The following is a 57,325-nucleotide window of genomic DNA, read 5'->3' on the forward strand; positions in this document are numbered from 1 at the left end:
GCCGCGCGGTACACCCGCTACCCGCCGCTCGGCGCGCGCGGCGTCAACGCGATCCGCGCGAGCGCGTACTTCACCGCCTCCGCCCGGTACTTCGAGGAGGCGAACGACGCGGTCCTGTGCGTGGTCCAGATCGAGAGCCGCGAGGCCGTGGGCAACGCGGAGAAGATCGCCGCCACGGACGGCGTCGACGTGCTGTTCATCGGGACCGGCGACCTCGCCATGGACCTCGGACAGCCGGGCAGCACGGCCGGCCCGGAGTTCGACGAGGCGCGGCGGACGGTCCTCGCGGCCTGCGCCGCGGCGGGGAAGCCCGCGGGCATCTTCGCGCAGAGCACGAAGGCGGCACGCCAGTACGCGGCGGAGGGCTTCCGCTGCATCGCCATCGGCAACGAGATCAAGTCCTTCGTCCAGTCCACGGCGCTCACCGTGGCCATGCTCCGGAAGCAGGGGAGGCCGTGACGCACCCGCGGTGGGTCTCCCCCCGGCAGGCGGTCCGGCGCCGGGTGATGTTCGAGGGACGGGTCAGCCGGGTCGTCGACTACTTCGGCGGCGCCGCGTCCGCGAGCGGTCCTCAGGCGTACCTCGTCGAGCAGCGGAACTACGTCCTGCGGCCGCACTTCCACCCCGTCGACCAGTTCCAGATCCTGTGCGGCGCACCGGGGTCCCTGTTCGGCCGCCGCCCGGTCGGCGAACTCGACGTCCACTACGCCGACGCGCACACCGTCTACGGCCCGCTGACCGGCGGCGACCCGCCGCTGCGCTACTTCACCCTGCGGGCCGAACCCACCGACACGACCGCGTTCATGCCCGAATCCCGCGCCCTCCTGCCGGCCCGCCGCACCGGGCGGAGCCTGCACGCGGACGCCTCCGCGCGCGCGACCGCCCGTCCACCGGCCGGTGACCGGGCCGCGGCCGCCACGGACGGCGCGGTCACGCCGGCCGGGCCCGCCACGCATGGTTCGGTCACGCCGGCCCGGCCCGCCACGGACGGTTCGGTCACGCCTGCCACGTCCGCCACGGACGGCGTGGTCACGCTGCTCGACGACCCCCGGGACGGCCTGCGGGTCAGCCGGCTCACCGGCGGCCCCGGGGCGATCGTGGCCCTGCCGGAGGCGGGGGAGGGCGGCCAGTTCCTCTACGTCGCCGCCGGCAGCGTCGTATCGGCGGACACCTCCTACGGCCCCGAGACGCTCGGCTGGCAGCCGCCGCACGCCCCCGGGGCGGCCGCGCAGGCCGGGCCGGACGGAGCCACCGTCCTCGTCCTGCGCCACCCGGCGCCCGCCCGCCGGGCGACCCCGCCCACGACGGACCAGCGGCGACCGCCGCGCCCGAAGGGAGACACGCGTGCACGGTGACGACGACCCGGCGACGACGGCCCTTGCCCATCCCATCGACCTCGCCCATCCCATCGACCTCGCCCATCCCATCGACCCTGCCAGCCCGACCGACTCCGCCCGCCCCATCGACGTCGCCCGTCCCACAGCTCCCGCACATCCCACAGCTCCCGCCGATCCAGGCGACCCTGCCCGCCCCACCGTCCCCGCCCACCCCATCGACCCCGCACTTCGGCGGACTGCCCGGCTGTACCGGCGCATCGACCACGCCGACCCGCTCGCCGTGCGCCGTGAGGCGGCCCGGCGGATGAGGCTGGCGCGGCTGGCCGGGCTGTGGGCCGGGGTCGACGCACGGGTACGGGTCCGGGACACGGTGATCGAGGACGGAGCCGGCGGCCGGGTGCCCGTACGGATCTACCGGCCCGCCGGCGTCACCGAGGCCCGCCCCGCCGTCCTCTTCCTCCACGGCGGCGCGTTCCTCTCCGGAGACCTCGACTTCGAGCACCCCCGGTGCCTGGAGATGTGCCGGGAGACCGGCTTCGTCGTGGTCGCCGCCGACTACCGCCTCGCACCCGAGCACCCGTACCCCGCCGGCCTCGACGACTCCGTGACCGTCTACCGATGGCTCCTCGGCCCCGGCGCGGCGGAAGGCGTCGACACCTCCCGGATCGCGGTCGCCGGATCCAGCGCCGGTGGCGCCCTGACCGCCGCGCTGTGCCTGCGCTCCCGCGACGAGGGCATCCCCGCGCCGGTCTTCCAGATGCTGCTCTACCCGGTCACGGACGACCGCATGGACACCCCGTCCATGGCGGCGTTCACCGACACCCCGGCCTGGGACTCCCGCAACTGCGTCCACATGTGGGACCACTACCTCGGCCCCGGCCGCTCCGGCGCCGTCTGCGCGTACGCCGCGCCCGCGCGGGCCGTGGACCTGTCCGGCCTCCCCCCGGCGTACGTCATGACGGCCGAGTACGACCCCCTCCGGGACGAGGGCGCCGCCTACGCCCGCCGGCTGACCGCGGCCGGGGTCCCCACGGAACTCCACCAGTTCCCCGGCACCTTCCACGCCTTCGACACCCTCGGGCAGGCGGCGGTGTCGGACCGGGCCCGGTACGAGCACTACGCGGTGCTGCGTACCGCCGTGAACTGACCGCGACAGGCTCCCGCCCGGCCGCACCGAGCCGCGATACGCAACAGACCGCACGACACCGCACAACCACACCGCACCGCACCGCACCGCACCGAAGAAAACGACACCATCGAAAGAGGGGCTCCCGTGCCGACCGAAGACGAATTCGTGGCGAGTGCGATCACGTTCCTGGGGGAGATCGGCGCCGAGGCCGTGGACGTCCACGCGGACACGGACCTCTTCGCCACCGAAGTCCTCGACTCCCTGGGGACCCTGGCGTTCCTCGACTTCCTGGAGGAGCAGCGCGGCGAGGAGATCGAGATCGAGACCCTGAGGATCGAACTGCTCTCCACCCTGCGCAAGGCCTACGGCTTCGTCTTCGCCCAGGCGTGAGCGCCGCAGGCGACGGCCGTCCCGGCCCCCGGGCGGCCGTCCCGCACCACCCGTGAACCGATGCCACGACGTCAGGAGAGCCGATGACCTGGGAGATCCACACCGCGCGGAACGAGGAGGACGTACGCCGGTGCTGGCCGGTGTTCCGCGAACTGCGGCCCCACATCACCTCGGAGGACGAGTTCGTCGAGCGCTGGAAGGTCCAGCAGTCAGAGGCCTACCGGATCGCCTTCCTGGAGCAGGACGGTGAGGTCAGGGCCGCCGCGGGCTTCCGGATCGTCCACTCGATGGCCTGGGGCCGCGCCGTCTACCTGGACGACCTCGGCGCGTTGACCGAGCACCAGGGGGCGGGTCTCGGCAGCGCGGTCCTCCGCTTCGTCCAGGACGAGGCGCGCCGTCTTGACTGCGGCGCCGTCCACCTGGACACCGGCTACCACCGCAGGCGTGCCCACCGCACGTACCTCCGGAACGGCTTCGAACTCAGCCTGCACCACCTGGAGTGGAAGGCCGCCGGGGCGTGAGGGAGCTGCTCAGGTGCCATGAGGACCTCGCGGCGGCCCGGCCGGACGATCCGGCCGTCGTCCACGCGCGGGAGCCCCACACCGGCACCGTCCAGACCTGGGCCGACCTGTGCGTGCGGGCCGGGGAGATCCGGGAGGCGCTGACCGACCAGGGCGTCACACCGCACAAGGTCACGTCCCTCGTCCTGAAGGACCATCCCGACCTGGTGCCGACCCTGCTGGCGCTCTGGCAGCTCGACTGCCCGCCCGTCCTCCTGGACGAGAAGTGGGGCGACCGGATGACGTCGTCGGTCCTGGCGCACAGCACACCGGCGTTCGGCGTGACCCTGGACGCCGGCGGGACGGGCGCACCGCCGTCCGTCGCGCCGCTGGCCCCCGCCGGCCCGTCCGACGCGCCGGCCGACGCCGTGTTCATCGGCTACACGTCGGGCAGCACCGGGGACCCCAAGGCGATCGTCTTCACCCACGAGCGCCTGTACGAGGGGACGCTCGGCAACGCCTCCGCGTCGAAGCGGCTGAGTGGCCGACCGGTCCGGCGGATCGCCCGCTCGATGCGCATGTCCGGATCCGGGGTGATCAACCTGCACCACACCTGGGGCGCGGTCCTCGGCGCGACCGTCGTCGTCCTGCCGGAGCTGACGGTGTCGACCGCGCGGGACTACTGGGCGCGGATCGAGGCCCACGGCATCGACCAGACCTTCCTCGTGCCGCAGTTGGTCGAGCTGGTGAACCGCTTCGCGGCCGGCCGGGACACGAGCGTCGAGGCCCCGCTGTGCCTCACGGGCAGCGCTCCGCTCTCGCCCCGGACGCAGGAGCGGTTCCAGCGCCGGTTCGGGACGCCGCTGTACAACGCGTACGGGCTCTCCGAGACGTCCTCGGCGGCCTTCTTCGGTCACCTCGGCCCCGACGGTCTCGCGACCGGCAGCGTCGGCGTCCCCGAGCGGGTGACGGCACGGCTGCGGGACGCCTCCGGCGCGGTGGTCGAGGGCGAGGGGGTCGGCGAGATCGAACTCTCCGGGGCCCAGGTGTTCACCGGCTACTACCGGAACGAGGCCGCCACCGCGCAGTCGCTTGTCGACGGCTGGCTCCGCACCGGCGACATCGGCCGCCGCGACGAGGAGGGCAACTACCACCTCGTCGGCCGTAGCAAGGACGCCGTGATGAAGGGGAGTTACGCCATCTACCTCAACGAGGTGGAGGAGGCGGCGTCGGCGCACCCGCAGATCCTGGAGGCGGCGGCGCTTGCCCTGCGGCTGGCCGACAGCACCGAGGACATCGGCTGTCTCGTACGGCTCGTGGACGGCGGCGACGTGACCGCCGAGGGCATCCTCGCCCACCTCCGGGAGGCCCTCGGCGTCCAGCGGGCGCCGTGCCGCGTGGTCCTGACCGACGAACCCCTGCCGAGGGGCGGGCAGGACAAGCTGGAGCGCCCGTCGGTCGTCGCCCGCTGGGACGCGCTGCCCGGGGTGCCGCGCAGCCTGGCCGGCTCCTGGCAGGACCAGGGGGCGGGCCCGCGGTGATCGCCGGAGTGACGCACCTGACCATGGAATCCGGCCTGGACCACGGGACGGCCCTGGCCGAGCCGTGGGGCTTCGCGCCCGTCTTCCGCGACGAGGTGGCGCTGGCGGCCGGCTTCGAGGGCCTCGACGACGGGGACACACTGTTGCCGCTCGCCCTGCTCGCAGGCCCGGGCGGTCTCCGGCTGGAAGTCGTACGGCACCGGCGGACGTCCGGCCGGCCGAGCGCGTACGGGGCGCTGTTCCGGGGCCTTCCGCCGGACGGGGCCGGTGCCGTGGAACCGGCGTCGGGGGAGGGTGAGTCGGTGGTGCGGGACGTGCTCCGGCGGGCCGGCCCGATGGCCGATCCGGTGTACCGCCGGCTGCCCACCGTCGGCGGCCTCGCGTGGTACGACGCCGTCTCCACGGAGGGCGGGCTCGCTGGGATACTCTGCACGGTGCCCGACGTGATCCAAGAGGCCGCGTTCTGGGCGGAGTTCGCCGGCGCTTCCTGGCAGGAGCGCGGTCCGGACGCGGCGTGCGGAACGATCCCGTCGCCGCGGCCGCGGGGGGAGTGCGCGTTCGTGATCGCCCGGGGCGAGGACGGGCCCGGCCATGCCATGAACGATGTCGGCTTTCCGTCCATGGGGGTCTTCAGCACCTCCATCGAGGCCGACCGCGACCGCGCGGTGGCCGCGGGCGCGACTCCGCTCGCCGAGCCGATCGTGACGGACGTCGGCGGCCGGCGACTGGCCATGGCCCTGATCCGCACGCCGGGCGGGGCGCCCGTCGAACTGCTCTCCGTCGCGAGGAAACGAACGAGAAGGATGGGATGACCGATGGTTTTCACGGGTGAGGGGCCGGTTCTCGAAGGCTCGCTGGTCCGGCTCGAGCCGCTGACGCACCGTCACGCCGAGGACCTGGCGGCCGCCGCCGAGGAGGAGCGGAGCTCGTACGGGTTCACCTGGGTGCCCACGGCCGCCGAGATCGGACGCTACATCGACGAGCAGCTCGGGCGCGCGGCGGCGGGCCGGCTGGTGCCGTACGCGCAGGTCTCGCTCCGTACGGGGCGGGCGGTGGGGGCCACGGCCTTCTGGGATCCGCGCCCGTGGCCCGGCGAGGACCGGCTGTTCGCCGTCGAGGTCGGCTTCACCTGGCTCGCCGCGTCGGCCCAGGGCACCGGCGTGAACACCGAGACGAAGTACCTGCTGTTCCGGCACGCCTTCGAGGAGTGGCGGGTGTCGCGGGTCGACCTCAAGACGGACGCCCGCAACGAGCGGTCCCGGGCCGCCATCGCGAGCACGGGCGCGCGGTTCGAGGGCGTGCTGCGGAACTGGTCGAAGTCCTGGGCGCCGGGAGAGGACGGCAGGCTGCGGGACTCGGCGATGTTCTCGATCACCGCCGAGGAGTGGCCGGAGTGCCGCAAGCTGCTGGAGGAGAAGGTGGAGCGCGGCAGGGCCCGCTCGAACGACCTGCACTCCACGGGCTGAGCGACCGCGCGCAGGGGCCCACTTGCCGCGCGCGGGGGTTGGCCCACCGCGCGCGCCACCGAATGTCGTACGCCCTCCGGATGCCGTATGTCCGGGGGGCGCCGTACGTCGGGCCGGGCGCCGCACCCCCGGCGTTCGCTACCAGCCGCTGAGGCGGGATACGGAGCCGAAGTCGACCTCGGTTCCGTAGCGGGTGGCGGCTTCGGCCATGCGGGCGCCGGCGGCCTGCCCCAGTGGGGAGTCGACGCCCAGTTCCGCCGCCAGGTCGAAGGCGTGGCGCAGGTCCTTCACCATGTAGCCGAGTTTGAAGCCGGCTTCGAAGTCACCGGCCAGGACGCGGTTCGGGTACAGGTTGGCGAGCTGGGCGTTGGCCCCGCCTCCGCCCGAGGTGACGGCCTCGATCGCGGTGCGGACGTCGACACCGGCCTCGCGTGCGAGGGCGAGCGCCTCTCCGGAGGCGGCGGCGTTGACGGCCACCAGGTAGTTGTTGAGCAGCTTCACCACCAGACCCGACCCGACGGGCCCGCAGTGGCGCAGCCGGTCCGGGTCGCCGATCGCGGCGAGGACCGGCCGCGCGCGCTCCATGGCCGCGTCGGACCCGCCCGCCCAGAACGCGAGCGCCCCCGCGCGCACGGCCGCGATCCCGCCGCCGGCGGGGCAGTCCAGGTACTCCACGCCCAGCGCCCCGGCCAGCGCGGCGAGTTCACGCGCGACCCCCGGAGAGTGGGTCGTCATCTCCACGATGACCGCACCGGGCTTCGCGGCCGTGAGCACTTCCACGACGACCGCGCGGACCTCCTCGGAGTCGGGCAGCACGGTGCAGATGACGTCGGCGCCGTCGGCCGCCGCCGCGGGGCCGCTCACCGTGTGCCATTCCGCCGGCAGCGCCGCGGGAGCGCGGGACGAGACCACGACGTCGTGCCCCGCCGCGATCAGACGTTCCACCATGGGCGCCCCCATCAATCCGGCACCGATGAATCCCACGCGCATGGAAATATCCCCTTTGAATGTCGTGAGTCATTCGAGCCCGGGGAGATTACCGCGCGCCCGTCCGTGTACAACAGGCCACGTCGCACTGCCTCTTGCATATCTGTACGACGCGAGAACCATCTACTAGGCTCCCGTCGACGACCAGGAGCGGAGAACATTCGGACCGCCCGGTCCTTCTCCTATTCCAATCGATATCCGTTGACGGCGGCGGTCAATTCCGTGCTGCCGTCGTAACACGTGAGTTGAGGCGAGATGACGCTCTGGGAATACGACGGCGACTTGCCCTTCAGCGTCGTGGTGAACAGCAAGGGGCAGCTTTCCCTGTGGCCCGCGGCGCGCCCGTTCCCGCACGGCTGGCATTCCACCGGATTCACCGGGACACGTACGGAGTGCCTGGCGGAGATCGAGCGCGTCGCGGCGGGTGCGGGTGCGGGTGCGGGTGCGGGTGCGGGTACGGGCACGCCCGCGCCCACCGACAGTCCCGACACCCCGGGACCGCGGCTCCCGGCCCCCGGCGACGCGGCGCTCACCGGCTCCGCCCGCGAGCTGCCCGACCTGTCCGTCACCGCGCTGATCCGGGCACGGAACCTCCCGCCCGAGCGGCCGGCCGCCAGTCACGGCACGGTCCACGTGACCCGGGGCGAACTCCTGGGAACCAGCGCCGGATGGGCACGTGTGCTGGTGGCCGAGGGCTGTGGCCGCGAGGTCCCCGTCGCCGTCCTGCTGCCGCGAGGCCTGGACGCCCTGACCGCGATCCTCGCCGTCCTGGAGGCCGGAGGCGCCTACGTCCCGCTCTCCTGCGACCAGCCCCTGGACCAGCTCCGGGCGATACTCGACGACTGCGGCGCCCCCCTCGTGATCGCCACGGACGACCTCGCGCGGGCCGTCGGCGGGCCGGACCGCAGGGCGCTCACCCTCACGGACCTGCGCGTCGCCGCGCCCGGCGCCACCGCCGTACCCGAACCGGCCCGCCCCGACGACCTCGCCTACGTCTTCTACACCTCGGGCACGACCGGCGAGCCCAAGGGCGTCGAGGGCACGCACCGGCAGCTCGTCAACTACGCGCTGTGGTGCGCCGAGGCGTTCGCCCACCGGCCCGGCGAGACGATGTTCCTCAGCGCCTCCCTGTTCTTCCTGGGCTCGCTCACCACCATCTTCACGCCCCTGCTCGAAGGGTGGCCGGTGACGATCCTCCCGGACAAGGCGAGCACGGACGAGCTGCTGGAGGTCTGCGCGGGCGCGGACGGCGGCCTGCTCAAACTGACGCCGACGCACATCCGGATGCTCATGGCGCGTGAGGTGCCCGACGGCGGTCTGGCGCGCCAGCTCATGGTGGGCAGCGAACCGCTGACCTTCAGCCGCGAACTCGCCCGCTGGATGGCGGCCGACCCCGAGCGCGTGGTGGTGAACCACTACGGCCTCACCGAGACGCACGGCTGCTTCTGCCACTGGCTCTCCGGCGGCGAGGACATCGGCGCCCGGGTCCCGGTCGGCCGGCCGGTCGACAACGCCGAGGCGTACATCGTCGGCGGCGACGGCGAACTGGCCGGCGTCGACGAGGTGGGGGAACTGCTCGTCGGCGGCCCGTCCATCGGCCGCGGTTACCGGCGCCGCCCCGCGCAGACGGCCGAGCGGTGGATCCCGCACCCCTGGGGCACGGACGGCGCCCGGCTGCTGCGCACCGGCGACCTGGCCCGGATGGACGCGGACGGTGTGGTCACCGTCCTCGGCCGCGCGGACCGGCAGGTGAAGATCCGCGGCCACCGCGTGGAACCCGCCGCCGTCGAGGAGGTGCTGCGGATGCTGCCCGACGTCAAGGAGGCCCTGGTGCTGCCGCGCGAGACGGACGGACAGACGGGCCTCGCCGCCTACCTCCTCCACGAGGAGGGCGCGGAGCTCAGCCCGGCCGCCGTCAGGTCCGCGCTGGAGGAACGGTTCCCTCCGCAGTGGGTGCCGGCCCGGATGGCGATCCTGAGCGAGTTCCCGGTGAACGCGAACGGCAAGGTCGACGTCCGCGCGCTGCCCGAGCCGCGCCCCGTCCTGGCCGCCCCGCCGCCCGCCTCGGGCGGAGTCGGGCGCTGGACCAGGACGGACCGGCTCGTCGCCGACGCGTTCTGCGAGGTGCTGCGCATCGAGGAGATCGGGCTGGAGGACGGCTTCTACGAACTCGGCGGTGACTCCCTGACGGCGATGGAGGTGGCCGCCCGGCTGGGCGGGACGGTGGGACGGGACGTACCCCCGCCGACGGGGGACGGCGCGACCGTACGGGGGTACGCGCTGAGGATCGCCGCTGATGCGGGTGCTTCCGGCACGGGTTCCTCCGATACGGGTCCCCCCGCCACCGGCGCCTCCGGTGCGGGTGTTTCCGGTGCTGCGGATGCCGGCGAGCCGGCGCGGGCGTCGGCATGACCGGCGGCGGACCGGTCACGTTGCTCACCGGGGCCACCGGCTTCCTCGGCTCCGCCCTGGCCGCCCGGCTCCTCGGGCAGGGGCGGACCGTGCGGTGCGTGGTCAGGGGAGCGACGGCGGACGAACGGACACACCGGCTCCGGGCAGCCCTGCGCGTGACCGAAGCGCGGGGCGCCCCCGGGGCGGAGGGGATCTCCCCGGCGGAGTGGGAGCGCGTCGAAGTCGTACCCGGCGACCTCTCCCAGGAACGGCTCGGCCTGCCCCACGGGCGGTTCGAGGCCCTCGGGGACGGCGTCACCGACATCGTCCACTGCGGCGCGCGGGTCAACATGGTGCTCCCCTACGGCGCGCTCCACGGCCCCAACGTCCGCGCGACGGAGGAACTGCTCGGCCTGGCCGAGGCGCGCGGAGCCCGCTTCGCGCACGTCAGCAGCATGGCGGCGGTCGCGCACCGCCTCACCGGCGAGCCGTTCGAGCTCCTTGACCCGGTGTCCGGCGGCTACGGGCAGAGCAAGTGGTCGGCGGACCGGCTGGTCAGCGTCGCGCACCAGGAGAAGCGGGTACGGGCGGTGATCCTCCGCCCTGGGCGCGTCACCGCCGACTCCCGTACCGGCCGGTCCAACGCGGACGACCTGATGGAACGGGTCATCCGGATGTGCGCCGCCCTGGGGGCGGCCCCGCGCCTCGGCGCGCGGGTCCGGCTCAGTCCCGTCGACTGGGTCGCCCGGCTGATGATCCGGCTGGCCGGCGACGACGCCTCCCTCGGCCGGGCCTACCACGTCGTCTCGGACCGGAGCACGCCGTGGAGCAGCGTGCCCGCGGCGCTGCGGGCCGCCGGATACGCCGTGGACGAACTGCCGTACGCCGACTGGCGTTCGCTGGCGGTCACCGCCGGGCGGGACGACGCGGACATGGCCAGGGTGGCGCACGCGCTGCCCGCCGACGGGCTCGTCCTCGACGACCGGGCGGCGAGCCGCCCCGCCCGCGCCCGCCGCGACCTGGCGGAGGGCTTCCCCGAGCCGCCCGAACCCGAGGCCCTGCTGCGGAGCACTTTCGCCGCGTGGCGGCGCACGGGCCAACTGCCCGCGCCGCACGGTTCGTCCGTCGGCGCGCCGGGCGGTGTGGGTCGGCTCCACGGGCCGGACGGTTCGTCGGCCGACGCGCCGCACGACGCGGGCCGGGCCCCCGCGCCGCACGGTTCGCCCGTCGGCGCGCCGCGCCCCGGTCACGGAGGTGACCGATGAGCCCCCGCCGTCTGCCGCTCCACGACGAGCACGTCCGGCTGGGGGCCCGGATGACCGAGTCCGGGGGCTGGACGCTGCCCCTGGAGTACACCGGCGCCTACCAGGAGTACCGCGCCCACCGGCGCGGCGCGGTCGTCTGGGACGCCTCGGACCTCGGGTCGGTCCGGGTGGAGGGCCCCGGCGCGTTCGCCCTCGTACAGCGGACCTTCACCAACGACCTGCGCCGGGCCGGGCCTGGGCGGAGCCAGTACACCTTCCTGCTCTCCGCGAGCGACGGCGGTGTCGTCGACGATCTGATCGTCTGGTGGGTGCGCGACGAGCTGTTCCTGCTGACGCCGAGTCGGCCGGACGCCGTGCTCGACGCGCTGCGATCCGTACAGGCCACCGGCGTGGGCGCCGACTGCGCGGTGACGGACGTGTCCCACGACCGGGTCCTCCTCGCCGTGCAGGGGGAGGAGGCACGGGCCCGGACGGCCGGCCTCGACGCCGACGCGGCCCGGCTCGGCCCCTTCCGGGTGCGGGAGACCCGTATCGAGGGCGCCCCCGGCTTCGTGGCGACCACCCGCTTCGGCGGGCAGACCGGCTTCGAGCTGCACCTGCCGGCCGCCGCCGCCCGCGCCGTCCACCGCCGCCTCCTGGGCGAGGGCGTCGCACCGGCGGGCCTGGCGATGCGGGAGACCCACCGCGTCGAGGCCGGCGTGCCGCGCCACGGACACGAACTCGGCCCCGGCATCACCCCCCTGGAGGCCGGCTGCGCCGCCGCGGTCGCCCTCGACACCGACTTCACCGGCCGCCACGCCCTGCTCGCGGCGCACCGGAAGGGCAGCCGGAGGATCCTGCGCAGCGTCCTGATGGGCAGCCGTCGGCCGCCCTCCCCCGGAGACGCGGTCCTCCTGGCCGGCGAGCCGGTGGGCACCGTCACGAGCGGCAACTACTCACCCCGCCACCACCGGGGCCTGGGGCTCGGGTTCGTCCTCCCCGAGGTGCCCCTGGGAACCGGCGTGACCGTCCGCACCCCGAACGGGGACCTGGACGGCGAAGTGACCACGGTCCCCGTCGCCCGAGGGGCGGCCCGGTGACGACCCAGGAGGCGCACATCGACGCCATCGGCATCTTCGACCCCATGGACCCGCGGCTGCTCAAAGCACCCTTCGCGGCCTACCGGCGGCTGCGCGACCACGACCCGGTCGCCTATCTGGCACCCCTGGACATCTGGGCCGTGAGCCGGCACGCGGACGTCCGGAGCGTCCTCGCCGCCCCTGACGCCTTCTCTGCGGCGCTCGCCTTCGGCAAGGACGCGGTCCTCACCGACCCGCGCCGGCCCGGACTCCAGCTGAACCTGCGGTTCTCCGGCGACGCCGGGGGCGTCATCTCCTCCAGCGACGGGGAGAGCCACGCCCGGCTGCGCCGCATGGTGGCCAGGCTGATGAGCAAGCCCCGGCTCGACGCCGTCGAGGCGGGGGTGCGCGAGCACGTCCCCCGGGTCCTCGGCGCGCTCCGGGACCGCTCCGCCTTCGACGTCGTGGACGACCTCGCCAAACCGGTCGCCACGAAGGCGATCGGGGACGTCATCGGGCTCGGCGACGACACCGCGCGGTCACTCGCCGCCTGGGCCGACCTGACCGCGCGCGCCCTCGACCCCGGCGACGAACTCGCCCTGGCGGCCGCGGCCCCCGGCATGATGCTCTCCAACCTCACCGGCGTGCGGACGGTGACGTCTGCACTCGACGCCCGGGTCGCCGGGCTGCCGGAGGGGACGGGGAGTGGACTGGTGGAGGCGTGGCGCACGGCGGATACGCAGGCCGCGCGCGAGGAGACGATCCTCTCGGTCCTCCAGCTCTTCCAGGCCGGATACGAGACCATCGTGTCCGCGCTCGCCCACATCGTGGCCGGCTCCGTGGCCGACCGGCCGGAGTGGCGGCCCCTGGTCGCGGACCCGGCGGCGCTGGCCGGGCTGATCGACGAGGGCACGCGGCTCGCCAGCCCCGTCCGGGCCACCTTCCGCACCGCGGTGGGCGAGCAGCGGATCGGCGGGACGGCCGTTCCTGACGGGGCGCGGCTCATGGTCCTGATCGGTTCGGCCAACCGCGACGAGCGGGTCTTCGCCGACCCCGACCGGATGCGCCCGGAACGCGCGACGCCGCACGTCGCCTTCGGCGCGGGCCCCCACCGGTGCGTCGGGCGGTTCCTGGCCCAGATGGAACTGCGGCACGTCCTGCGCGCGCTGGCGTCGGCCACGCGGGACGTCTCGGCGCTCGGCGGGGAGCGGGTGGCCGCGAACATCCTGAAGGCCGGCTACGACCGCTTGCCGGTCGCCGTCGCATGGCGCCGATGACGCCGGACAGCGGCCGTACGCCCCTGAGGCAGGGGCTGGCCTCCGGTCCGGGCCCGTGACGGGGGCCCCGCCCGGGCCCGTAACGCCCTGCGGCCGGGGGGCCGTCACGGGCCCCGGCCGGGCGTTGAAGGGATCCCGGCCTGAGCTGTACGCCGCTGCCTGGGCGTTGCCTCCCGGCCTGGGCCCGTAACGGCCCCTGGCCCGGGCCCGTAACGCCCCCGGGGCATAAAAGGGCTTCCGGCCCGGTCCGTACGCGCTGCCCGGGCGGGCTCCCCCCCGCCCGGGCCCGTAACGCCCCCGGCAGGGCGCTGAAGGGCTCCCGGCCCGGCCCGTACGCCGCTGCCCCCGCCCCAGGCCCTACGCCCCTGCCGAAGCGCCGCCCCCGCCCCCGGCCGTACGCCCCAAGTCCACCCCGCACCCACCCCCCCCAACCTCCGGAGGAATCCCGCGCATGCCGTTTCCGTCCGCCCCTGCCCTCCGGGCCGCTCGTGCCGTCCGGGGTGGCCTCGTGTCCCGTGGGGCGCGCTGGGTCGCCATCCTGCGGCTGCTCCCGTACGCGGGGAAGCGCCTCGTCGCGGTCTCGTTGCTGCTCAACCTCCTCCTCGGGCTGCTGCCGCCGGTCTTCCTGCTCGCGATGAGCGCCCTGCTCGACCGGCTGCCGGGCAGCCCGGCCGGCGGCGGAGGGAGCTGGAGTGCCCTCGGGCCGCTCCTCGCCGCGGCCGTCGCCGCCTTCGTGCTCCAGCAGGTACTCGCCCCGTTCCAGTCCGCCGTCGGTGAGCGGGTGAGCCGCCGGGTCGACGGCTACTGCGCCACCCGCCTGATCTCCGCCGGCCTCTCCTCGGCCCCCATGGCCGCCCTGGAGGAGCAGCGGACGCTCGACCTGCTCGGTGACGCCCGCAACGCCCTGGAGCGGCAGGGGTTCACTCCGGGCGAGGCCGTCGCGGGGCTGCTCGCCCTGGTCGCGCGCTACACCCAACTGGCCGGGGCGACCGCCCTGGTGGCCGCCGCGCTCTCGCCCACCGCCGGGATGGTCATCGCGGCCACCGCCCTCGTGATCCGCTTCGGGCAGCGCGGCTCGCTCGGCCGGTTCGCCCTCCTCCTGCGCGAACTGGCCGGCCGGCGGCGCAAGCTGACCTATGTGCGGGCCACGGCCTCCGGGCTGAAGGCGGCCAAGGAGATCCGGGTGCTCGGACTGTCCGGCTGGTTCGCCGACCGGCACCGCCAGGAGACCCGCGCCTACCTCGAACCCCTCTGGGAAGGGCGCCGCCGCCTGCTCTTCCTGCCGTTCGTGGGCCTCTCCCTCGCCGGGCTGGCCGGCGGCGCCACCGTACTGGTCCTGCTCGCCACCACCGCCGCCGGGGGCTCGCTCTCGCTGCTCGCCCTGGCCGTGGCCCTGCAGAGCGTCCTCGTCCCCCTGCGGTTCGGCGTCTACTTCCCCGAGTCGGACGTCCAGACCCAGTACGGCATGCAGTCGTACCAGTCGCTCCAGGAGTTCGAGCGCCTCGCGGCCGACCGGGCCGAGGGCGACCCCCGGCTCGGTCCGGCGGCTCCCGGCCCGAAGCCCGCCCCGCGGACCGACGTGCCCCGGCTCCGCGACGCCCTCCGTTTCGAGGACGTGAGCTTCGGCTACCCCTCCTCCGGCCGGACCGTCCTCGACCACCTGGACCTGGAGATCGAGGCGGGCCGCTCCACCGCCGTCGTGGGCCTCAACGGCGCCGGCAAGACGACCCTGGTCAAGCTGCTCGCCCGCCTGTACGACCCCACCGGCGGCAGGGTCACGGCCGACGGCACCGACCTCCGGGACCTGGACCCGGCGGCCTGGCAGGCCCAGCTCGCGGTGATCTTCCAGGACTACGTACGGTACGAGCTCACCCTGGAGGAGAACGTCGCCATGGGCGCCCCCGAGGCCGCCCGTTCGCCGGGAGCCAGGGCCGCCCTGGAGCGGGCCGTCGACCTGGCAGGCGCCCGCGATGTCGTCGACGCGCTCCCGGCGGGGGCGGCCACGGTGCTTTCGCGGCAGTACGGGGGCGGGCAGGACCTGTCCGGCGGACAGTGGCAGCGCACGGCGCTCGCGCGGGCCCTGTTCGCCGTGGAGTCAGGGGCGCAGGTGCTGGTGCTCGACGAACCGACCGCGCAGCTCGACGTCCGCGCGGAGGTCGAGTTCTTCGACCGGTTCCTCACCATGACCAAGGGCGTGACCAGCGTGGTCATCTCCCACCGTTTCTCCACGATCCGCCGGGCGGACCGGATCGTCGTCCTGGAGCACGGCCGGGTCGTCGAGAGCGGTACGCACGACGAACTCACCGCCCTGGACGGGCGCTACGCCGCGCTGTTCCGCCTCCAGGCCCAGCGCTTCGACGACACGGCCCTGGACGGCCGGGCCTTCGACGATACGACCCCGGACGGGCCGACCTGCGGCGACGCCGCTCCGGACGGGCCTGCCTGCGGCGACGCGGCCCCGGACGGGCCGGCCCCGGGCGCTGCGGCCCCGGACACGACTCACCGCGCGGCCACCTCCCACCACACCCCCTCCGCCGACACGACCCCGGACACTCCTCACCGCGCCGCCGCCTCCCACCTCACCCCCGCCGCCGACACCCCCCGGGAGAACGAGCGATGAAGTCCCTGGCCGCCGCCCTCCGTTCGATGGTGGTGCTCGCCGCCCGCACCGACCCCCGGCGCCTCGCCGGCTCCGTCCTGCTGCTGCTCACCGGGCTCCTCGCCACCCCCGCCGTCGCCCTCCTGCTGCGGGAGTTCACCGAGACCGCGCTCGACGGGGCCGCCCGCACCGCCGTCTGGCTGGGGCTCGCCATCGCGGGCGCCCTCGTCGTCGAGCTGATGATGGGCCACTTCGCCCACCTGCTCTACTTCGAGCTCGGCGAACTCCAGGAAGCCGCCCTGCACGAGGAACTCCTCGCCGTGACCAACGGCACCCCTGGCCTCGAACACCTCGACAGCCCGGAGTTCACCGACACCGTGACGCTCGTCCGCGACGAACTGGCGAACACCCGGTCCGCCCTCGAATCGACCCTGCAGCTCGGCGGCCTCCTCCTCCAGTCGCTGGTGACCACCGTCATCCTCGGGACCCTCGACCCCTGGCTCATGCTCCTGCCCCTCGCGGCCGTGCCGCCGGTCCTGATCGGACGCCGGGCCCAGACCCTCGTCGACCGCGCGCGGGAGGCCACCGCCGAGGACACCCGGCGCGGCCGGCACCTGGTGACCCTGGCGACCTCCGCCGAGTCCGTGAAGGAGCTGCGGCTCTACGGCGCCGAACGCGAGGTGACGCGGCGGCAGACCGCGAGCTGGGAGACCGTCTCCGCGGCGCTGGGCCGGGCCCAGCTGCGGGCCGCCGCCCTGCGCGGCTGCGGACAGCTCGTCTTCGGCTGCGCCTTCGGGGCCGCGATCCTGGTGGTCGTCCGCCAGGCCCTCGACGGCCGGGCCGGCATCGGGGACGTCGTCCTGCTCATCGCGCTGGCGGCCCAGGTCGGCGTGCAGGTCGCCAACGCCCTCGGTCTGCTCACCCTGCTCCACGGCGCGGGCCGCACCTTCGAGCGGCTCGACCGACTGCGCACCTGGCCCACCGGCACCACCCGCCCGGCCACCACCGGCACCGCCCGCCCCGCCGAAAACCCGCCAGAAACCGGCGGCGCCGTGGCGCCCGGGCGGCTGATCGAAGGCATACGCCTGGAGAACGTCGGATTCAGCTATCCCGGCAGCGACCGCCCGGTCCTGCGCGGAATCGACTTCACCATTCCGGCCGGCGGCACCCTCGCCCTGGTGGGCGAGAACGGCGCGGGAAAGAGCACCCTGGTGAAACTGCTCTGCGGGCTCTACCGACCCACCGAGGGCCGCATTCTGGTCGACGGCACCGATCTCCGGGACGTTCCCCCGGAACAGTGGTCCGCGAAAGTCGCCCCGCTCTTCCAGGACTTCGCCCGCCTGGAACTGCTGGTCCGGGAGAACGTCGGCATCGGCGCCGTCGGCTCCATCGGCGACGACGAGGCCCTCGGCGCGGCCGTGGACCTGGCCGGCGCCCGCAAGACGCTCGGCCGGATCGAGGGCGGTCTCGACGGCCTGCTCGGCCGCGGCTACGGAGACGGTGCCGAACTGTCCGGAGGTCAGTGGCAGAGCCTCGGGCTCGCCCGTTCGCTGGTCCGCGAGGCGCCGCTGCTCCTGATGTTCGACGAACCGGCCTCGGCCCTGGACGCGACCGCCGAGCACGCCGTGTTCGAGCGCTTCGGCGACGCGGCGCTGCGCGCCCGGCACGGTGCCGGCGCCGTGACCCTCTTCGTCTCCCACCGGTTCTCCACGGTCCGCATGGCGGAGCGGATCGTCGTGCTCGGCGACGGCCGGGTCCAGGAGTCCGGAAGCCACGAGGAACTCATGGAACGGCGCGGTGTCTATGCCGAACTCTTCGACCTCCAGGCCCGGGTGTACCGCTGAGCGACGGACACGGGAAACGCATGTTCAACCGGGGAACGTGCGCGGTTGAACAGCCGGGAAGGGTGCCGCGTTCGGTAGTTCGTACCGGAATACCGAACGGAACGCGAAGGGTAATCAGTTGAACGGACCGCGCTCTTGCTACTGTCGCCACCGATTCTTTCCCGGGGTTTGTGGCGGCACCCCGATCAATTCCCAGAGGGTGGCATGCCGTACGTATCGGAATACGAATTCGTCCACGACCTGCTCGACGGCGCGGCGCGGCGGAATCCGACCGCGACGGCTCTCTCCGACGCCTCCGGCGACTGGACCTGGGCGGACCTCGAAGCGGCCAGCCTGCGCATGGCCCGCGGGCTGTGGCAGCGGGGCGTACGCGGCGGAGAGCGCGTCCTCACCCGGATGTCCAACCGGAAGGAACTCGTCGCCCTGCTCTACGGCGCCTCCCGCGTCGGCGCCGTCCTGGTGCCCGTAACCCCGGAGATGAAGCCGTTCCACCTGCGGTCCGTCCTCGCGGACACCACACCGGCCCTGGTGGTCACCGAGGGCCCGCACGGCGACGCGATCGCGGCCCTGACCCCGGCGCCCGTCGCCGACGTCCACGACGTGTGGCACGACGGCGGGACCGCACCCGCCCCGCCGGACGGAACCGGCCCCCGTACCGCGCACGACGTGGCCCTGCTCATCCACACCTCGGGCAGCACCTCCGTGCCCAAGGGCGTCGTCTGCCCCCACCGGCAGACGGTCTTCGCCGCGCGCTCCATCGACCGTGTCCTCCGCTACCGCGCGGACGACGTCGTCTTCCTGCGCCTGCCGCTCTCCTTCGACTACGGGCTCCACCAGCTCTTCCTCGCCGCGCTGAGCGGCGCACGGGTGGTGCTCGCCGAGGCGGGCGGCGACCTGACACTGCTGCGCCGCCTGCGGGCCGCGGGTGCCACCGTCGTCCCCGTGGTGCCCGCCCTCGCCCAACTGCTCACCCACCTCGCCACGAGGGACCCCGCACCCACCGCCGTCCGCCTCTTCACCAACACCGGCGCGGCGCTCACCGAAGGCAGCCGCACGGCACTGCGCACCGCCTTCCCCTCCGCGCGCGTGGCCCTCATGTTCGGCACGACGGAGTGCAAGCGCGTCTCCATCCTGGAACCGGACGGCGACCTGACCCGGCCCGGCTCGGTGGGCCGGCCGATCCCGGGTACGGCGGTCGACGTCGTGGACGAGGACGGCAGGCCCCTGCCGGCGGGCCGCGAAGGGGAGTTCGTGGTGCGCGGGCCCCACGTGATGGCGGGGTACTGGAACGCGCCCGAGCTGACGGAGCGCCGCTTCCGCAAGGACCCCCGGACCGGCGAGACCGTCCTGCACACCGGCGACCACGGGCACCTGGACGAGGACGGGCACCTGTACTTCAGCGGCCGCAGGGACGACATCGTCAAGCACCGCGGCACCCGGGTCAGCGTGCTGGAGATCGAGGCCGCCGCCCTCGACGTCCCCGGGGTCCGGGCCGCCGCCGTGCTCGCCCTCGGAGAGGACGCGCTGACCCTCTGCGTCGTCGCGGACACGGCCGGAACCGTCCCGGTCGTCGAGGGCCTGGCCGAGCGGCTCGAACCGGCCAAGCTCCCCGACCGGTGCCTGCTGTTCGACGAGCTGCCGCTCACCCCCAACGGCAAGACGGACTACCAGAGGCTGTCCGAGACAGTGAGGGAAACCCAGCAATGAAGCCGACCACCCTGGTCAAGCAGTTCGGCAGCCCGCTGTACGTCTACGACCTCGCCCGGGCCGCCGAGGCGGCCGACGAGCTGCGGGAGTGGCTGCCCCCCGAGGCGACCCTCTTCTACTCGCTCAAGGCCAACCCCCACCCGGACGTCGTGCGCGCCCTGCGCGAGGCCGGCTGCCGGGCCGAGGTGAGCTCGGTGGGCGAACTCGACGCCGCCCTGCTCGTCGGCCACGCGGGCCCGGACTGCCTCTACACCGGACCGGGCAAGACCGAGGGCGAACTCGACCACGCCGTACGGGCCGGGTGCGCCTTCTCCGCCGAGTCCCTCGACGATCTGCGGCGCATCGGCGCGACCGCGCGGGCCGCCGGCACCACCGTCCGGTGCCTGCTCCGCGTCAACGGCGTCACCGGCGCCGGACCGGTGGGCCTCCGCATGACCGGAGCGGCCTCGCAGTTCGGCTTCGACCTCGACACGGTCGACGACTGGGCGGCCCGTGTCACCGAGGTCGACGGCGTCGAACTCACCGGCCTGCACTTCTTCTCGATGAGCAACGCCGCCGACGAGGAGGGCCTCATCCAGGAGCTGACGGGAAGCGTGCGCACCGCCGCCCTCCTCCGGGCCGAACACGGCCTGCCCGTACGCCTCCTGGACCTCGGCGGCGGCTTCGGACACCCCTACGCGGTGCCCGGCGACCGACCCGCCTACCCGGCGCTGCGGGCCGCCCTTGAAGAAACGCTCGGCACGCACCTGCCCGACTGGCGGGGCGACGCCCTGGAGATCGCCTTCGAATCCGGCCGCTACCTCAGCGGTTCCTGCGGGCGGCTGCTGACCGGCGTCACCGACGTGAAGCGGAGCAAGGGCCGCACCTTCGTCGTACTCGACGCCGGAGTGAACACCCTCGGCGGCCTCGCCGGACTCCGCCGCCTCCCGCCGGTCCGCGCGGAGGTACTCCTGGCGGACGACACGGCCCCCGACCCGGCGGACGCCACCCGGCTGACCCTCGTCGGCCCGCTGTGCACACCGAGCGACACCCTCGCCATCGAGACCACCCTGCCCCTGCCCGCCCCCGGCGCGCTGCTCGCGATCCCCAACACCGGTGCGTACGGGCTGACCGCGAGCCTCGTCGGCTTCCTGTCGCGACCCACTCCGGTGGAGGTCGCCGTCCTCGGGGACAGCGTCGTCTCCGCCACGCGGGTGGAGCTGCGCCGCACGCCCGCGCGGGCCACCGGCCCCCGGCCCGGTTCCCCGGCCGATCGCGCGCGGCGGATCCTGCCCGTGGTCACCGGCAGCGCGCGCGAGGTCGACGCCGAGGCGAGGTTCCCGGCCGAGTCCCTCGAAGCCCTCCGCGGCAGCGGCCTGATGGGCCTGCTCGTGCCGGAGGAGTACGGCGGACTCGGCGGCGGTCTCGCGGACCTGTCCGAGGTCGCCCAGATCCTCGCCTCCGGTTGTCTGTCCACCGCGATGATCTGGGCGATGCACTGCCAGCAGACCGACGCGGTCGTACGGTTCGCCACGCCCCGCCTGAAGAGCACCCTGCTGCCCCGGATCGCGGCCGGCGAGGTCTACCTCGGCTCGATCACCTCGGAGAAGCAGACCGGCGGACACCTCCTCACCAGCGCAAGCGCGCTCCGCGAGAGCCCGGACGGGCTCGTCGTCGAACGGGACGCGCCCATCTGCACCGGCGGCGCGGTCGCCGACGGGTTCCTGCTCACCATGCGCGACGCCGAGGACGCCGAGGCCCGGCGCGTCACCTTGGTGTACGCCGACCGCGACCAGCTCGACGTGGCGGTCAGCGGCGACTGGAACCCGCTCGGCATGCGCGGGACGCACAGCGTCGCCCTGCGGCTGCGCGGGGTCGTCCCCCCGCACCAGATCATCGGCGAGCGCGGCGAGTTCGCGCGGATCGCCGTCGACGGCTTCATCCCGCTCGGCCACCTCGGCTGGGCCTCCTGCTGGCTCGGCGCCTCCCGGCAGGCGCTCGCCGAACTCGTCGGCGTGTTCCGGTCGCCGCGCCGGCCGTCCTCCGTCGACCTGACCTCGGACCTGTTCGCCGAGCGGCTCGCCCGCATCCGTATGGACAACGAGACGGTCAGCGCCTACCTGCGGCAGTGCCAGGAGGAGATCACCCGGTGCCGCGCGGACGGCCTGGACGTCGCCGCCACCTCCGTACAGATCCATCTGAACACCCTGAAGGTACTGGCATCGGAGCTCAGCCACCGGTCCGCCGACCGGTGCGTCGAACTCGCCGGCCTCGCGCTCGGCTACCGGGCCGACTCGCCCGTACCGCTGGAGCGGCACCTGCGCGACCTGCGCTCGGCGAGCCTCAACTACTCCAACGACCGCCTCCTGACGGCCACCGGGACGCTGACCCTCGCCGACCGCTCCGTACGGCTCCTCGGCGACCCGTCCCCGGCGTGAGCACCCGACGGCCCACCGGCGGCACCCCGACCACAGCACCCCCGAAAGAGCGGAGAGCGATCGTGAGCACCCCCTGGACGCCGCAGTTCGAGGAGGCGCTGCGCGCGCACCTCCCCCTGCTCCCCGCGGAGCAGGACCTGGTGCCCCACGCCCGGCTGGCCACGCTCGGCCTCGACTCGCTGGCCACGGTGCAGCTCCTCGTCGGCATGGAGGACGCGCTCGACGTGCTCATCCCCGACGAGCTCCTCACCCCGGAGAACTTCGCCACCCCCGCCGCGCTCTGGACGGCGGTCGGAGGACTGCTGGCGCCGCAGCCGTGAACGACACCCTCACCCGCACCGGGGAGCACCGGCTCCCCGTCACCTCCGCCCACGACGGACAGGCGCCGCTCACCTGGGCGCAGCGCCTCCAGTGGGACGACACCGAGTGGCTGAAGCCGCACGACCACTACTACAACCAGTACCGGGTGCTGGCCGTCCCCGAGGACTGCGCACTGCCCGAACTCCTGGAGTTCCTGCGGGTGGTGGTGAGCCGGCACGAGAGCCTGCGCACCAGGTTCCCGCTGGACGCCGACGGAACCCCCCGGCAGCGGCTCTTCGCCACCGACGAACTGACCGTGCCCGTCTACCGGGCCGCCGGCCCCGACCGCGATACGGCGGCCGCGGCGAGCGAACTGGCCGCGCGGCTGCGCGGCCTCAGCTTCGACCTCACCCGCGAACCACCCCTGCGCTGCGCGGTCCTCGAACACGGCGGCAGGCCCCGGCACCTGGTCCTGGTCGTCTCCCACGTGGCCATCGACCACACGGGGATCGGCCTGCTGACCGACGAGCTGGAGTCGCTGCTCTCCGGCCGCACCACCCCGGCGGAGCTGCCGCCCGTCGGCCGCCGGCCCTTCGAACAGGCCGCCGAGGAGGCGGGCGCGGTGAACGTCCGCCGCTCCGCCGCCGCGCTCGACTACTGGGCCGAGATCCTCCGCGCCGCGCCGGCCACCACCTTCGACCCGCCCGACGGGGCTCCGCCGCCGCTCGACGACCCGCTCCGCTTCGGCCAGGTCAGCATGAGCTCACCCGCCCTCACCCGCGCCTGCCGCACCGTCGCGGACCGGCTCGGCGTCAGCGGCACCACCGTCGTGATGGCCGCGCTCAACGCCGTCCTCGGCCGCCTCACCGGCCGCGAGCAGGTCCCGCTCAAGCTCATCGCCTCGAACCGGGGCCCGGCCGAGCTGCGCACCATGGTCGGCATCACCATCGCCAGCTGTGTGACGCTGGTGCCCACCGGCGGCAGGAGCTTCGCGGAGGTCGTCCGCGACACCGGGCACGCGGCCCTGCGCGCCTACCGCAAGGTGCCGTGCGACACGGTGCTGCTGTCGGCCCTGCGCGCGGAGGTGGCCGCGGAACGCGGAGTGCCCCGCATCGACCTGGCGTGCGGCTTCAACGACCTGCGGGCCGCCCGGCCGCCGCTCGGCGACCGCGACGCTCCCGCCGGCCCGCCGGCCCCGACCCGGTTCACCTGGGACGGCCACCGGCCCCGCCAGGAGGTCACCCTCTGGTACTGGGTGAACGAGGTGGACGGCGTCGACGTCCACCACGCCCTGGTCGACCTCTGGTACCTCCCGAGGGAACGCACCGAGGAACTGCTGCGGAGCGTGGAGCGGATGGTGGTCGAGGCGGCGGGGGAGGGCGGGGGTTGAGGGTACGGGGCAGGCCGCGCCCGGGCGACCGGCCCGCAGGCCGTCCGCAGGGCCGTCCGCCGGGCCTGGAACCGCGCCCCCTGAGCCGTGACGCCGAGGCCTGAGCCGTGGCACGTCGGCCTGAGCCGTAGCGCCCCGGCCCGATCCGTACCGCCTCCGCCTGACCCGTACCGCCCCCGCCTGCCCCGTACCGCTACCAACGCACGCCGCCGGTCCGCCCCTCCCGGGGCGGACCGGCGGCGTGTGCGCTTCCCGGCCCCGCTACGACACCGGCTCCGGCCGTCCGGCCCGACCAAGCCGCGCGGCGGCGATCCCCGGGATCTCGGCCAGGGTCGCCACCACCGCGTCGGCCCCGGCCAGTTGGGCGGCGGTGTGGGTGGTGGTCAGCCCGATGACGAACATTCCGGCCTCGCGACCCGCCGTGACACCGGCCGGTGCGTCCTCCACGACGACGCACGCCCCCGGGTCGGCGCCCAGTGCCACCGCCGCGGCGAGATAGCCCTCCGGATCGGGCTTGCCGCGCCGGACGTGGTCGGCGGCGACCAGGACCTCCGGCACGGGCAGGCCGACGGCGCTCAGCCGGCCGGTCATGAGGCGGCTCGGGCCGGAGGTCACGGCCGCCCACCGGCCGGCCGGCAGCCCGCCGAGCAGCTCGGGCGCCCCCGGCACGGGACGCAGCAGCCCGACCCCCTCGGCCTCCAGTTCCTGGATCCGTACGGTCACCCGGGAGACGTCCTCGGGACGGAAGAACAACGGGACGACCTCGCTGTCCCGACGCCCGTGGCACACCGCCAGGATGGCCTCCGCGTCCGCGCCGAACTCGGCGGCCACGCGCCGCCACACGCTGACGATGAGGCCGCTGGAATCGACGAGCGTGCCGTCGATGTCGAAGAGGAAGTACGGCCCCTCCGTCGTCGCCCCCACTGCCGGGCCCCCCGTCGGCCCCTCGGCGGGCCCGGCCGCCGCGCCCCCGCCGTGAGGCAGGCCCCGCGCGCTCACGCGTCCGCCGCGAGCGCGCTCAGCCGGCGGTACGCCGCCTCGACCCCCTCGGGGTCACGGAACAGCGCGGAGGCGACGATCAGCCGGTCGGCGCCGGCCTCCCGCAGGGCCGCGGCACGCTCCGCGGTCACGCCGCCGTCCGCCGCGATCCGGATGTGCCCGAGCCCGCGCCCGTCGAGCGCGGCGCGCAGCCGGCGGATCTTCTCCACCGAGCGCGGCAGGAAGTCGCTGGTGCCGGGGTTGACCGCCATCACGACGACCTGCTCGACCTGGTGCGCGACCTCCTCGACGGCCGACAGCGGCGTGCCCGGGTTGAGTACGACGCCGCTCGCGACGCCCACGGTCTCCAGGTCCCGCAGCAGCCGCCCGATGTGCGGGGTGCCCTCGACGTGCACCGACACGAGGTCGACGCCCTCCCGCACCAGCGCGTCGATGTGCCGGTCGGGCCGGTCGACCTGGAGGTGCACGTCGAGTCGCCGGTCGAAGGCCTTGCGTACGGCGCCGACCGCCTTCAGGCCGAAGCTGATGTCGGAGACGAACGTCCCGTCCATCACGTCCAGGTGCAGCAGGTCGGCGTCGGTCCGGGTGACGTCGGCGACGGCCTGCCCGTAGGCGAGCGGGTCGGCGCCGAACAGACCGGGCACGACGGACGCGTGGTGCGGTACAGCCATGGGGTTCTCCTCGTTCTCGGGGGAGGGGACGGAGGTGGGCGCGGACGCGGTCAGCCGGTGACCGCGAGCACCCGGGAGACGACGAGGTCGACGTCCCCCTCGCTCATGTCGGGGCGCAGCGGCAGACAGAGCGCGTTCTCCGCGAGCAGGTCCGCGTGCGGGAACGCGCCGTCGTCGAAGGCGTACGCGGCGAAGGCCGGCTGCCGGGCGATCGGCACCGGGTAGCGCACCACGGCGTCGATCCCCGAGGCGCGCAGCGCGGCCAGGGTGGCGTCCCGGTCCGGCACCAGCAGCTGGTACATGTGGAAGACGTGGTCGGGGCCGGCCGCCGGCACCCGTGCGGCGGAGCTCTCCGCGAGCCCGGCGGTGTACCGGGCGGCCAGTGCGCGCCGCGCCCGGTTCCAGGCGTCCAGGCGGGGCAGCTTGTGGTCGAGGACCAGCGCCTGCACCGAGTCCATCCGGCTGCTGTAGCCGACCTCGACGTGGTGGTTCTGTGCCTGCTGGCCGAGTCCGCGCAGGACGCGCAGCCGTTCGGCGAGTTCCGTGGAGCCGGTCACCGCGGCGCCCGCGTCCCCGGCGGCGGCGAGGTTCTTCGACGGGTGGAAGCTGAAGCAGCCGATCTCGCCGAAGGTGCCGACGGGCCGGCCCTTCCAGCGTGCGCCGACCGCCTGGGCGCAGTCCTCGACGAGCCGCAGGCCCCGGTCCCGTACGAGGGCGGTGATCCGGTCCATGTCGAGGACCTCGCCGAACATGTGGACGGCGATGAGGGCCTTCGTCCGTGGGGTGATCGCGGCCTCGACCCGGTCGAGGTCCATCATGAAGTCGCCGTCGGTGCAGTCCACGAGGACGGGGGTGGCGCCCACCCGGGCGATGGCGAGCACGGTGGAGTGGAAGGTGTTGGCGACGGTGACGACCTCGTCGCCCGGGCCCACCCCCAGCGCGTGGAGGGCGAGGACCAGGGCGTCCGTCCCCGAATTGAGTCCGACGGCGTGCTCGGCCTCGACGTACGCGGCGAAGGCGGCCTCGAACCGTTCCACCGGCTTGCCGAGGATGCAGTCGCCGGAGAGGAGGACCTCGGAGATCTGCCGGCTGAGCGCGTCGATGTCGTCGAACTGGTCCGGATAGCCATAGCGGTGAACCAGCATGGTGTCCTTTCGGTGCGTGCGGGCGCACTGACGTACGCGCGGGCGGGCCCTTGCGGGGGTCAGCAGTGGTGGGGGATGTCGGCCACGGTGGTGAGGAGGTCGGGGGCCCGGGTGGTGCCCGCCGGCATCGTCGGGTCGATGAGGACCTTCAGGTGCTCGCCGGTCAGCCGCCGGCCGGGCCGGTCGGCGGCCATCGACCGCAGCGCGGGGCCCGCCGCCTCCAGGGAGAGCACATGGCTGAGCACCCGGCCGAAGCGCTCCGGGTACGCGGCGAGCAGGTCCTGCGCCCGCAGCAGATGACCGGGGGAGGTGCCGCGGTGACCGGTGAGGCGGATGCGCTTGCCCGAGGGCAGGGTGACCGGCCGCGCCCCGCCGGAGCGGGGAACTCCGCACACGTTGGACCGGCGTACGGAGTTGAGGTCCAGGTCGCCGGTGAGCTCGTGCCGCGTTCCCGTGCCGAAGCCGCCGAACAGGTCGATGGGGGCGTCCTCCTCCACCGCCAGGGCGGCCTGCGCGAACGCCTCGCCCGCGGCCTCCCTCGGCAGGCAGACGAAGGCGGCCGTGACGCCGCCGCCGGGTGCCCCGCCGGTGAGGCGGGTGGTCGCGAGGACCTCACGGCGCCGCAGGTACTCAAGCCGCTCCCGCCGGGGGTGGACGAGGATCGTGGACACGCCCCGGATCTCGCCCACCAGCGCGGCCAGGACCGCCGTCGTCCCGCTGCCCCACACGCCCACGGTGTCCGCCGGGCCGCGGGCGCCGAGCAGGTCCCAGCCGTAGAGGACGGCGCCCAGGGGCTCGGCGAGCACGGTGAGGTCGGCGACCAGGTCCGGGCGGGCCGGGACCAGGCTGCGCCGCACCAGGTCGCCGGGGGCTTCCGGGTAGCGCCGCCGGAAGACGCCGTCGTACGAGTGACCGAGGATCCGGTCCTGGTCGGCGGAGTCCACCGGGTTGAACACCCCGCGTACGGGCCCGTCGGGCGCGCAGTGCTCGGCCAGCCCCTCGTGGCCGAGCACGGAGGCGCCGTCGGGCCGGACACCGCGCTGGATCTGGAGGTCCGTGCCGCAGATCCCCGCCCGCAGGACGCGCAGCGAGCCCCGGGCGCCGATCCGTTCCCGGTGCAGGCGCAGACCGCCGTCTCCGGTGCGGGTCCACGACAGGTCGGTGAGCGGGCTCATGCCGCGGCCCCCGTCTCGTCGAGCAGCCGGTGCAGCCGGTGCAGCAGGGCGCAGGCACGCCCCAGTTCGGCCTCGGTCACGCCGACGGCGAAGGAACACTTCCCGATGCCGATGGGCAGCGGCAGGTTCTGCTCCCCGCCGCGGTGCCGCGTCGAATCCTGGAGGGCTTCGACGAGGAACGGCACCTCGCAGAGCTCGTGCCGGACCGGCAGCCCCACGCGGCGCAGCAGCGCCAGTACCCGGAGCGCCTCGTCCGCGGTCTGGAGGCCCTGGCCGACGGCGAGCGCGCAGGACAGCGCCATGTCGACCGACACCGCCTCGCCGTGCAGCAGCCCGGGCTGCGCCGCCATCTCGAGGGCCGGGCTGAAGGTGTGCCCGAAGTCGACCGCCCGCCGCAGGTCGTGCTCCCACAGGTTCGGTTCGAGCTCGGCCAGCATGCTGCCGACCGCGAGCCGTATCACCCGCCGCCCCTCGGGGCCGTCCAGCCTGCCGTCCACCAGCCGCTCGGCGTGCGCGTCGAGCAGGTCGAACAGCTCGGCGTCGGCGATCACCCCCATCTTGACGATCTCGGCGAGGCCGTTGCTGAGGTGGCGGGTGCTCAGGGTCCGGAGGAATCCCCGGTCGAGCAGGGTCTCGGAGGCCGCGTGGAAGGAGCCGAGGCGGTTCTTGTGCCCGTGGAAGTTGACCGCGGTCTTGACGCCGACCGCCGCGTCGACCAGCCCGATCAGCGTGGTGGGTATCCGGACGTACGGGGTCCCCCGCCGGTAGAGACCGGCCGCGAGGCCCACCAGGTCGGTCAGCACCCCGCCGCCGACGGCCACGATCGGATCGCGGCGGGAGAGGGCCACGGAGTCGGCCGCCTCGGCGATCCGCTCGACCGAGGCGAGCACCTTGGTCCGCTCGCCGCCGGGAAGGGCGAGGACCGTCGGGGTCACCCCCCAGGCGCGGAAGTAGCCCTCGATCTCCCCGGCCCGGTCCGCGAGGACCGTCTCGTCGACGACGATCAGGCGCCGGTCGCCCGGAGCCGTCCGGGCGGCGCGGGCGAGCGCGCCGTTCTCCGGCGACAGCACGTCCTCCGTCTCCGCCACGCGGTAGGAGACGTCCAGACTGGCGTGGACCGTCCAAGTCCCGTCACTCATGGTGTGTGTTCACTCCCGTCGACAAGTCCGCGTGCGTGGATTCCCACCCCGCGCAGCGCGCACAGTCCGTCCGAAGGCCCCCGGAGGATCCGCGGGGCGAAGTAGTCCGGGTCCCGGTCCGAGATGCCGTACAGACCCAGCCGGCCGAGGTTGCCCCGGAGACTGGCCAGGTACGGGTCGCCGAGCCCGTCCACCACTCCGCCGGTCAGCACCGTGTACTCGACCTGCGGGTTGAGGCAGGTCTGGGCGAGCAGCACCTCGGCGAGTGGCGCGGTCACGGCGTCGAGGAGCCGGCGGGCGCCGTCGTGCCCGGCGGCCACGGCGTGCCCGAACGCGGCGAGCACCCCCGCCGTCGCCGCCGTGTCCGGGTCCCCGCCCCAGTCGGAGGCGGGCACCCGGTGCAGGACGCCCTCGATCCCGCGCCCCGAGGCGAACGCGCTGACGTGACCCGGTGCCCCGCAGTCGCAGTCGGCGGCCACCGGTGCGCCGTCCCACTCCATGCGGGAGGGCAGGTGCCCCACCTCGCCCTGGAGGCCGTACCGCCGGTCCCTCGGGATGCGGCCGGTGGCGAGGTCGATGGTCCGGTAGGCGATGCCGGTGCTCACGGTGAGCGCGGCCGCCGTCCGGGTCTGGTCCAGGGTGTCGTCCTTCAGCAGGGCGTACGCGAGCGCGGAGACGTCGTTCAGGACCGCCCAGGTCACCTCAGGGCGGCGGGCGGCCAGTTCGCCGGCGGGGTGCCAGTCGGTGGTCTCGGCCCCGAAGAGGGGGGCGCCGCCGATCACCCGGCCGGTGCGGTCGTCCATGGCGGCGCCCAGGGAGACCGCGCAGAGGTCGATCGGCGCGGGCCACTCGGCGCGCAGCTCGTCCAGGGTGTCCACGATCCAGTCGGTCGTCCGCCGCTGGACTCCGGCCGCGGGCCAGCCCGTGCTGCGGGTGGTGACGGCCGGTCGCCTGCGGAGCCCCTCGACGGTGTCGCCGCCGGTCAGCACGCCGGCTCTGAACCACGTGCCGCCCAGGTCGAGGACGGCGACCGGCCGGTCGCTCGCCCGCGCCCGGGAGGCGGAGAACGGCCGAGCGGTCACCGGTGCCCGGGAGACGGAGGACGGCCGAGCGGTCACCGGCCCTGGCCGGCGGCGGCGTCGTCCAGCAGGAGCAGGCCGTCGGAGCCGAGGAAGGTGCGGGTGGCGAAGGTGTCGGCCGTGCCGGACCGGACCTTCTCCACCGCCTCGGTCTTCGACCCGCCGGTCGCGAGCAGCACCCGGGTCCCCGCGCCGCTGAGGGACCGGAGCGTCTGCGTCATGCGGACGGCGCCGTCGGCGGTGGTCGTGACCTGCGCGCCGGACGTGTCCTGCGGGTCGTAGCGGTCGTGGAACAGCGACGCCAGGTGCCCGTCGGGGCCCAGCTGGAGCAGGACCACGTCCGCGCTGCCGTCCGGTGTCAGCGTCCCCAGCAGCTTGGCGTACTCGGCCGCCGCGGCCCCGGGGTCGGCGGCGCGTACGGGCATGGGGTGGCGGCGGTCCTCCGGCACCGACGCCGGGTCGAGCAGCGTCTGGCAGATCATCCGCCAGTTCGAACCGGTCTCCGTGTGCGGCAGCACCCGGTCGTCGGTCTGCACGACCTGGACCGAGCCCCAGGGGACGTCCATGGCGGCGAGCAGCCGGTACGTGTCCACCGGGGTGTTCCCGCCGGTGAGCGCGAGAACGCACTCACCGCGTCGGGAGACGGCCTTCCGAACGGCGTCCGCGACGGCCGAGGCCGCATTCGCGGAAGCTGCTTCGGCCGTGGCGAAACAGCGTATGGACGAGGTGGTCAATTCAGTCTCCCGAGGCTGGGTGCGGAGTTCTCCAATCGGCCCCGACAGTACTGCCGAAGGCCGGTTCCGGACATTAACTCAGTTGAACGGAAGCCTCTGTTGAACCGGACGTGCAGCTGTTAACTTGCAGGTCATGACGGATGTGAGAATGCGGAAGTACCTGGACCGCCTGGGTTTCGACGGCGATCTGACGCCCACCGTCGATAACCTGCGGCGACTGCACAGGGCGCATGTGGAGAGAATTCCCTACGAGACTCTCGACTTTCAGCTCGGCCGGGCACCCGGAATCGATCCCGGGGAATCCTCCGACCGTCTGGCGAACAGCAGCAGAGGCGGCTACTGCTTTCATCTGAACGGCGCGTTCGCGTGGCTGCTCGCCGCACTCGGCTACCAGGTGCGGACGCATCGCGTCGGCGTCCAGAAGGTGGACGAGGCCGTGCCGCCCGGCATCAACGGCAACCACATGGCCGTGACGGTCACCGGGCTTCCCGCGCCGGGCGGCCCCGGGGGGAGCCTGCTGGTCGACGTCGGCCTGGGGTTCGCCTTCCACGAGCCCCTGCCGCTGCGCCCCGGGCGCACCGAACAGGGGCCGTTCGGCTACGAGCTGAGCCCGTCGCCCTTCGAGGCCGGCGCCTGGCGCCTGGACCACCGGCCGCTGCGGGGCTTCGCCGGGGCGGACATCTCCCTCGTACCGGCCCGTCCCGCGGACTTCGCGGAGGAGCACGCCCGGCTGTCCACCGCGCCGGACTCCGACTTCGTCCGGCTCGCCCGCGTCCAGCGCAGGGACGCCGACGGCACCGATCTGCTCCTCGGGTGCGTCCTGACGCGGATCACGGAGGCGGGGGACGAGCGCACCGAACTCGGCACCGCCACCGACTGGTTCGACGCGCTGTCCTCGACCTTCGGCATCGACCCGGACGAGTTCGGCGCCGAGGGGCGCGACCGGCTGTGGCGGACGGTCCGGGCGGGCCACGAGGAGTGGCGACGGTCCACGCCGGAAGCCGCCGCGCTCACCCCGTGAACCGCCCATGGCCACCCCGGGCCGCCGTCGCGGCCGGGCCGTCACCTCACCACGTGTCCCTCGGCGGGCCCGGCGCCCGCCGGCCGGTGAGGATCTCGGCGGCGGCCACCGCGTTGACGAGCCCCGCCCCGTAGGTCTTCAGGACCGTCGTCCCCGCCGGTACGGGCAGGTCGTGGAAGCCCATGTCGACCACGACCGTGTCGGGGCGGGCCGCCGTCAGCGCGGCGAGCACCGCCGTCTGCCAGGCGTCGGCCGCCTCGGCCCGCACGACGACGGCCGTCGCCACCCCGTCCGGTACGCGCAGCTCGTCCGGGGGCGTTCCGGGCTCGGCGGTGAGCTGCCCGGCGAGCCCGCCGAGCCGGGCGAGGGGCCCGGTGAGGCCCCACGGCACGGTCCCGCAGGAGATGCTCGGCTCCGGGCGCAGCTCCACGACGAAGCGGGGGGCCGGCGTGGGGCGGGGCCCGCGCAGCTCCACCGCCCGGCGGGCCGCGGCCAGCCCGGCCGTACCGCCGTCGGCGGCCAGTCCGGCCGTACCGCCGTCGGCGGCCAGTCCGGCCGTACCGCCGTCCGCGGCCGGTTCGGCGGGGCCGCTCGTCCAGGCGCGCAGCCGGGCGACCCGCTCGGCGGCCTCCTCAAGGCGCGCGAGCGGCAGCGAACCGTCGGCGACGGCCCCGCGGACGCTCTCCAGGATCTCCGCGCAGTCCTTCTCGCCGTCCTGCGGGCCGGTGATCACCAGGTCCACGCCGGCCCGCAAGGCCCGTACGGCCGCGCCGCCGATACCGGCCCCGGCCTGCGCGGCCTTCATGTCGAGCGCGTCGCTGACCACCACGCCCTCGAAGCCGAGCTCGCCGCGCAGGACGTCGCGCAGGAGCCGCTCGCTGAACGTGGCCGGTACGGAGTCGAGCGCCTCGACCACGACATGGCCGGTCATCACCGCCTGGACGCCGGCCCGGACGGCGCTCGCGAACGGCGCGAGGTCGCGGGCGCGGAACAGCTCCTCCGGCGCGTCGACGACCGGGAGCGCGTAGTGCGAGTCGACGCGGGTGGCCCCGAGCCCGGGGAAGTGCTTGGCCGTGGCGGCCACCCGGTGCCGCTGGGTCGCCTCGACGAACGCCCGGGTGTGCGCGGCCACCCGTCCGGCGTCCGGGCCGAACGACCGGGTGCCGAAGACGGGCAGGTGGAAGCCGGGACAGACGTCCGCCGACGGCGCGAGGTTCATCGTGACGCCCAGGTTCCTGAGGTCCGCCGCGATGGCCGAGGCCACCTCCGCGGTGAGCGCCGTGTCGTCCACGACCCCGAGGGCGAGGTTGCCCGGATAGTTGCTGCCCCGGTGGTACTCGGCCCGGGTGATGTCGCCGCCTTCCTCGTCCAGGGCGACGACGAGGTCGGGGCGCAGCGCCCGCAGTGGGGCGGTGACGTCCTCGCGTATCCGCCCGTCCAGGAGCCCCAGGTTGGCCCCGTACAGCACGATGCCGGCGAGCGAGTCGTCCAGCGCCCGCTTCAGCCAGTCGGGTGGCGCCGCTCCGCCGTAGGCGGGCAGCAGGCAGGAGTTGACCAGTCGGGTCAGGTGGTCCATCGCGTTCCCCTCGGTTGCTGTGGGGCGCGGCCGTCCGCGGAGCGGACGCGGCGCGCCGGAAGAGCCGTCGTGCGGCGGCGGCCGCACCGGCAGAGCCGTGGTGCGGCGGCGACCAGCACGGGAGAGCCGTCGTGCACACGCGGCCCGTGCGGACGCGGCCCCTGCGGGAGGGCCGCGTGCGGACGAGGCCGCCTGGGTGAGTCCGGCTCAGCCCGTCATCCGCTGCCGCCGGTCGAGCTGTTCGGCGAGCTCCAGCCAGGACTCGCCGCATCTGCGGGCCAGGTCGGCGATGGTGCCGACACAGTGGCTCGGCGCCTCGTCGACGACGGTCCGGGCCTCCCGGGGCTCGAGTACGTGTCCGGTCAGCCACCGCAGGAGGCTGCGCCCGCTCTCGTTGAAGCGGAGGGACGGGTCGGAGAGCAGGATCCGCATCATGGCGGCCACGTCGCGCTGGGCCTGCGGCTCGGCGGCCCGGGCCGACGCGGGCACGGCCGGCAGCTGGGTGGAGACGGTGGTGACGGACCGGCGGGTGGCAGCCGCCAGCGGCGCGCGCGTCCTGCCCTGTGGCACGGGGTCCTCGCCGCGCAGCACCCGGGACCGTACGTCCGCGGCCGTGCCCAGGGAGATGCCCGCTTCCTTGGCGATCTGGCGCAGCGGGGTGTGGGGCTGGGCCTTGATGAGTTCACCGGCGGACCTGCGTCCCTCGATGCTGCTCAGGGGCCGGCGCTTGCCGTCCCGCCCGATCCGCACGTTCAGCGTGGTGGTGTTCTCGGCGACGTTCTCCCGGCGGATGGCGCTGATCGACTTGGCGGCGAGGCCGGTCGCCTCGGCGATGGCCCGGTCGGACCACTGGGGGTGGGTCCGCAGGATCCGGGCGGCCGCCGCCCGGCGGTCGGCCCGTGAGAGAGGGAGGCCGTGGGTGATGTTGAGACGTACGGCGAGCAGGAAGAGGTCCCGCTCGTCGCCGTCGACGAACCGCGCGTCGATGCGATCCGCGCCGCGGAGCAGCGAGGCACGGACGCGGTGCGTTCCGTCGACCACCCGCAGGGTGGGGCGGTGCACCACGATCGGCGGAAAGGGTTTGTCCGATTCCGCGAGCAATCGGACGTGCTCCGGCAATTCCGCCTGAAGTCTCGGAGATTCTCTGGTGATGAGGGACGCGATGGGTACGGATTCGACCGCGATTCCCCTCATGTCGTTCGTGTCAAGGCCTGGCGCTCCCAAGTTGAAGCGGCCGCCCATTAGTTTCCCCTTTTCCAGTATTTCCTGAGCTGCATGATCGAAAGGATTACACGAGGCCGGTAGGGGTGCAACAGAAATTAGAGCGGTGCCCATAGGGTGAGACGGGATGGGCTAATGTCAGCAGTTGAACGAATTGGAACTCTGCATTCCGGATCGCCTCTGACCTGCTGTGATGTGTCCATCTGAGGGTGTGCCACGTTATGAAGGAGTCTTGAATTAGCACATTGGTCTAGACATGGAAGATTCTGGTTGGTAGTTTCTGACGGGCAATTCGATGAAATTGGAAATGCTGTTTCATTGGATATCGCAGGGCATTCGCATCGACTGATCGGCGGATATGTACGACGAGGGTGACAACGGGGACACCGTGGATCTCTGGTACGTACCCCTCGTGTCTCCGCCGGACGGCACGGGGTCGTTGACCCATCTCCTCGACAGCCGTGAGCGCGCGGAATGCGAACGCATTCCGCCGGGGATCGGGCGTCTCCGCTACACCGTCTCCCACGCCGCCTACCGGACGACCCTGGCCCGCTACTGCGACGTGCCGCCGCACGCCATCCGCTGGCGGCGCACGGCCCGGGGCAAGCCGTTTCTCGACCGGCTCCCGGGCGCGCCCCACAGCAGCCTCAGCCACGCCGGGGACCTGGCAGCGATCGCGGTCAGCCGGCGGCGCGGCGTCGGTGTGGACCTCGCGGGCCCGGGCCCGCGAGGGCGTGAAGCGGCCCTGGCCGCCCGGTTCTTCACCCCCGAGGAGGCCGGGGCGATCGCGGCGGGCGAGAGCTTCCCCCGGCTCTGGGCGCGCAAGGAGGCGTGCGTCAAGGCGGTGGGAGCGACCTTCGTCGACGGCCTGCGGCTGTCGGTCCTGCGGCAGGGAGCGCTGCGCTGCGAGGACGGGCCGCTCCGCGGTCAGCGATGGTGGCTGTCCGACGTGAGCGCACCCGCCCCGTACCGCGCGGCCCTCGCCCTCCGGGGCGACACCCCCTTCACCGTGCGCGTGCACGGCCGGCGGGGGGCGGACGACGCCTGTGGTCGATCCTCCCCGGACGCTCCCCGGGGCCACTCGTAGTCCCGGATTCTCCCCGGTTCTCCCCGGCGAGATATCTGGAACTGTCCCCGGAATAGGTCCCCTTGACGTGGCCCTGTGGTCTACCGTCCTGGTGTGGACCAGCTGATCACGGAAGACCCGACCCGGATAGGCCCGTACCGCCTGATCGCCCGCCTCGGCGCCGGCGGCATGGGACTGGTCTATCTGGGCCGTTCGGAAGCCGGCCGGACCGTTGCGGTGAAGGTCGTCCAGGCCGAACACGCGGCGCACCCCGAGTTCCGCAAGCGGTTCGCGCGGGAGGTGGCGGCGGCGAGGCGGGTCGGCGGGGCGTGGACGGCCGCGGTGCTCGACGCCGATACGGACGCCCAAGTGCCGTGGGTCGCTACGCAGTACATCCCCGGACCCGACCTGACGACCGTGGTCGCCAAGGACTTCGGCCCGCTGCCCGAGCAGTCGGTACAGATCCTGGCCCACCGCCTCGCCGAGGCCCTGTCGGCCGTGCACGGCGCGGGTCTGATCCACCGGGACCTCAAGCCGTCCAACGTCCTGGTGACCGTCGACGGTCCGCGCGTCATCGACTTCGGTATCGCCCGCGCCATGGACAGCCTGACCTCCGACAGCCTGCTCACGCACACCGGGATGCTGATCGGCTCGCCCGGATTCATGTCGCCCGAGCAGGTGCGGGGTCTCGAACTCACCCCGGCGAGCGATGTGTTCTGCCTGGGTGCGGTTCTCGTGTACGCGGCCACGGGGAGGCTGCTCTTCGGCGCGGGCACGACCGGCCTGAACGCCCATCTGTTCCGGATCGCGGAGGAGGAGCCGGATCTCGTCGGCGTACCGGAAGGACTGCTGGATCTCGTACGGGCCTGTCTGCACAAGGATCCGGCGCAGCGGCCGACGCCCGCGGAGATCGCCGGGCGGACGGCTTCCCCGAGTGCCGGGGAGTGGCTGCCGGGGGCCGTACTCGCTCAGCTGGGCCGTCATGCGGCGCGGTTGCTGGACTTCGCCCCGGAGACGCGGGCTCCGGTCGCCGACCCGCGGATCCCCGCGCAGGCGGCATCCGCCCCTCCGGCGGCCGTCGCCCCGCACGCACAGCCCACGGACGCGGCATCCCCCGCGCACGCACGGCCCTCGGACGCGGCACCCCCCGCGTCCGCTCCGCACACACCGTCCCCGCCCGTGCCCGGCTACGTCCCGACCACACCTGCGCACCCGTCCGCCCCCGCGGCCCCGCCCCCCAGGAGCCGAGGGACCCTGCTCCTCGCGTTCCTCGCGCAGCTGCTCGTGGTGCTGGACGCGGCACTCGGCTCGAACGTCGTCCTCGAACACGTCGTCATGGACAGCGCGCTCTCGACCGGCGACATGGCATGGGTGTACTCCGGCTACTTCCTGGCCTTCGGCGGTCTGCTCCTGATCGGCGGCCACCTGTGCGACCTCATCGGCCGCAGAGCGACCCTGCTGATCGGACTGACCGCCTGTGTGGCAGCCGGTGTCGTCAGCGGTGCGTCACCCGGCGTCGACGTGCTGCTGTGGGCCAGGGTTCTGCAGGGCGCCGGCGCGGCCTTGGTGACCCCGGCCGCGCTCGGCCTGACCGTCACGGCCGCTGAGGGCTCGGCCCGCACCAAGGCGTTCGGAACGTATTCCCTGGCCGGCATCGGCGGCCCGCTGTTCGCGCTCCCCTTGGCCAGGGAGCTCGACCAGTACGTGGCGTGGCGGGCCTGCTTCTACATCCTCGCCGCCCTGACGCTGCTCGTCCTCATCGCCGCCGCCGCTGTCGTACGCGACCGTACGCGCCGCTCCCCGGCCTTCTTCGACCCCTTGGGCGCCGCGCTCGGCTCCCTCGGTCTCGTCGCGCTCGCGTACTCCATGGTCCAGGCCGCCGCATTGGGCTGGAACGTGCCGGTCATGATCGGCTCGTGCGCCGCAGGTGTGCTGCTCCTCGCCGCCTTCCTCTGGTCGCAGACCCGGACACCCACGCCGATCCTCCCGCCGTACGTATGGCAGGACCCCAGCCGCAGAGGCGCCGTCATCGCGCTCGGCCTGATCGCGGTCCCGCTGGCCGTACTGACACAGGGGCAGATGTTGTTCTCCGTCATGAACGGCTGGAACGAGGTCTTCGCCGTGGGACTCGCGGCCCTGATCGTCTTTCTCATCAGCGCCCGGCTGCTCGCCCCCCGCCTCAGCGGAGTCGCCCGCCTGTCCGGCGGGCTGCTCCTGACAGCCGGTGGCCTGGTGCTGCTCAGCTTCGCCGAGTACGAGCTGTACTTCGCCACCATCGGGGGCGGGCTGGCCCTCTGCGCCGTCGGGCTCGGCCTGTCCAGCGGAACGTTGCTCAGCGCGGCCACCGAAGTCATGGCCGAGGACACCGGCGGCATGGCCGGAACGGTCCATGCCGTGCTGCAGGCGGGGACCGTGGTGGGCATGACGCTGCCCACTCTTCTGTACGGGGGCGGCGGCCACGCGTGGGTCGGGCATGCCGGAGATGTTCCGGCCGCGGTCTGGTGGGGCGCGGCGGCGTTCCTGGTCGTGGCCGCCCTGGTCGCGAGCCGCAGCCGCCGCGAGGTGATCTACCTCTACTCCTGACCGGCCCGAAGGGTGCTGGGCGGCACGGGCACAAGTACGCCGCGGTCGCCGAGGTGGCGCCGCGCTCACGTCCGATGCCTATGCTCATTTCATTGCCGGAGGCCGACAGGCTGAAGAGATGGATGGGCTGGGAAAGTGCTGGAAGAGGTCGTAGCGACCCGCTATGTCACGCCCCTGCGTGAGGGCGGCTCGCTCCCCGGGATCGTCGAGGCCGACGATCTCGGCACGTACGTCATGAAGTTCACCGGCGCCGGTCAGGGGCGCAAGACCCTGGTCGCCGAGGTCGTCTGCGGGCAGCTCGCCCGCAGGCTCGGGCTGCGGGTGCCGGAGCTCGTCGCCATGCAGCTCGACCCGGTCATCGGGCTCTCCGAGCCCGACCAGGAGGTGCAGGAGCTGCTGAAGGCGAGCGGCGGGCTCAACCTGGGGATGGACTTCCTGCCCGGATCGCTGGGCTTCGACCCGCTGGCGTACGAGGTGGACCCCGTGGAGGCCGGCAAGGTCGTCTGGTTCGACGCGGTCATCAACAACGTCGACCGGTCCTGGCGGAACCCGAACATGCTCGTCTGGCACGGCGACCTGTGGCTCATCGACCACGGTGCCACCATGATCTGGCACCACAACTGGCCGGGCGCCCAGGCCTCCGCCGCCAAGCCGTACGACGCCTCCGACCACGCCCTCGCCCCCTTCTCGCCGGACATCGCCGCCGCGGCCGCCGAGCTCGCGCCGCTCGTCACCCGCGAGTTGCTCGACGCCGTCGCTGCCGACGTACCCGACGAGTGGATCGTCGACGAACCGGGCTTCGACAGTACGGACGCGGTGCGCGCCGCCTACGTCGAGGCGCTGCTGCCCCGCGCCGCCACCATCCACGAGCGGATCACGCTCGGCCCGCGCCATGAGAACCGGCCGCAGCAGCCGCCCGGCTGGCTCGCCGAACGTCTCGCGCCCCGGCCGCACCCCACCGAGAAGGACACCACCCCGTGACCGACCGCGATGTCTTCGAGTACGCGCTGCTGCGCGTGGTGCCACGGGTCGAGCGCGGCGAGTGCTTCAACGCCGGGGTGGTCGTCTACTGCCGGGCCCGCTCCTTCGTCGCCGCCCGCACGCATCTGGACGAGACGAAGCTGTCGGTGCTCGACCCGGCGGCGGACGTGACTGGTGTCCGGGCGGCGCTGCGCGCCGTGGAGGGCGTCTGCATGGGGGGAGACGCCGCGGGTCAGGCCGCGCCGGACGACGCGGGGCGCCGCTTCCGCTGGCTGATCGCGCCCCGCTCCACCGTCGTCCAGCCGGGGCCCGTGCACACCGGGCTCACCGCCGACCCCGAGGCCGAGGTGGAGCGGCTGCTCGACCTGCTCGTGCGCTGAGCGCGCGCGCCCGCTCGCGACTCCCGCGACACGGAGTGACCGGGTGCACCCGATGGGCCGTTGACACCGGGTGCCAGGGCTTCTAGCGTCACGTCTGCGGACGATACTAAGCGGTCGCTCATGTGCGGGACGCAGGAGCGGGTGACCGGTTCGACCGCGACCAGGGACGATCCAAGGGCGAGGAGAACCAAGCATGTCCACCACCGAGCAGCGCGTAGCCGTCGTCACAGGTGCCGCACGGGGAATCGGCGCCGCCACCGCGCTCCGCCTCGCGGCCGAGGGCCGCGCCGTCGCCGTACTCGACCTCGACGAGGCGGCCTGCAAGGACACCGTCGAGAAGATCACCGCCGCGGGCGGCACCGCTCTCGCGGTCGGCTGCGACGTCTCCGACAGCGCCCAGGTGGAGGCCGCCGTCGCGCGTGTCGCCGCCGAGCTCGGCGCGCCGACGATCCTCGTCAACAACGCGGGTGTGCTCCGCGACAACCTGCTGTTCAAGATGTCCGAGTCGGACTGGGACCTCGTCATGAACGTGCACCTCAAGGGTGCCTTCCTGATGGCGAAGGCCTGTCAGAAGCACATGGTGGACGCGGGCTTCGGCCGGATCGTCTCGCTCTCCTCCTCCTCGGCGCTCGGCAACCGCGGCCAGGCCAACTACTCGGCCGTGAAGGCCGGTCTCCAGGGCCTCACCAAGACCCTCGCCAAGGAGCTCGGCAAGTTCGGCATCACGGCCAACGCCGTCGCCCCGGGCTTCATCGTCACCGAGATGACCGCGCAGACCGCCGAGCGCGTCGGCATGGGCTTCGAGGACTTCCAGGCGGCCGCCGCGTCCATGATCCCGGTCCAGCGGGTCGGCCGCCCCGAGGATGTCGCCCACGCGATCGCCTTCTTCGCGGGCGACGACGCGGGCTTCATCTCCGGCCAGGTCATGTACGTGGCCGGCGGCCCGCTCAACTGACGACCGGCAGCGAGAGGAACAGGACGCACATGACCGCACAGGCACGGCCGGAGCTGTCCGGCAAGGTCGCCCTCGTCACCGGCGCGAGCCGGGGCATCGGGTACGGCATCGCCGAGGCGCTCGTCGCCCGCGGCGACCGGGTCGTCATCACCGGGCGGGGCGAGGAGGCCCTCAAGGAGGCCGTCGAGCGGCTCGGCGCCGACCGGGCGATCGGGGTCCCCGGCAAGGCCCACGACGAGGCCCACCAGGCCGCCGCCGTCGAGGCGGCGATGGACGGCTTCGGCCGGGTGGACTTCCTGATCAACAACGCCGGTACGAATCCGGTCTTCGGTCCGATCGCCGACCTCGACCTCGGGGTGGCTCGCAAGGTCTTCGAGACCAACGTGGTCTCCGCGCTCGGCTTCGCCCAGCGGACCTGGCATGCCTGGCAGAAGGACCACGGCGGAGCGATCGTGAACATCGCGTCGGTCGCCGGTGTCTCGGCCTCGCCCTTTATCGGCGCTTACGGAATCAGTAAGGCCGCGATGATCAATCTGACCATTCAGCTGGCCCATGAATTCGCCCCGCTCGTGCGGGTCAATGCCATTGCCCCGGCCGTCGTGAAGACGAAATTCGCGCAGGCTCTGTACGAGGGCCGTGAGGCGGAGGCGGCCGCCGCCTATCCGCTCGGCCGGCTCGGCGAGCCCGAGGACATCGGCGGCGCAGCCGCCTTCCTGACCTCCTCGCAGTCGGAGTGGATCACCGGTCAGACGCTGGTCGTCGACGGCGGGATTTTCCTGAACGCCGGAGTCGGGTGACCGATAATCGGACACTTTCCGGATTCGGTGTCCGGATTACGCCCGGTTGAGTAATGAATGCCTCAAGTGCCCCGTCAGACTCGACGATTGACCTGGCGGGGTGCTGCGGTATCGTCGGCCGACCCCTGGCTGAACGAGGAGCGTGCACGTGTTCAACCGGACCAGTCTGCAGGCCGCTGCAGCCCTTGTGTCCATATCCCTGGTGTCCGGATGCAGTGTCTTCTCGGACAGTGACTCCGCCGGGGATCAGAGGCTCGTCATCGGTACGACGAGTTCTCCCACCACGCTTGATCCGGCCGCCGCCTGGGACAATTCCTGGGAGCTCTTCCGGAATGTCTACCAGACCCTGGTGAGTTTCCCGACGGGAAGTACCACCCCGGCTTCCGACGCCGCCGACTGCAAGTTCACCGACACCGCCAGCCGGGTCTTCGAGTGCAAACTCATCGACGGCCTCACGTTCTCCAACGGGCACAAGCTGGACGCCAAGGCCGTGCAGTACTCGATCGAGCGCATCCGCACGATCAACCACAAGGGTGGCCCCAACGGGATGCTCGGCTCGCTCGACAAGATCGAGACCGTCGGCGACAGGACCATCGTCTTCCGGCTCAACAAGTCGGACGCCACCTTCCCGTTCGTCCTCGCCACGCCGGCCATGTCCCTCGTGGACCCGGCCGAGTACCCGGCCGACAGCCTGCGCAAGGACGGCAAGGTCACGGGATCGGGACCGTACGTCCTCGACTCGTACACCGAGCGCGAGACGGCGGAGCTCACCAAGAACCCCACCTACAAGGGGTTCGCCGACCGTAAGAACGGCGGCGTGACCATCCGGTACTACGACCAGTCCGACGCGATGGTCGCCGCGCTGAAGAAGAAGGAGATCGACGCCACCTACCGCGGCCTCACCGCCGAGGAGGTCATCGCACTCCAGGAGGACAAGCCCGAGAACAAGGGCCTGCAGCTCGTCGAGTCGACCGGCGCCGACATCCGCTACCTCGTCTTCAACACGCAGGACCCGTCGGTCGCCAAGCCCGCCGTCCGCAAGGCCATCGCCCAGCTCGTCGACCGCGACGAACTGGTCAACAAGGTCTACCAGGGCACCGCCGAGCCCCTGTACTCGATGGTGCCCAAGGGCATCGCGGCTCACACCACCAAGTTCTACGACCGCTTCGGTTCGCCGAGCGCCGCGAAGGCCAAGAAGCTCCTGCGTGACGCGGACATCACCGAGCCCGTCGAGCTGACCTTCTGGTACACGACGGACCGGTACGGTTCCTCCACGGCCGCCGAGTTCAACGAACTCAAGCGCCAGCTGGAGGAGTCCGGCCTCTTCAAGGTCACCGTGCAGGGCAAGCCCTGGAAGGAGTTCCAGGCGGGCTACCAGAAGGGCGACTACCCGGTCTTCGGCCGCGGCTGGTTCCCCGACTTCCCGGACCCGGACAACTTCGTCGCCCCCTTCATCGGCGCGGAGAACGTCCTCGGCACGCCCTACGTGAACGCGAGGATCACCGGCGAACTGCTCCCGAAGTCCCGCCGCGAGAGCGACCGCGGGACCGTCACGGACGAGTTCGTCGAGGCCCAGGAGATCATGGTCCAGGACGTCCGGCTGCTGCCGCTGTGGCAGGGCAAGCTGTACATCGCGGCCCGTGAGGACATCGGCGGCGGCGAGGTCGCCCTCGACCCCCAGACGGTCATGCAGCTCTGGCAGCTGCACCGCCGGGCCAGCTGGTAGAAGCCGGCGGAAGACGGCCTGCGGGAGCCTGCGGGGGCCACTGTCAGTGGCCCCCGGTAGGTTCTGGACGAGAAACAGGAACGTCCACCGGAGGTTGTAGACCGTGACCGACACCAGCATGCTGCCCGAGTCCTGGCGAGACGTTCTCGGCGAGGAGCTGCGGAAGCCGTACTTCGCGCAGCTCACCGAGTTCGTCGAGCAGGAGCGCGCGCGGGGGCCGGTCTTCCCGCCGAAGGACGAGGTCTTCGCGGCCCTCGACGCCACGCCGTACGACAAGGTGAAGGTCCTGATCCTCGGTCAGGACCCCTACCACGGCGAGGGGCAGGGGCACGGTCTCTGCTTCTCGGTCCGGCCCGGTGTGAAGACCCCGCCCTCCCTGCGGAACATCTACAAGGAGATGCAGGCCGAGCTCGGGCACCCCATTCCGGACAACGGCTATCTGATGCCGTGGGCCGAGCAGGGTGTCCTCCTGCTCAACGCCGTGCTGACGGTCCGCTCCGGCGAGGCGAACTCGCACAAGGGCAAGGGCTGGGAGAAGTTCACGGACGCGGTGATCACCGCCGTCGCCTCGCGGCCCGACCCCGCCGTCTTCGTCCTCTGGGGCAACTACGCGCAGAAGAAGCTGCCGCTCATCGACGAGGAGCGGCACGTGGTCGTGAAGGGCGCCCACCCCTCGCCGCTCTCGGCGAAGAAGTTCTTCGGATCGCAGCCCTTCACCCAGATCGACGCGGCCGTCGCCGCCCAGGGACACGAGCCGATCGACTGGCGCATCCCCGACCTCGGCTGAGCCTCGGCCCGATCGGGGCCGGGTGCGGCTAGCGTCGACCCTCCCAGTGGTGAGCGGTGGAGGTCGCGGTGACCGAGCAGCAGCAGGTGTCGGACGACGGGGTCATGACCAGGATCGGGCAGGCCATGATGCTGCTCCACGGCGGGGACCGCGAGGAGGCCCGCAACCGCTTCGGTCTCCTCTGGCAGCAGATCGGCCCCGACGGGGACCCCCTGCACCGCTGCACCCTCGCGCACTACATGGCGGACGCCCAGGACGACCCCGACACCGAGCTGGCCTGGGACCTCCGGGCCCTGAGCGCGGCCGAGGGGCTCGCCGAGGAGCGGCTCGCCGCGCACGACTCGGCCGTCGCGCTCCGGGCGCTGTACCCCTCGCTCCACCTCAACCTGGCCGCCGACTACGTGAAGCTCCAGCAGCTCGACGCCGCCCGCATCCATCTGGACCGGGCCCGCGTGGCCTCGAACCACCTGGACGACGACGGCTACGGGAACGGCGTACGGGCCGCCATCGAGCGCCTGGAGCGGCGACTCCGCGCGGAGTGAGCGGGGTCAGCGCGGTCAGCGGCCCGGGGGCGGTTCAGCGGCCGTACGTGCCGTGGCAGATCCTCGACGGGTCGCTGCCGGGGGCCCAGCCCCCGTACCGCTCACCCAGTTCGCAGACGTCCGCCCGGGACACCGGCGGGCTCTTCGGCAGTCCGGTCAGTTCCGGCAGCTCGGGGAGTGCGGGACGGGCCGTCGGGCGCGGGCGCTCACGTTCGCGTGCGCGCTGGTGCGGTACGGCCTCGGGTCGCCGCGCCTCGGCCCGGGGCGTGGGCGCCGCCCGCCGGTGTACGTCCGACGTGGGTGCCGCGCGGGGCACGGCGGACGGCAGGGGAGCGGGCAGCGCCGCTTCGAGGGCCTCGCGGGCCGGGCCCTCGATCATCTGCGGGGCCACGTCCTGGGCGGGGCGTACGGTCTCCGCGACGGGAGCGGGAGCGGGCGCCGTCGGCGGGGCGTCCACCGAGACGCAGCCCGCGAGGGCGGCCACGGCCGCCCCGACCAGGATCTTCGCTGTGGTTCGGGTTCCATGCACCCGCGCCACTCTGCTGGTCCCGCGGTGATCTTCGCGCCCCTACCGGCGGGGAATGCCCCGCACGGGTGAGGCGCCGCGGGACCGGACTTGACCGCTCAGTCGCCGGTCACGCCGTCGATCCGCTCCCGGATGAGGTCCGCGTGGCCGTTGTGACGGGCGTACTCCTCGATCATGTGGAGGTAGATCCACCGGAGGTTGAAGGTCCGCCCGCTGCGGTGCTTCCCGACGCCCAGGTCGTCCAGGCCGCGCGGCGCGGCCAGGGTGCGGGCGTGGGCGATCTCGGCCTGCCAGGTCGCGTAGGCCTCCTCGTAGGTGTCCTCGTCCTTGGCGTGGATGTCCCGGTCGCGGTCCTCCTCGGTGGAGTAGATCCAACCGGCCTCCTCGCCGGCCAGCACGCGGCGGAACCAGCCGCGCTCCACCTCGGCCATGTGCCGGACGAGACCGAGGAGGTTGAGGTCGGAGGGCGGGGCGGAAGAGGTGCGCAGCTGGGCGTCGTCGAGCCCCTCGCACTTCCTCGCGAGGGTCGCGCGATGGAAGTCGAGCCACTGCTCCAGCGCCTCGCGCTCGCCCGAGGTGGTGGACGGGTCGACGCGGGGGACGGATTCGGTGCGTTCGATGGTCATGCGCGGCATCGTCCCCCATGTGCACCGCTCGTGCCAGCGCATTGTCACCCCCGGGCGGGTCGGTCACCGAGCATCCCCCGCAGCAACTCGCCGATGCCGACGCGCAGTTCCGCGCGGCTGGGCACGGCGGAATGGAAGGAACCGACGGCGCAGGAGAACATCAGGCCCTCGGCCCAGGCGATGAGGGAGAGCGCGTGCCGCTCGGGCTCCGTCGAGCCGGCCGCGGCCGCCATCGCGACCAGCGGTCCGCGGAAGACGGACCCCGCGGAGTCGAAGAAGGCGCGGAGCTCTGGGCGTCGGGTGGCTTCGAGGGCCAGCTCGTAGCGGGAGACGAGCAGGGCGCGGTGGTCGGTGAGATAGCGGTGCAGGGCGAGGGCGAGTACGTCCACGACGACGTCTGTGTCCACGGGTGCGGCGGGGTCTGCGAGGGCGTCGGTGTCCGCGGGGGTGCCGGTGTCCACGAGGGGGTCCGTGCCCGCGCGTGCGCCGGGGCCCGCGAGTGCGCCGGTGTCCGCGCGGGGGGCGCCGCCGCCCGCGCCCGGCAGCTCGTCGGGGGTCAGGAGTCGTGCCTCCAGCTGCACCTGACGTCGTACGGCCGTCTCCAGGAGGGCCTGTCGGGTGCGCGCGTGGTTGGACGTCGAGCCCTGCGGCAGCCCCGCCCGCTCGTCCACGGCGCGGTGCGTCAGGCCGCGCATGCCGCGCTCCACCAGGAGATCGAGGGCGGCGTCCCCGATCCGCTCGGCGCGGGAGGCGGCGGGGACCTCCGGGCCGGCGTCGGCCGCGGTGGAGGCGCCGGCGGCGTCACTGGCGTCGGCTGCGGGGGAGGTGGCGGATGTGCTCATGGGAACAACCTAATACCCGGGCGACTACATCTGTAGTACGGTCATGGAGTCGGACGCACTACAGATGTAGTTCCCCTTCCGAGGAGCCCTCATGGAACAGCACCGCGCCCTCGTCGTCGGAGCGGGCGTCGGCGGGCTCACCGCCGCCGTCGCCCTCCACCGGAACGGCTGGCAGGTCACCGTCCTGGAACGCGCCGCCGACCTCGCCCCCGTCGGCGCCGGCATCGGCCTCGCCCCGAACGCGCAGCGCGCCCTGGACGTCATCGGCCTCGGTGACCACGTCCGTGACCTCGCCGCCTGGCAGGGCGACGGCGGCATGCGCGCCCCCGACGGCCGCTGGCTCGCCCGGACGAACGCCAAGGCCGCCGCCGCGCGCTTCGGCGGCCCGCTCGTCCTCCTGCACCGCGCCACCCTCGTCGAGATCCTCACCTCGGCCCTCCCCGACGGAACCGTCCGCACCGCAGCGCCCGCCACACTCGTCGACCCCGGCGACACCCGCCGCCCCGCCCGCCTCACCACCCCGCAGGGCGAGATCGAGGCCGAACTCGTCGTCGGCGCCGACGGCATCCGCTCCGCGATGCGGCACGCGCTCTTCCCCGAGCACCCCGGCACCCGGTACTCCGGCTGCACCACCTGGCGGGTCGTCGTCCCCGCCCCCGAGCGGCCCTTCGCCCCGCACGAGACCTGGGGAGCGGGACGACTCTGGGGCACCCAGCCCCTCAAGGACGGCCGGATCTACGCGTACGCCATGGCCACCGCCCCCGCCGGCGGCCGCGCCCCCGACGACGAGAAGGCCGAACTGCTGCGCCTCTTCGGCGACTGGCACCACCCCGTCCCCGACATCCTCGCCGCCTCCGACCCCGCCCAGGTCCTGCGCCACGACGTCCACCACCTGCCCGACCCGCTGCCCGCCTTCCACCGCGGCCGCGTCGCCCTCCTCGGCGACGCCGCGCACGCGATGATGCCGAGCCTCGGCCAGGGCGGGAACCAGGCGATCGAGGACGCCGTCGTCCTCGCCCACCACGCCCGCTCCGCCGCCGAGTTCGTCCCGGACCGCGCGCTCGCCGCCTACACCGCCGACCGTCTGCCGCGCACCACCGCCATCGTCCGCAAGGCCGCCCGCACCGGAGCCCTCACGATGCTCTCCGCCCGCCCCGCCGTCGCCCTGCGCTCCACCGTCGTCGGCGCCGTCTCCCGATTCGGGCCCGGCCTCGTCCTGCGCGGCTTCGACGGCATCGCCGACTGGCACCCGCCGGTCGCTGACGCCTCCCGCGTAAGCTGACCGGCGCGAACGACCCGCGTCGGCGGGCCGGTGGACACGACAAGGGAGACCCCGTGAAGGTTGGCTGCATCGGACTCGGCGACATCGCGCAGAAGGCGTACCTGCCCGTCCTCGCCGCCCTCCCCGGGGTCGAACTCCACCTCCAGACCCGCACAGCCGCCACCCTCGACCGGGTCGCCGACGTCCTTCACCTGCCGGCCGCCCAGCGCCACCGCGACCTCGACTCGCTGCTCGCCGCCGGGCTCGACGCGGCCTTCGTCCACGCGCCGACCGCCGTTCACGCGGAGATCGCCGCCCGCCTCCTCGAAGCGGGCGTCCCGACGTACGTCGACAAGCCCCTCGCGTACGAGTACGCCGACTCCGAGCGGCTCGTGGAACTCGCCGAGAAGCGGTCGGTCTCCCTCGCCGTCGGCTTCAACCGGCGCCTCGCGCCCTCCTACGCCCAGTGCGTCGAGCACCCGCGCGAGCTGATCCTCCTGCAGAAGAACCGGGTCGGCCTGCCCGAGGACCCCCGCACGTTCGTCCTCGACGACTTCATCCACGTCGTCGACACCCTGCGGTTCCTGCTCCCCGGCGAGGTCGACCACGTCGACGTACGGGCCCGGATCCGCGGCGGCCTCATGCACCACGTCGTGCTCCAGCTCTCCGGCGACGGCTTCACCGCCATCGGCATGATGAACCGGATGAACGGCTCCACCGAGGAGATCCTGGAGGTCTCCGGCCAGGACACCAAGCGGCAGGTCCTCAACCTCTCCGACGTCGTCGACCACAAGGGGCAGCCGACCCTGCGGCGGCGCGGCGACTGGGTGCCGGTGGCCCGCCAGCGCGGCATCGAGCAGGCCGTCCTCGCCTTCCTCGACGCCGTACGCGACGGGCGGGTCCTCGACGCACGGGACGCCCTGCTCACCCACGAGCTGTGCGAGCGCGTCGTACGCGAGGCGCTGGCCCAGGCCTCCTGAAGGCCCCGGCGCCCTCGGCGGCGCACACCGCCCCCACCACGACGAGCGCCCCGTACAACGGCCAGTCGCCCCACCGGACATAGCCCGTCGTCGTCCCCGACAGCGGCAGCTCGCGGACGGCGACGGCGCTCGCGTCCGTACCGAGGACGGGCCCGATCCGGCGCCCGTCGGGGCCGTACGCGGCGCTGACGCCGGTGAGGGTCGCGTGGACGACCGGCCGGCCCGTCTCCGCCGCCCGCAAGGCCGCGAGGGAGGCGTGCTGGGCGGGTGCCCAGCTCTCCTGGAAGGTGCTGGTCGCCGACTGGACGACCAGGAGCCCGGCACCGTCCTTGACGAGACGCCGGCTCATGTCGGGGAAGGCGGACTCGAAACAGATCAGCGGTCCGACCCTCAGGCCCTGGGCGCCGTCGGGGCCGGGGGCGGGCAGCGTCATCACGACCGGCGTCGTACCCCGCCGCCGGTCCTCCTGAGCGGCCTTGCCGACCGACGTCACCCAGCCCAGGACCTCGCGCGCCGGGACGTACTCGCCGAAGGGCACGAGCCGCATCTTGTCGTAACGCTCAGCCGTGAGCCCCGTGGGGGCGACCAGGACGGCGCTCTTGAAGATGCCCGAGCGGTCGGCGCGCCGCGCGTCGACGTTCACCAGGATCGGCGCGTCGACCGCGCGGGACAGGGCGGTGAGCCGGGCGGCGAGTTCGGGCCGGCCGGCCGGATCGACGCCGACGCCGCTCTCGCCCCAGACCACCAGATCGAGTCGCTGCCCCGCGAGGGCGCGTGTCAGCTCCTCGGCCCGGGCCAACCGCTGCTCGGGCCCGTCCGGGCCGCCGAACACCCCCGGCTGTACGAGGGCCACCCGTACCGTCCCGTTCTCGGCCGGCGCCCCGACGCCCCAGGCGGCGGTGCCCGCGACCAGCGCGCAGGCCGCGAGCCCCGCGACCCCGACGGCGCGCGGCCCCGGCGCCGCCACGAGCAGGACCACGGCGGTGTTCACCGCCACCACGAGCAGGCTCACCAGCCAGATCCCGCCGACCGAGGCGAGCCGCAGCGCCGCCGGAACCTCCCACTGACTCGCCCCGAGCAGCCCCCACGGGCCACCCAGACCCTCCCAGGAACGGACCAGCTCGATCAGCAGCCAGCCCGACGGCACCGCCAGCAGGGCCGCGGCGGCCCGCGCCGGAGACGGCACACCACCGAGCAGGGACCGTACGAGCCAGCCCCACGGCAGCCACAGCAGCCCGAGCAGCGCGGCGAGCGGCAGGAGGAAGACGTGCAGGCTGGGCAGCAGCCAGTGATGGACGGCGAGCACGAAACCGACGCCACCCAGCCAGCCGTCGAGGCCGGCACGGCGCGCCCCCGGAGCCGTACGGAGGAGCAGCAGCCACGGGACGAGCGCGAGATACGCCCACCACCACAGCCCGGGCGCGGGAAAGGCGAACGCGGGCAACGCGCCACAACCGACGGCGAGCACCCCCCGCCCACCACCACGCCACCGTCCCGCCCCGGACACGGTGGCGCGCCCGCCCCATCGGCCCGCCCCGGAGGCGGTGGCGTGCCCGCCCCGCCGGCCCGCCCCGGAAGCGGGAGCGCTTTCACCCCGCAGCGCCGACCCCTGGCCCGAGCTGGGCGACCGGGTCGGGCCGGGCGTCCGGCCACCCCGGCGCAGCCGTGCCCAGCCCCGGACCGGTCCGGAACCCTGAGCCGCGGCCTCGGCCGGGTGCCGCTCCCCGCCCCCGAACGGACTTCGCATGGCATGCCTCCCGCCCTTGCCTTCAGTGTCGGGCGTGACGGGGCCGGGCGCGGCCTGGAGGGAACCTGCGCCGGGCGCCGCGCCAGGCATGGCCGGACCGGCGGATTCGGCGCCGCCCGGCGCGTGCGCGGCCCCCGGGCCCGGCGGGGTACGGCCGGACCGGCGGTACGTCGCCGGGCCGGCGCGGGCGCGGCCCGGCCCGGCTCATGCGTGGCGGCGCCAGCGTTCGTCGACGACGACCGAGCGCAGCCGCCAGCCCTCGGCGGTCCGCAGGGCCGTGAACGCGTAGCGGCCCCCGCAGACGAAGTCCTCGCCGGAGGCGAACCGCATCGGGTTGACGTAGTCGGCGCGGACGTCCGCCGCGTCGCCCGCTTCCGGATACCCGGGCGGCTCCCGGAAGAGGACCCGCCGGTTCACGATGAGGTGCTGGCGTACGGGGAAGAGCGTCATCGTCTCGGCGAGCCAGTCGGCGACCTCGGCGGCCGGGCCCTCGATCCCGCCCGACCCCCGGTAGTCGGCCCGGCCGGCCGGGGCGAACAGGGCCCGGTAGGCGGTCCAGTCGGCGTCGTCCACGGCTGCCGCGTACCCGGTGATCAGGTCGTCGACGGCGATTCGGTCCATCACGGTCGCGAGGTCCACGCGCTGCGTCATCGGCTCAGTGTCGGGCAGCCGGCGCCCGGGGCCAAGAGGCGTGCGCGTCCCGCGCCGTCGCCGGGGGTGCTGGCTTCGAAGCACACAGGGCGGGAGCCCCCAGGAGATCCTGGGGGCTCCCGCCCTGTGCGAGGGGTGGTACCGGTCACGCCCGGAGCAGCCGTTCCGTCACCTCACGGTAGGTCCGCAGGGTGAGCCGGAGCTGCTCGGTGTCCGCGCCCCGGCCACCCGCGTCGCCCGCGGGCTGCCAGCCCGCTCGCAACGCCTCGCGACGGTCCTTCAGCGCGGCGATGAGCTGCTGTTCCGCCTCGGCGAGGATCTCGGCCGCCTCGGCGACCGAGTCGTGGGGCGAGTCGACGAACCCGGCGAGCGCGTGATGCAGACGCTGTCCGAGAACGTCGCGTTCGACGTCACCGAGCAGCTGCGTGCCGGGGCCGTCACCGGCGCCGGGCGCCTGCCCCGTACCGGATGCGGGGCCACCCACACCGCTGACCTGCTCGCTTCCGTCACCGCGCCCCAGGCTGTGGCCGTCGTCGGAAGCGTGGCCGACGTCCTGCCGGTCCGTCGTGTCCCGTCCGCGCGGTGCGGCGGGGGTCGGGGCGGGAGCGTCGGTGCGGCTCCCACCGCTCCGGCCCGTGGCACCGGGGTCCTCGGACGGCACGGCGGACTGTGGCGCCTGCGACAGCGCCACCGGAGGCGAGGTGAGCGGGGCGGGCGGCCGGGGCGCGTCCGCCGGAGGTGCGGGCGGGGGTTCCGCCGGAGAGCCGGCGCGCCGGGCGAACGCGGCCGGGGAAGGGACACCCCCATTGCCGGCGGACGCCGGTGCACCGGCGCCACCCGCGGCGGCCTGGGGCCTGGACGGCGTGGATGCGCGCCGCCCGTCTCCCTCGGCCCCGCCCACTGCCCGCGGATCCCGGTTCTCCCGTTCCATCACGCGCCACTTCCCTTCGGCTTGAGGAGATGCCCGCGGTCACGCGCGGACGACGTGCGCGTCCGAGCGGCCTTGGTACCGGCCGGACTTCCGGCTCCTGTCAGGTCCTCGAACAGGGCCCGTGCGTGCACCAGTGCCTCCCGCAACTCCTCGGTGGAGGCGGATTCGGAGTGCGCCGCACGGCGTACCGTGCGCAGGCCCTCCACATGGTGCGGATGGTGCACCGACAGGGCGTCGAGCTGTTCCTCACGCCGCTGGGGATCCGGGAAACCCCGGGACGCGGCGGTATGCGCGAGGAGCTCGTCGGCGTCGGCGACGGCCTGCCGCGGCGCGTCGACGAAGCGCTCCTGGAGCGTGGTCCATCGAGCGACGTACTGCTCGCGGACCGCCGGCTCCAGCGGCAGAGGCCGGATGCCACCGTGCCGCTCGACCCGCCCGAGCAGGTCGCGGTGGGCGGACTCGCTGTCGCCGTCGTGCCGTTCGAGGGTGCGGTCGTACTCGGGGCCGAAGCGTCGCCGGAGGGACCGCGCGCCGCTGCCCGCGCCCTTGCGGGCCCGGAGCAGCACAGCGGCTCCCACGACGACGGCCACCAGCACCACGAGAATGAGAACTATGGTCAGGGTCGACATGACTGCCTTCCTGGACGGTGACTCCTGGCTGGCTGTTCGTCAGTGCTTGCTGGGCGCCTGTGAACTCGCCTTGCCGCTTGTCGCCCGGTCAAACCTGACCGTGTTCCGGGCCGTCCTCAGGAGGGCAGGTTCTGTTCCGCCCAGACCACCTTGCCGGTGACGGTGCGGCAGGAACCCCACCGGCGGCACAGCATGTTGATGAGCTGCAGCCCCCGGCCGCCCTCGTCGCTGAGATCCGCGTGCTGGATCTGGGGCAGGTCGGGGCCCGTGTCCGAGACCTCCACGACGAGGCGCTCACCGCGCAGCAGCCGGAGTCGGCCCGGACCGTTGCCGTACCGCAGGGCGTTGCCCACGAGCTCCGAGACGACGAGTTCGCACGCGTCGGCGAGTTCCGTCAGGTCCCACGCGGCGAGCTGGTCCTTGACGAGGCCTCGGGCGACGGACGCCGCACGCCCTTCCTGCGGCAACTGCCACTCGCGCAGATCCGCGGGATCGTCCGAGGCGTCCGAGGCATCCGAGACGTTCGCGGCGTTCGTCGCGACGAGGAGCACGGCCTCGTCGAAACGGGCGGCGCCGGCAGGGGCGCACCCGATCAAGCCGCCGCCTTCGAGAGCCCCGGGCGCCAGTCCGCGCACGGCCGAGCGCAGCCGGTCCAACTGGTGGTCCAGGTCCTCGTGCCGGGACTTGACGAGGCCGTCCGTGTACATGACCAGGTTTCCGCCCGCCGGTACCTTCAGACGGATCGGGTCGTACGGAATCACCCCCGCGCCGAGCGGCGCGCCGACGGGTACGTCCGCGAACTCGGCGGAGCCCTGCCCGTCGAGGAGCAGCGGGGGCAGATGCCCGGCGCTGGCCAGCGTGTAGGTGGAGTCGGCCGGGTCGAACACGGCGCAGAGGAAGGTGGCGACCTGCTCGTCCTCCAGGTCACGCGTGGCGAGGTCGAGCCGGGCCAGGACACGCTCCGGAGCCATGTCCAGGGTCATCAGGGTGCGGGCCACGGTCCGCAGGCGCCCCATGGTGGCGGCGGCGGGCAGCCCGTGGCCCATGACGTCCCCCACCATGAGGGCCGTGCGTCCGCCGGGCAGGGCCATGACGTCGTACCAGTCCCCGCCCACACCGTGATGGGCCCTCGAGGGCGCGTACTCCGCCAGCACGCGCAGCCCGGGCGTCACCGGGGTCGCGCGCGGCAGCAGAGTGCGCTGGAGTGAGACGACGTGCTCGCGCTCGCGCCCGTACAGCCGCGCGTTGTCGATGTAGACGGCGGCCTGGGAGGCCAGCTGTTCCGCCAGGGCGAGGTCGGTGGGGGAGAAGGGCGGCCTTCCGGGGCCGCGGACGAAGTCCGCGCTGCCCAGCAGCAGCCCGCGGGCGATCAGCGGCACCGCGAGATAGCTGTGCACTCCGGCGGCCCGCATCTTCGCCGCGGCACTCTCCGTGGGCGCGATCTTGACGTAGTCGTCGTGCCTGATACGGCTCACCAGCACCGGGCGGCCCTGCCCCAGGCAGTAGCGGTGGAGCAGCGTCTCGTGCGGTTCTTCGGCACGGGCGGAGGCCTCGCCCACCGGAGTGGGCTCGAGGGAGGACAGCTCCTCGACGGCGGAGAGCGCGGTGGCCCGCATGGGCGGCACGCCCGTACCCGTCCACCGTGCGCCCTCGTCTCCGCGGAGGACGCTCTCCAGGATGTCGACGGCGGCGCCGTCGGCGAAGCGGGGCACGGTGAACTCGGCCAGCTCCTGGGCGGTGCGCTCCAGGTCGAGGGTGGTGCCGATCCTGGACCCCGCGGAGTTCAGCCAGGCCAGCCGACCACGCGTGGTGATCCGGTCGAGGGGGACCTCACCGCCGCTCGGCCCGAGCCGTCTGCGGGCACCGGCCGAGCGGCGCGCCACGGCGCCCCTCCCTGCCGCGGCGCGGCCGGGCAGGCGCCGTCTCCCCTTGCCGCCGTTCACTCCTTCGACCTCCAGACAGGAACTCGATCGGTGTTGAGGCCCAGCATGCACCTGTTGCCGGCGGATTGGCTCGTTTCAGCCCCAGGACTCGGCGGGTACGGCGTGCGGAAGCGGGCAGGGCGGGCGGTCGAGGCCGGCTGATCAGCCGGCTGACTCGCCCGCGTGCGGGCTCAGGACGTCCGTGCCGACCAGGATGAAGAGGAGGATGCCGAGGAGGATCCGGTAGATCACGAAGGGCATGAAGCTCTTGGTGGTAATGAATTTCATGAACCAGGCGATCACCGCGTAGCCGACGACGAAGGCGATGATCGTGGCGAAGATCGTCGGGCCCCAGGAGACGTGGCCGCCCTCGCCCGCGTCCTTCAGTTCGAAGACGCCGGAGGCGAGGACCGCCGGGATCGCGAGGAGGAAGGAGTAGCGGGCGGCCGCCTCACGGGTGTAGCCCATCAGCAGGCCGCCGGAGATCGTCGCGCCCGAGCGGGAGACGCCAGGGATGAGGGCCATCGCCTGGCAGAGGCCGAAGATCAGGCCGTCCTTCACGCCGAGCTCCTTGAGCGTCTTGCGCTCGCGGACCACTCGGTGGCGCCCGCCGGCCTCGTCGCGTGCGGCCAGCCGGTCCGCGATGCCGAGGACGATGCCCATGACGATCAGCGTGGTGGCGATCAGCCGCAGATCGCGGAAGGGGCCCTCGATCTGGTCCTTGAACGTGACACCGAGGACACCGATCGGGATCGAGCCCACGATCACCAGCCAGCCCATCTGGGCGTCGTGGTCGGAGCGCATCGACTTGTCCCTGAGGGAGCGGAACCAGGCCGAGATGATCCGGGCGATGTCCTTGCGGAAGTAGATCAGGACCGCGGCCTCCGTGCCGATCTGGGTGATCGCGGTGAAGGCCGCGCCCGGGTCGTGCCAGCCGGCGAACGCCGCGGTGAGTCGGAGGTGCGCGCTGGAGGAGATGGGAAGGAACTCCGTCAGCCCCTGGACGAGTCCGAGGATGAACGATTCGAACCAACTCATGGGGCTAGGGCCGTCCCGTTATGTACGTGTGCGGTCAGAAGGTCGTGCGCAGCGTACCGTCCCGAGGTGAATCGCCCGTGCTCAGGCCTCTTGAGGGTCCGTCGGGCCGCCGTCGTCCAGCCGGGCGCCCTGACATGGGCGCGGAGCGTCTCGCGGTCGGCCTCGCCGCCGCAGTGGGCGCAGATGAGCCGGGGACTGAGGACCTCGCCGCACTCGTGCTCCAAGACGACGGTACGCGCCTCGGCGGTGAGGAGACCGGAGCCGATCCGGCCGAGGTCAACGTCCACGGCGGTGCCATCGTCCTCGCCAACGCGATGATCGTCGAGGCGCTCTGACCCGGTCGTCAGGGGGCGGCGCGATCTAGCGCGCGCTGCCCACCGGCTCCGGCTCCGGGGCGCCGTCCGGGGACGGGCCGGGAGTCGTGGCCGTGGCCGGACCCGTGGCCGGGGCCGGGGCCCGCAGTGTGTGCCGCTTGCGCCAGGCCACCACCGCGGCCGCCAGACCCGACAGGACGATGAAGCCCGCGGAGAAGAGGAAGGCGGGGGAGCCCGGTGAACCGGCCTGGGCGCCCGCCACGACGTACGCCGCCGTGTTGGGCACGGTGCCGAGCGCCGTCGCCAGGAGGAACGGCGCGTACCCCATCCGGGAGACCGCGGCGCAGTAGTTGGCCGCCGCGAACGGCACCCCGGGGAACAGCCGGATCGCCAGCATCGAACGGAACCCGTGCCGGCTCAACTGCCCGTCCGCCGCCATCAGCCAGCGCCCCCGCAGCAGCGGCCGCAGCGCGTCCTGCCCGAGGAACCGGCCGAGGGTGAACGCGATCCCGGCGCCCAGGACCGTCCCCGCGACCGCCGCCGTCAGACCGGCGGCGGAACCGAACAGCGCGCCCGCCGCCAGATTCAGCACCGGCCGCGGTACGAACGCCGCCGTGCACACCCCGTACGCGAGGCCGAAGAGGAGCACCGCTCCGACGCCGCTCGTCCGCGGCGGCCAGCCCGAGGCGAGGAGCCGCTGGGGCTCGTACAGCAGCACCAGTGCCGCCGCAGTGAGCAGCAGCAGCGCGAGCACGGAGAGCCGCGCGCGGGGCGCGAGCAGGGCCCGGGAGCAGCGGACGGCGAGGGTGCCCGGCGGCCGGGGCACGGGAGCGAGCATTCGGGGAGAGTAACGGACGCGTCCGTATGATCGCCGTAATGTGCGTCATGTCCGGGCGGACGCGCGTGATGGCCGGGCGGACGCGCGCCACGTTGGGACGGACGCGCGTGATGTCCGGAGGGCCGTGGCCCCGACGGGCCGTAGCCCCGACGACCCCGCGCAGCCCGGACGACCCCAGGGCAGGGAGACCCATGACCGACACCGCGCCGCAGCACGCCGGCCTCGGAGACGTGCCCCACAGCGCCCTCGCCGACACCGTCCTCGACCGGCTCACCACCGTCTACCCGGCCGCCGGAAACCCTTTCCGGGCGCAGGAGATGGCGGCGTACATGCAGGGCATCGCCCCTTTCCTCGGCGTACGCACCCCGGAGCGCCGGGCCCTGTCCCGTACCGTCCTCGACGGCACACCGCGCCCCGACGAGGCCGACTGCGTCGCCGTCGCCCTGCGCTGCTTCGCGCTCCCCGAGCGGGAGTACCACTACTTCGCCGTGGACTACCTCCGTCGCCATGTGAAGCGCTGCTCCTCGGGCTTCCTGCCCGTGGCCCGCCGGCTCGTGACCACCGTCTCCTGGTGGGACACCGTCGACCACCTCGCCGCCCACGTCGTCGGCGGCCTCGTCGCGGCCGACCCCTCCCTCGGTGCCCGCATGGACGAGTGGATCGAGGAGGAGGACGTGTGGGTGGCCCGCACCGCGCTCCTCCACCAGCTCCGCTTCAAGGGGGCCACGGACGCCGACCGGCTCTTCGCCCACTGCCTGCGCCGGGCCCCCGACACCGACTTCTTCCTCCGCAAGGCCATCGGCTGGGCCCTGCGCGAATACGCCAAGACCGCACCCGGCGAGGTC

At 73.6% G+C, this 57,325-nt stretch carries 52 protein-coding genes (2 of these 52 running past the window's edge); 32 read left to right on the top strand and 20 right to left on the bottom strand.

Annotated elements, in window-relative coordinates; genetic code table 11:
- The 8 genes from ACIRB7_RS09075 to ACIRB7_RS09110 form a co-directional block, all read left to right on the top strand.
- Nucleotides 1-459: the 3' portion of an HpcH/HpaI aldolase/citrate lyase family protein gene (locus tag ACIRB7_RS09075; protein ID WP_403594566.1), read on the top strand. Its footprint begins 342 nt before the window's first position; 459 of the gene's 801 nt are visible here — the last part of the coding sequence; its start codon lies off the left edge, out of view; the stop codon is at nt 457-459.
- Nucleotides 456-1,355 (top strand): hypothetical protein, encoded by a 900-nt coding sequence (locus tag ACIRB7_RS09080; RefSeq protein ID WP_403594568.1) that lies wholly within the window; start codon nt 456-458, stop codon nt 1,353-1,355. The genes ACIRB7_RS09075 and ACIRB7_RS09080 overlap by 4 nt, the downstream gene beginning before the upstream one ends.
- Nucleotides 1,345-2,484, top strand: coding sequence for an alpha/beta hydrolase fold domain-containing protein (locus ACIRB7_RS09085; RefSeq protein ID WP_403594570.1), 1,140 nt, complete (start codon nt 1,345-1,347; stop codon nt 2,482-2,484). Before ACIRB7_RS09080 ends, ACIRB7_RS09085 begins: the two co-directional genes overlap by 11 nt.
- Before the next feature lie 126 nt (nt 2,485-2,610).
- The gene (locus tag ACIRB7_RS09090) at nt 2,611-2,856 is read left to right on the top strand and encodes a hypothetical protein (RefSeq protein WP_351218029.1); all 246 of its coding nucleotides are present in this window, start codon (nt 2,611-2,613) and stop codon (nt 2,854-2,856) included.
- An 83-nt stretch (nt 2,857-2,939) separates the two neighbouring features.
- Nucleotides 2,940-3,377, top strand: coding sequence for a GNAT family N-acetyltransferase (locus ACIRB7_RS09095; RefSeq protein WP_403594572.1), 438 nt, complete (start codon nt 2,940-2,942; stop codon nt 3,375-3,377).
- On the top strand, nt 3,374-4,897 hold the full coding sequence (locus ACIRB7_RS09100) for a class I adenylate-forming enzyme family protein (protein ID WP_403594574.1): 1,524 nt from the start codon (nt 3,374-3,376) through the stop codon (nt 4,895-4,897). The genes ACIRB7_RS09095 and ACIRB7_RS09100 overlap by 4 nt, the downstream gene beginning before the upstream one ends.
- A 23-nt stretch (nt 4,898-4,920) precedes the next feature.
- Nucleotides 4,921-5,709, top strand: a complete 789-nt coding sequence (locus tag ACIRB7_RS09105; RefSeq protein WP_403594576.1) for a VOC family protein — start codon at nt 4,921-4,923, stop codon at nt 5,707-5,709.
- Between the two features lie 3 nt (nt 5,710-5,712).
- Nucleotides 5,713-6,363, top strand: a complete 651-nt coding sequence (locus ACIRB7_RS09110; protein WP_403594578.1) for a GNAT family N-acetyltransferase — start codon at nt 5,713-5,715, stop codon at nt 6,361-6,363.
- Between the two features lie 138 nt (nt 6,364-6,501).
- On the opposite strand, the gene ACIRB7_RS09115 is transcribed toward ACIRB7_RS09110, so the two are convergent.
- The gene (locus ACIRB7_RS09115) at nt 6,502-7,353 is read right to left on the bottom strand and encodes an NAD(P)-dependent oxidoreductase (RefSeq protein WP_403594581.1); all 852 of its coding nucleotides are present in this window, start codon (nt 7,351-7,353) and stop codon (nt 6,502-6,504) included.
- Between the two features lie 252 nt (nt 7,354-7,605).
- Between ACIRB7_RS09115 and ACIRB7_RS09120 the strand changes: the two genes are divergently transcribed.
- The 10 genes from ACIRB7_RS09120 (at nt 7,606) to ACIRB7_RS09165 (ending at nt 23,598) form a co-directional block, all read left to right on the top strand.
- Nucleotides 7,606-9,762 carry an amino acid adenylation domain-containing protein gene (locus ACIRB7_RS09120; RefSeq protein ID WP_403594583.1) on the top strand — a complete coding sequence of 719 codons (2,157 nt, stop codon included), beginning with the start codon at nt 7,606-7,608 and terminating at the stop codon, nt 9,760-9,762.
- Nucleotides 9,759-11,006 (top strand): thioester reductase domain-containing protein, encoded by a 1,248-nt coding sequence (locus tag ACIRB7_RS09125; RefSeq protein ID WP_403594586.1) that lies wholly within the window; start codon nt 9,759-9,761, stop codon nt 11,004-11,006. The genes ACIRB7_RS09120 and ACIRB7_RS09125 overlap by 4 nt, the downstream gene beginning before the upstream one ends.
- Complete coding sequence (locus ACIRB7_RS09130; protein WP_403594589.1) at nt 11,003-12,085, top strand: aminomethyltransferase family protein; 1,083 nt, start codon at nt 11,003-11,005, stop codon at nt 12,083-12,085. Before ACIRB7_RS09125 ends, ACIRB7_RS09130 begins: the two co-directional genes overlap by 4 nt.
- Nucleotides 12,082-13,341, top strand: a complete 1,260-nt coding sequence (locus ACIRB7_RS09135) for a cytochrome P450 (protein ID WP_403594592.1) — start codon at nt 12,082-12,084, stop codon at nt 13,339-13,341. Before ACIRB7_RS09130 ends, ACIRB7_RS09135 begins: the two co-directional genes overlap by 4 nt.
- Nucleotides 13,342-13,849: 508 nt before the next feature.
- A complete protein-coding gene (locus ACIRB7_RS09140; protein ID WP_403594595.1) occupies nt 13,850-15,961 on the top strand; it encodes an ABC transporter ATP-binding protein in 2,112 nt (703 codons plus the stop codon).
- Entirely contained in the window at nt 15,958-17,784 is a 1,827-nt protein-coding gene (locus ACIRB7_RS09145) for an ABC transporter ATP-binding protein (RefSeq protein WP_403594598.1), read from the top strand. The genes ACIRB7_RS09140 and ACIRB7_RS09145 overlap by 4 nt, the downstream gene beginning before the upstream one ends.
- A 204-nt stretch (nt 17,785-17,988) precedes the next feature.
- Entirely contained in the window at nt 17,989-19,491 is a 1,503-nt protein-coding gene (locus ACIRB7_RS09150) for a class I adenylate-forming enzyme family protein (RefSeq protein ID WP_403594601.1), read from the top strand.
- Nucleotides 19,488-21,908, top strand: coding sequence for an acyl-CoA dehydrogenase family protein (locus tag ACIRB7_RS09155; RefSeq protein WP_403594604.1), 2,421 nt, complete (start codon nt 19,488-19,490; stop codon nt 21,906-21,908). Before ACIRB7_RS09150 ends, ACIRB7_RS09155 begins: the two co-directional genes overlap by 4 nt.
- 62 nt (nt 21,909-21,970) lie before the next feature.
- On the top strand, nt 21,971-22,228 hold the full coding sequence (locus tag ACIRB7_RS09160) for a phosphopantetheine-binding protein (RefSeq protein ID WP_403594607.1): 258 nt from the start codon (nt 21,971-21,973) through the stop codon (nt 22,226-22,228).
- Nucleotides 22,225-23,598 (top strand): condensation domain-containing protein, encoded by a 1,374-nt coding sequence (locus ACIRB7_RS09165; RefSeq protein WP_403594610.1) that lies wholly within the window; start codon nt 22,225-22,227, stop codon nt 23,596-23,598. The genes ACIRB7_RS09160 and ACIRB7_RS09165 overlap by 4 nt, the downstream gene beginning before the upstream one ends.
- A gap of 261 nt (nt 23,599-23,859) precedes the next feature.
- Here ACIRB7_RS09165 and ACIRB7_RS09170 read toward each other — a convergent pair whose 3' ends face one another.
- The 7 genes from ACIRB7_RS09170 to pgl form a co-directional block, all read right to left on the bottom strand.
- Nucleotides 23,860-24,522, bottom strand: a complete 663-nt coding sequence (locus ACIRB7_RS09170; protein ID WP_403594613.1) for an HAD-IA family hydrolase — start codon at nt 24,520-24,522, stop codon at nt 23,860-23,862.
- A gap of 71 nt (nt 24,523-24,593) precedes the next feature.
- Nucleotides 24,594-25,268, bottom strand: a complete 675-nt coding sequence (locus tag ACIRB7_RS09175) for a ribulose-phosphate 3-epimerase (RefSeq protein WP_403594616.1) — start codon at nt 25,266-25,268, stop codon at nt 24,594-24,596.
- A 50-nt stretch (nt 25,269-25,318) separates the two neighbouring features.
- A complete protein-coding gene (locus tag ACIRB7_RS09180; protein ID WP_403594619.1) occupies nt 25,319-26,413 on the bottom strand; it encodes a DegT/DnrJ/EryC1/StrS family aminotransferase in 1,095 nt (364 codons plus the stop codon).
- A 59-nt stretch (nt 26,414-26,472) separates the two neighbouring features.
- The gene (locus tag ACIRB7_RS09185) at nt 26,473-27,588 is read right to left on the bottom strand and encodes a dehydrogenase (RefSeq protein WP_403594622.1); all 1,116 of its coding nucleotides are present in this window, start codon (nt 27,586-27,588) and stop codon (nt 26,473-26,475) included.
- Nucleotides 27,585-28,727, bottom strand: coding sequence for a sedoheptulose 7-phosphate cyclase (locus ACIRB7_RS09190; protein WP_403594625.1), 1,143 nt, complete (start codon nt 28,725-28,727; stop codon nt 27,585-27,587). Before ACIRB7_RS09190 ends, ACIRB7_RS09185 begins: the two co-directional genes overlap by 4 nt.
- The gene (locus tag ACIRB7_RS09195) at nt 28,724-29,809 is read right to left on the bottom strand and encodes an ROK family protein (RefSeq protein ID WP_403594628.1); all 1,086 of its coding nucleotides are present in this window, start codon (nt 29,807-29,809) and stop codon (nt 28,724-28,726) included. The genes ACIRB7_RS09190 and ACIRB7_RS09195 overlap by 4 nt, the downstream gene beginning before the upstream one ends.
- A gap of 32 nt (nt 29,810-29,841) precedes the next feature.
- Entirely contained in the window at nt 29,842-30,540 is a 699-nt protein-coding gene (gene pgl / locus ACIRB7_RS09200; protein ID WP_403594631.1) for a 6-phosphogluconolactonase, read from the bottom strand.
- A gap of 133 nt (nt 30,541-30,673) precedes the next feature.
- On the opposite strand from pgl, the gene ACIRB7_RS09205 reads away from it, so the two are divergent.
- Nucleotides 30,674-31,561, top strand: coding sequence for an arylamine N-acetyltransferase (locus tag ACIRB7_RS09205; RefSeq protein ID WP_403594634.1), 888 nt, complete (start codon nt 30,674-30,676; stop codon nt 31,559-31,561).
- A 46-nt stretch (nt 31,562-31,607) separates the two neighbouring features.
- Here ACIRB7_RS09205 and ACIRB7_RS09210 read toward each other — a convergent pair whose 3' ends face one another.
- On the bottom strand, nt 31,608-33,137 hold the full coding sequence (locus ACIRB7_RS09210) for a glycoside hydrolase family 3 protein (protein ID WP_403594637.1): 1,530 nt from the start codon (nt 33,135-33,137) through the stop codon (nt 31,608-31,610).
- A gap of 207 nt (nt 33,138-33,344) precedes the next feature.
- On the bottom strand, nt 33,345-34,331 hold the full coding sequence (locus ACIRB7_RS09215; protein ID WP_403594639.1) for a ParB/RepB/Spo0J family partition protein: 987 nt from the start codon (nt 34,329-34,331) through the stop codon (nt 33,345-33,347).
- 385 nt (nt 34,332-34,716) lie between these two features.
- On the opposite strand from ACIRB7_RS09215, the gene ACIRB7_RS09220 reads away from it, so the two are divergent.
- From ACIRB7_RS09220 to ACIRB7_RS09260, 9 genes are all read left to right on the top strand, one after another.
- Nucleotides 34,717-35,445, top strand: a complete 729-nt coding sequence (locus ACIRB7_RS09220; RefSeq protein WP_403594642.1) for a 4'-phosphopantetheinyl transferase family protein — start codon at nt 34,717-34,719, stop codon at nt 35,443-35,445.
- A gap of 93 nt (nt 35,446-35,538) precedes the next feature.
- Entirely contained in the window at nt 35,539-38,007 is a 2,469-nt protein-coding gene (locus ACIRB7_RS09225) for an MFS transporter (protein WP_403594645.1), read from the top strand.
- A gap of 138 nt (nt 38,008-38,145) precedes the next feature.
- Entirely contained in the window at nt 38,146-38,988 is an 843-nt protein-coding gene (locus ACIRB7_RS09230; protein ID WP_403596134.1) for a HipA family kinase, read from the top strand.
- The gene (locus ACIRB7_RS09235; protein ID WP_403594648.1) at nt 38,985-39,368 is read left to right on the top strand and encodes a DUF3037 domain-containing protein; all 384 of its coding nucleotides are present in this window, start codon (nt 38,985-38,987) and stop codon (nt 39,366-39,368) included. The genes ACIRB7_RS09230 and ACIRB7_RS09235 overlap by 4 nt, the downstream gene beginning before the upstream one ends.
- Nucleotides 39,369-39,561: 193 nt before the next feature.
- The gene (gene fabG / locus ACIRB7_RS09240) at nt 39,562-40,323 is read left to right on the top strand and encodes a 3-oxoacyl-ACP reductase FabG (protein ID WP_403594651.1); all 762 of its coding nucleotides are present in this window, start codon (nt 39,562-39,564) and stop codon (nt 40,321-40,323) included.
- Between the two features lie 29 nt (nt 40,324-40,352).
- Nucleotides 40,353-41,120, top strand: coding sequence for an SDR family oxidoreductase (locus ACIRB7_RS09245; protein ID WP_403594654.1), 768 nt, complete (start codon nt 40,353-40,355; stop codon nt 41,118-41,120).
- Nucleotides 41,121-41,268: 148 nt separating this feature from the next.
- Complete coding sequence (locus ACIRB7_RS09250; protein ID WP_403594656.1) at nt 41,269-42,846, top strand: ABC transporter substrate-binding protein; 1,578 nt, start codon at nt 41,269-41,271, stop codon at nt 42,844-42,846.
- 103 nt (nt 42,847-42,949) lie between these two features.
- Nucleotides 42,950-43,633 (top strand): uracil-DNA glycosylase, encoded by a 684-nt coding sequence (gene ung / locus ACIRB7_RS09255; protein WP_250766037.1) that lies wholly within the window; start codon nt 42,950-42,952, stop codon nt 43,631-43,633.
- Nucleotides 43,634-43,701: 68 nt separating this feature from the next.
- The gene (locus ACIRB7_RS09260; protein WP_403594659.1) at nt 43,702-44,175 is read left to right on the top strand and encodes a hypothetical protein; all 474 of its coding nucleotides are present in this window, start codon (nt 43,702-43,704) and stop codon (nt 44,173-44,175) included.
- Between the two features lie 34 nt (nt 44,176-44,209).
- Here ACIRB7_RS09260 and ACIRB7_RS09265 read toward each other — a convergent pair whose 3' ends face one another.
- From ACIRB7_RS09265 to ACIRB7_RS09275, 3 genes are all read right to left on the bottom strand, one after another.
- Nucleotides 44,210-44,704, bottom strand: a complete 495-nt coding sequence (locus tag ACIRB7_RS09265; protein ID WP_403594661.1) for a hypothetical protein — start codon at nt 44,702-44,704, stop codon at nt 44,210-44,212.
- A 95-nt stretch (nt 44,705-44,799) separates the two neighbouring features.
- The gene (locus ACIRB7_RS09270) at nt 44,800-45,336 is read right to left on the bottom strand and encodes a DinB family protein (protein ID WP_403594664.1); all 537 of its coding nucleotides are present in this window, start codon (nt 45,334-45,336) and stop codon (nt 44,800-44,802) included.
- A 35-nt stretch (nt 45,337-45,371) separates the two neighbouring features.
- Nucleotides 45,372-46,169: a TetR/AcrR family transcriptional regulator gene (locus ACIRB7_RS09275; RefSeq protein ID WP_403594667.1), complete on the bottom strand. Its 798-nt coding sequence runs from the start codon at nt 46,167-46,169 to the stop codon at nt 45,372-45,374.
- 91 nt (nt 46,170-46,260) lie between these two features.
- Here ACIRB7_RS09275 and ACIRB7_RS09280 point away from each other — a divergent pair, with 91 nt between their 5' ends.
- Nucleotides 46,261-47,451, top strand: a complete 1,191-nt coding sequence (locus tag ACIRB7_RS09280; protein WP_403594670.1) for an FAD-dependent monooxygenase — start codon at nt 46,261-46,263, stop codon at nt 47,449-47,451.
- A gap of 53 nt (nt 47,452-47,504) precedes the next feature.
- The gene (locus ACIRB7_RS09285; protein WP_403594672.1) at nt 47,505-48,410 is read left to right on the top strand and encodes a Gfo/Idh/MocA family protein; all 906 of its coding nucleotides are present in this window, start codon (nt 47,505-47,507) and stop codon (nt 48,408-48,410) included.
- Here ACIRB7_RS09285 and lnt read toward each other — a convergent pair.
- From lnt to ACIRB7_RS09315, 6 genes are all read right to left on the bottom strand, one after another.
- Nucleotides 48,355-49,917 (bottom strand): apolipoprotein N-acyltransferase, encoded by a 1,563-nt coding sequence (gene lnt, locus ACIRB7_RS09290; protein WP_403594675.1) that lies wholly within the window; start codon nt 49,915-49,917, stop codon nt 48,355-48,357. The two genes, ACIRB7_RS09285 and lnt, sit on opposite strands and share 56 nt — an antisense overlap.
- 444 nt (nt 49,918-50,361) lie before the next feature.
- Nucleotides 50,362-50,808 (bottom strand): nuclear transport factor 2 family protein, encoded by a 447-nt coding sequence (locus ACIRB7_RS09295; RefSeq protein ID WP_403594678.1) that lies wholly within the window; start codon nt 50,806-50,808, stop codon nt 50,362-50,364.
- Between the two features lie 145 nt (nt 50,809-50,953).
- Complete coding sequence (locus ACIRB7_RS09300; protein ID WP_403594681.1) at nt 50,954-51,469, bottom strand: hypothetical protein; 516 nt, start codon at nt 51,467-51,469, stop codon at nt 50,954-50,956.
- A 269-nt stretch (nt 51,470-51,738) separates the two neighbouring features.
- Nucleotides 51,739-52,368, bottom strand: a complete 630-nt coding sequence (locus ACIRB7_RS09305) for a hypothetical protein (RefSeq protein ID WP_403594684.1) — start codon at nt 52,366-52,368, stop codon at nt 51,739-51,741.
- 116 nt (nt 52,369-52,484) lie between these two features.
- On the bottom strand, nt 52,485-54,311 hold the full coding sequence (locus ACIRB7_RS09310; protein ID WP_403594687.1) for a SpoIIE family protein phosphatase: 1,827 nt from the start codon (nt 54,309-54,311) through the stop codon (nt 52,485-52,487).
- 141 nt (nt 54,312-54,452) lie between these two features.
- On the bottom strand, nt 54,453-55,328 hold the full coding sequence (locus ACIRB7_RS09315; protein ID WP_403594690.1) for an undecaprenyl-diphosphate phosphatase: 876 nt from the start codon (nt 55,326-55,328) through the stop codon (nt 54,453-54,455).
- Between the two features lie 134 nt (nt 55,329-55,462).
- Between ACIRB7_RS09315 and ACIRB7_RS09320 the strand changes: the two genes are divergently transcribed.
- Nucleotides 55,463-55,663, top strand: a complete 201-nt coding sequence (locus ACIRB7_RS09320; RefSeq protein ID WP_403594693.1) for a hypothetical protein — start codon at nt 55,463-55,465, stop codon at nt 55,661-55,663.
- Between the two features lie 25 nt (nt 55,664-55,688).
- On the opposite strand, the gene ACIRB7_RS09325 is transcribed toward ACIRB7_RS09320, so the two are convergent.
- Entirely contained in the window at nt 55,689-56,480 is a 792-nt protein-coding gene (locus tag ACIRB7_RS09325; RefSeq protein WP_403594696.1) for a TVP38/TMEM64 family protein, read from the bottom strand.
- Nucleotides 56,481-56,671: 191 nt separating this feature from the next.
- Between ACIRB7_RS09325 and ACIRB7_RS09330 the strand changes: the two genes are divergently transcribed.
- Nucleotides 56,672-57,325 carry the 5' portion of a DNA alkylation repair protein gene (locus ACIRB7_RS09330; RefSeq protein ID WP_403594699.1) on the top strand. 72 nt of this gene lie beyond the right edge of the window, so only the first 654 of its 726 coding nucleotides appear in the window; its start codon is at nt 56,672-56,674; its stop codon lies off the right edge, out of view.

Origin of the sequence: Streptomyces sp. NPDC093795 (assembly GCF_044764665.1) — a bacterium.
GTDB lineage: Bacteria > Actinomycetota > Actinomycetes > Streptomycetales > Streptomycetaceae > Streptomyces.

Excerpts from the sequence above, each read along its gene's own strand:
- ACIRB7_RS09095 (WP_403594572.1), top strand. The coding sequence starts at position 2,940 with ATGACCTGGGAGATCCACACCGCGCGGAACGAGGAGGACGTACGCCGG.
- ACIRB7_RS09105 (WP_403594576.1), top strand. The coding sequence starts at position 4,921 with ATGGAATCCGGCCTGGACCACGGGACGGCCCTGGCCGAGCCGTGGGGC.
- ACIRB7_RS09110 (WP_403594578.1), top strand. The coding sequence starts at position 5,713 with ATGGTTTTCACGGGTGAGGGGCCGGTTCTCGAAGGCTCGCTGGTCCGG.
- ACIRB7_RS09115 (WP_403594581.1), bottom strand. The coding sequence starts at position 7,353 with ATGCGCGTGGGATTCATCGGTGCCGGATTGATGGGGGCGCCCATGGTG.
- ACIRB7_RS09120 (WP_403594583.1), top strand. The coding sequence starts at position 7,606 with ATGACGCTCTGGGAATACGACGGCGACTTGCCCTTCAGCGTCGTGGTG.
- ACIRB7_RS09125 (WP_403594586.1), top strand. The coding sequence starts at position 9,759 with ATGACCGGCGGCGGACCGGTCACGTTGCTCACCGGGGCCACCGGCTTC.
- ACIRB7_RS09130 (WP_403594589.1), top strand. The coding sequence starts at position 11,003 with ATGAGCCCCCGCCGTCTGCCGCTCCACGACGAGCACGTCCGGCTGGGG.
- ACIRB7_RS09145 (WP_403594598.1), top strand. The coding sequence starts at position 15,958 with ATGAAGTCCCTGGCCGCCGCCCTCCGTTCGATGGTGGTGCTCGCCGCC.
- ACIRB7_RS09150 (WP_403594601.1), top strand. The coding sequence starts at position 17,989 with ATGCCGTACGTATCGGAATACGAATTCGTCCACGACCTGCTCGACGGC.
- ACIRB7_RS09155 (WP_403594604.1), top strand. The coding sequence starts at position 19,488 with ATGAAGCCGACCACCCTGGTCAAGCAGTTCGGCAGCCCGCTGTACGTC.
- ACIRB7_RS09175 (WP_403594616.1), bottom strand. The coding sequence starts at position 25,268 with ATGGCTGTACCGCACCACGCGTCCGTCGTGCCCGGTCTGTTCGGCGCC.
- ACIRB7_RS09180 (WP_403594619.1), bottom strand. The coding sequence starts at position 26,413 with ATGCTGGTTCACCGCTATGGCTATCCGGACCAGTTCGACGACATCGAC.
- ACIRB7_RS09185 (WP_403594622.1), bottom strand. The coding sequence starts at position 27,588 with ATGAGCCCGCTCACCGACCTGTCGTGGACCCGCACCGGAGACGGCGGT.
- ACIRB7_RS09190 (WP_403594625.1), bottom strand. The coding sequence starts at position 28,727 with ATGAGTGACGGGACTTGGACGGTCCACGCCAGTCTGGACGTCTCCTAC.
- ACIRB7_RS09205 (WP_403594634.1), top strand. The coding sequence starts at position 30,674 with ATGACGGATGTGAGAATGCGGAAGTACCTGGACCGCCTGGGTTTCGAC.
- ACIRB7_RS09210 (WP_403594637.1), bottom strand. The coding sequence starts at position 33,137 with ATGGACCACCTGACCCGACTGGTCAACTCCTGCCTGCTGCCCGCCTAC.
- ACIRB7_RS09215 (WP_403594639.1), bottom strand. The coding sequence starts at position 34,331 with ATGAGGGGAATCGCGGTCGAATCCGTACCCATCGCGTCCCTCATCACC.
- ACIRB7_RS09220 (WP_403594642.1), top strand. The coding sequence starts at position 34,717 with ATGTACGACGAGGGTGACAACGGGGACACCGTGGATCTCTGGTACGTA.
- fabG (WP_403594651.1), top strand. The coding sequence starts at position 39,562 with ATGTCCACCACCGAGCAGCGCGTAGCCGTCGTCACAGGTGCCGCACGG.
- ACIRB7_RS09245 (WP_403594654.1), top strand. The coding sequence starts at position 40,353 with ATGACCGCACAGGCACGGCCGGAGCTGTCCGGCAAGGTCGCCCTCGTC.
- ACIRB7_RS09270 (WP_403594664.1), bottom strand. The coding sequence starts at position 45,336 with ATGCCGCGCATGACCATCGAACGCACCGAATCCGTCCCCCGCGTCGAC.
- ACIRB7_RS09275 (WP_403594667.1), bottom strand. The coding sequence starts at position 46,169 with ATGAGCACATCCGCCACCTCCCCCGCAGCCGACGCCAGTGACGCCGCC.
- ACIRB7_RS09280 (WP_403594670.1), top strand. The coding sequence starts at position 46,261 with ATGGAACAGCACCGCGCCCTCGTCGTCGGAGCGGGCGTCGGCGGGCTC.
- ACIRB7_RS09295 (WP_403594678.1), bottom strand. The coding sequence starts at position 50,808 with ATGACGCAGCGCGTGGACCTCGCGACCGTGATGGACCGAATCGCCGTC.
- ACIRB7_RS09305 (WP_403594684.1), bottom strand. The coding sequence starts at position 52,368 with ATGTCGACCCTGACCATAGTTCTCATTCTCGTGGTGCTGGTGGCCGTC.
- ACIRB7_RS09315 (WP_403594690.1), bottom strand. The coding sequence starts at position 55,328 with ATGAGTTGGTTCGAATCGTTCATCCTCGGACTCGTCCAGGGGCTGACG.
- ACIRB7_RS09320 (WP_403594693.1), top strand. The coding sequence starts at position 55,463 with ATGGGCGCGGAGCGTCTCGCGGTCGGCCTCGCCGCCGCAGTGGGCGCA.
- ACIRB7_RS09325 (WP_403594696.1), bottom strand. The coding sequence starts at position 56,480 with ATGCTCGCTCCCGTGCCCCGGCCGCCGGGCACCCTCGCCGTCCGCTGC.